This window comes from Microbacterium gubbeenense DSM 15944, from assembly GCF_000422745.1.
GTDB lineage: Bacteria > Actinomycetota > Actinomycetes > Actinomycetales > Microbacteriaceae > Microbacterium > Microbacterium gubbeenense.
In genome coordinates this window covers 1-53305 of sequence record NZ_AUGQ01000016.1, presented here as the reverse complement: position 1 = coordinate 53305, position 53305 = coordinate 1, and the positions used below count along the sequence as shown (strand labels likewise).

Annotated in this window: 73 protein-coding genes, 1 tRNA gene and 1 pseudogene; 60 read left to right on the top strand and 15 right to left on the bottom strand. The window is 68.3% G+C overall.

Features of this window, described 5'->3' with window-relative positions:
• The first annotated feature begins 136 nt into the window (after nt 1–136).
• Nucleotides 137–286 carry a hypothetical protein gene (locus tag G510_RS18285; RefSeq protein ID WP_157560535.1) on the top strand — a complete coding sequence of 50 codons (150 nt, stop codon included), beginning with the start codon at nt 137–139 and terminating at the stop codon, nt 284–286.
• A gap of 20 nt (nt 287–306) precedes the next feature.
• A tRNA-Gly gene (locus G510_RS0110035) sits at nt 307–377 on the top strand.
• Between the two features lie 65 nt (nt 378–442).
• Here G510_RS0110035 and G510_RS16380 read toward each other — a convergent pair.
• Together G510_RS16380 and G510_RS16375 are read right to left on the bottom strand one after the other, a co-directional pair.
• Nucleotides 443–1585, bottom strand: a complete 1143-nt coding sequence (locus tag G510_RS16380; protein WP_036322780.1) for a tyrosine-type recombinase/integrase — start codon at nt 1583–1585, stop codon at nt 443–445.
• Complete coding sequence (locus G510_RS16375; protein ID WP_036322778.1) at nt 1585–1986, bottom strand: helix-turn-helix domain-containing protein; 402 nt, start codon at nt 1984–1986, stop codon at nt 1585–1587. The genes G510_RS16380 and G510_RS16375 overlap by 1 nt, the downstream gene beginning before the upstream one ends.
• Before the next feature lie 112 nt (nt 1987–2098).
• Between G510_RS16375 and G510_RS18560 the strand changes: the two genes are divergently transcribed.
• The 25 genes from G510_RS18560 to G510_RS0109905 all read left to right on the top strand — a co-directional run bounded on the left by G510_RS18560 (nt 2099) and on the right by G510_RS0109905 (nt 13749).
• Entirely contained in the window at nt 2099–2320 is a 222-nt protein-coding gene (locus G510_RS18560; protein ID WP_036322776.1) for a helix-turn-helix domain-containing protein, read from the top strand.
• On the top strand, nt 2317–2508 hold the full coding sequence (locus G510_RS16365) for a helix-turn-helix domain-containing protein (RefSeq protein ID WP_036322774.1): 192 nt from the start codon (nt 2317–2319) through the stop codon (nt 2506–2508). The genes G510_RS18560 and G510_RS16365 overlap by 4 nt, the downstream gene beginning before the upstream one ends.
• 19 nt (nt 2509–2527) lie before the next feature.
• Nucleotides 2528–2833: a hypothetical protein gene (locus G510_RS0110010; RefSeq protein ID WP_029153531.1), complete on the top strand. Its 306-nt coding sequence runs from the start codon at nt 2528–2530 to the stop codon at nt 2831–2833.
• Nucleotides 2830–3030, top strand: a complete 201-nt coding sequence (locus G510_RS18280) for a hypothetical protein (RefSeq protein WP_029153530.1) — start codon at nt 2830–2832, stop codon at nt 3028–3030. Before G510_RS0110010 ends, G510_RS18280 begins: the two co-directional genes overlap by 4 nt.
• Nucleotides 3027–3479 carry a RusA family crossover junction endodeoxyribonuclease gene (locus G510_RS18555; RefSeq protein ID WP_051216657.1) on the top strand — a complete coding sequence of 151 codons (453 nt, stop codon included), beginning with the start codon at nt 3027–3029 and terminating at the stop codon, nt 3477–3479. Before G510_RS18280 ends, G510_RS18555 begins: the two co-directional genes overlap by 4 nt.
• On the top strand, nt 3476–4390 hold the full coding sequence (locus tag G510_RS18550; RefSeq protein ID WP_051216656.1) for a YqaJ viral recombinase family protein: 915 nt from the start codon (nt 3476–3478) through the stop codon (nt 4388–4390). The genes G510_RS18555 and G510_RS18550 overlap by 4 nt, the downstream gene beginning before the upstream one ends.
• Before the next feature lie 3 nt (nt 4391–4393).
• Nucleotides 4394–5182: an ERF family protein gene (locus G510_RS17595; protein WP_029153529.1), complete on the top strand. Its 789-nt coding sequence runs from the start codon at nt 4394–4396 to the stop codon at nt 5180–5182.
• Nucleotides 5179–5445 carry a hypothetical protein gene (locus tag G510_RS0109985; RefSeq protein ID WP_029153528.1) on the top strand — a complete coding sequence of 89 codons (267 nt, stop codon included), beginning with the start codon at nt 5179–5181 and terminating at the stop codon, nt 5443–5445. The genes G510_RS17595 and G510_RS0109985 overlap by 4 nt, the downstream gene beginning before the upstream one ends.
• Complete coding sequence (locus tag G510_RS0109980; protein WP_029153527.1) at nt 5442–5855, top strand: hypothetical protein; 414 nt, start codon at nt 5442–5444, stop codon at nt 5853–5855. Before G510_RS0109985 ends, G510_RS0109980 begins: the two co-directional genes overlap by 4 nt.
• Nucleotides 5848–6246: a hypothetical protein gene (locus G510_RS0109975; protein ID WP_029153526.1), complete on the top strand. Its 399-nt coding sequence runs from the start codon at nt 5848–5850 to the stop codon at nt 6244–6246. Before G510_RS0109980 ends, G510_RS0109975 begins: the two co-directional genes overlap by 8 nt.
• A complete protein-coding gene (locus G510_RS17590) occupies nt 6246–7097 on the top strand; it encodes a hypothetical protein (protein WP_029153525.1) in 852 nt (283 codons plus the stop codon). The genes G510_RS0109975 and G510_RS17590 overlap by 1 nt, the downstream gene beginning before the upstream one ends.
• A complete protein-coding gene (locus G510_RS0109965) occupies nt 7094–7297 on the top strand; it encodes a hypothetical protein (RefSeq protein ID WP_029153524.1) in 204 nt (67 codons plus the stop codon). The genes G510_RS17590 and G510_RS0109965 overlap by 4 nt, the downstream gene beginning before the upstream one ends.
• Nucleotides 7297–7788 (top strand): single-stranded DNA-binding protein, encoded by a 492-nt coding sequence (locus G510_RS0109960; protein WP_029153523.1) that lies wholly within the window; start codon nt 7297–7299, stop codon nt 7786–7788. The genes G510_RS0109965 and G510_RS0109960 overlap by 1 nt, the downstream gene beginning before the upstream one ends.
• Nucleotides 7789–7930: 142 nt before the next feature.
• The gene (locus G510_RS0109955; protein ID WP_029153522.1) at nt 7931–8704 is read left to right on the top strand and encodes a hypothetical protein; all 774 of its coding nucleotides are present in this window, start codon (nt 7931–7933) and stop codon (nt 8702–8704) included.
• Nucleotides 8705–8720: 16 nt separating this feature from the next.
• Nucleotides 8721–8999: a hypothetical protein gene (locus G510_RS0109950; RefSeq protein ID WP_029153521.1), complete on the top strand. Its 279-nt coding sequence runs from the start codon at nt 8721–8723 to the stop codon at nt 8997–8999.
• Nucleotides 9000–9077: 78 nt separating this feature from the next.
• A complete protein-coding gene (locus G510_RS0109945) occupies nt 9078–9257 on the top strand; it encodes a hypothetical protein (protein WP_029153520.1) in 180 nt (59 codons plus the stop codon).
• A 48-nt stretch (nt 9258–9305) separates the two neighbouring features.
• Nucleotides 9306–9491, top strand: coding sequence for a hypothetical protein (locus G510_RS0109940; protein WP_029153519.1), 186 nt, complete (start codon nt 9306–9308; stop codon nt 9489–9491).
• Complete coding sequence (locus G510_RS0109935; RefSeq protein WP_029153518.1) at nt 9488–10018, top strand: hypothetical protein; 531 nt, start codon at nt 9488–9490, stop codon at nt 10016–10018. Before G510_RS0109940 ends, G510_RS0109935 begins: the two co-directional genes overlap by 4 nt.
• The gene (locus G510_RS0109930; protein ID WP_029153517.1) at nt 10011–10193 is read left to right on the top strand and encodes a hypothetical protein; all 183 of its coding nucleotides are present in this window, start codon (nt 10011–10013) and stop codon (nt 10191–10193) included. Before G510_RS0109935 ends, G510_RS0109930 begins: the two co-directional genes overlap by 8 nt.
• 185 nt (nt 10194–10378) lie before the next feature.
• Nucleotides 10379–10786, top strand: a complete 408-nt coding sequence (locus G510_RS0109925) for a hypothetical protein (protein ID WP_157560534.1) — start codon at nt 10379–10381, stop codon at nt 10784–10786.
• On the top strand, nt 10783–10962 hold the full coding sequence (locus tag G510_RS0109920; protein WP_029153515.1) for a hypothetical protein: 180 nt from the start codon (nt 10783–10785) through the stop codon (nt 10960–10962). Before G510_RS0109925 ends, G510_RS0109920 begins: the two co-directional genes overlap by 4 nt.
• The gene (locus G510_RS19110) at nt 10959–11162 is read left to right on the top strand and encodes a helix-turn-helix domain-containing protein (RefSeq protein WP_211219179.1); all 204 of its coding nucleotides are present in this window, start codon (nt 10959–10961) and stop codon (nt 11160–11162) included. The genes G510_RS0109920 and G510_RS19110 overlap by 4 nt, the downstream gene beginning before the upstream one ends.
• A gap of 183 nt (nt 11163–11345) precedes the next feature.
• Nucleotides 11346–11909 carry a ParB N-terminal domain-containing protein gene (locus tag G510_RS0109915; protein ID WP_211219178.1) on the top strand — a complete coding sequence of 188 codons (564 nt, stop codon included), beginning with the start codon at nt 11346–11348 and terminating at the stop codon, nt 11907–11909.
• Nucleotides 11906–13114 (top strand): ABC transporter ATP-binding protein, encoded by a 1209-nt coding sequence (locus G510_RS0109910; RefSeq protein WP_036322769.1) that lies wholly within the window; start codon nt 11906–11908, stop codon nt 13112–13114. The genes G510_RS0109915 and G510_RS0109910 overlap by 4 nt, the downstream gene beginning before the upstream one ends.
• Nucleotides 13111–13749 (top strand): formyltransferase family protein, encoded by a 639-nt coding sequence (locus G510_RS0109905; protein WP_029153512.1) that lies wholly within the window; start codon nt 13111–13113, stop codon nt 13747–13749. The genes G510_RS0109910 and G510_RS0109905 overlap by 4 nt, the downstream gene beginning before the upstream one ends.
• Nucleotides 13750–13796: 47 nt before the next feature.
• Here the strand turns inward: G510_RS0109905 and G510_RS0109900 are convergent, their stop codons facing one another.
• From G510_RS0109900 to G510_RS0109880, 4 genes are all read right to left on the bottom strand, one after another.
• Nucleotides 13797–14051 (bottom strand): hypothetical protein, encoded by a 255-nt coding sequence (locus G510_RS0109900; protein ID WP_036322767.1) that lies wholly within the window; start codon nt 14049–14051, stop codon nt 13797–13799.
• 212 nt (nt 14052–14263) lie between these two features.
• On the bottom strand, nt 14264–14590 hold the full coding sequence (locus G510_RS17585; protein ID WP_157560532.1) for a hypothetical protein: 327 nt from the start codon (nt 14588–14590) through the stop codon (nt 14264–14266).
• A 50-nt stretch (nt 14591–14640) separates the two neighbouring features.
• Nucleotides 14641–15627: a DUF932 domain-containing protein gene (locus G510_RS0109885; protein WP_029153510.1), complete on the bottom strand. Its 987-nt coding sequence runs from the start codon at nt 15625–15627 to the stop codon at nt 14641–14643.
• Nucleotides 15628–15715: 88 nt separating this feature from the next.
• A complete protein-coding gene (locus G510_RS0109880) occupies nt 15716–15952 on the bottom strand; it encodes a hypothetical protein (protein ID WP_029153509.1) in 237 nt (78 codons plus the stop codon).
• A 15-nt stretch (nt 15953–15967) separates the two neighbouring features.
• On the opposite strand from G510_RS0109880, the gene G510_RS19105 reads away from it, so the two are divergent.
• The 31 genes from G510_RS19105 (at nt 15968) to G510_RS0109725 (ending at nt 39952) form a co-directional block, all read left to right on the top strand.
• Nucleotides 15968–16309, top strand: coding sequence for an HNH endonuclease (locus tag G510_RS19105; protein ID WP_425411293.1), 342 nt, complete (start codon nt 15968–15970; stop codon nt 16307–16309).
• Between the two features lie 43 nt (nt 16310–16352).
• The gene (locus G510_RS0109870; RefSeq protein WP_029153507.1) at nt 16353–17024 is read left to right on the top strand and encodes a hypothetical protein; all 672 of its coding nucleotides are present in this window, start codon (nt 16353–16355) and stop codon (nt 17022–17024) included.
• 98 nt (nt 17025–17122) lie between these two features.
• On the top strand, nt 17123–17632 hold the full coding sequence (locus G510_RS0109865) for a LysM peptidoglycan-binding domain-containing protein (RefSeq protein ID WP_029153506.1): 510 nt from the start codon (nt 17123–17125) through the stop codon (nt 17630–17632).
• Between the two features lie 86 nt (nt 17633–17718).
• Nucleotides 17719–17946, top strand: a complete 228-nt coding sequence (locus G510_RS0109860) for a hypothetical protein (RefSeq protein ID WP_029153505.1) — start codon at nt 17719–17721, stop codon at nt 17944–17946.
• Nucleotides 17943–18146: a hypothetical protein gene (locus G510_RS0109855; protein ID WP_029153504.1), complete on the top strand. Its 204-nt coding sequence runs from the start codon at nt 17943–17945 to the stop codon at nt 18144–18146. The genes G510_RS0109860 and G510_RS0109855 overlap by 4 nt, the downstream gene beginning before the upstream one ends.
• Nucleotides 18143–18466: a hypothetical protein gene (locus tag G510_RS0109850; protein WP_029153503.1), complete on the top strand. Its 324-nt coding sequence runs from the start codon at nt 18143–18145 to the stop codon at nt 18464–18466. Before G510_RS0109855 ends, G510_RS0109850 begins: the two co-directional genes overlap by 4 nt.
• Nucleotides 18463–18804 carry a hypothetical protein gene (locus G510_RS0109845; protein WP_029153502.1) on the top strand — a complete coding sequence of 114 codons (342 nt, stop codon included), beginning with the start codon at nt 18463–18465 and terminating at the stop codon, nt 18802–18804. Before G510_RS0109850 ends, G510_RS0109845 begins: the two co-directional genes overlap by 4 nt.
• Nucleotides 18801–19172: a hypothetical protein gene (locus G510_RS0109840; protein ID WP_029153501.1), complete on the top strand. Its 372-nt coding sequence runs from the start codon at nt 18801–18803 to the stop codon at nt 19170–19172. The genes G510_RS0109845 and G510_RS0109840 overlap by 4 nt, the downstream gene beginning before the upstream one ends.
• A gap of 129 nt (nt 19173–19301) precedes the next feature.
• Nucleotides 19302–19916: a terminase small subunit gene (locus tag G510_RS0109835; RefSeq protein WP_029153500.1), complete on the top strand. Its 615-nt coding sequence runs from the start codon at nt 19302–19304 to the stop codon at nt 19914–19916.
• Complete coding sequence (locus tag G510_RS16335; RefSeq protein WP_051216654.1) at nt 19858–21531, top strand: hypothetical protein; 1674 nt, start codon at nt 19858–19860, stop codon at nt 21529–21531. Before G510_RS0109835 ends, G510_RS16335 begins: the two co-directional genes overlap by 59 nt.
• Nucleotides 21532–21546: 15 nt before the next feature.
• Nucleotides 21547–23574 carry a phage portal protein gene (locus tag G510_RS17945; protein WP_211219177.1) on the top strand — a complete coding sequence of 676 codons (2028 nt, stop codon included), beginning with the start codon at nt 21547–21549 and terminating at the stop codon, nt 23572–23574.
• Nucleotides 23575–23585: 11 nt separating this feature from the next.
• The gene (locus tag G510_RS0109820) at nt 23586–24329 is read left to right on the top strand and encodes an HK97 family phage prohead protease (RefSeq protein WP_029153499.1); all 744 of its coding nucleotides are present in this window, start codon (nt 23586–23588) and stop codon (nt 24327–24329) included.
• A gap of 79 nt (nt 24330–24408) precedes the next feature.
• Nucleotides 24409–25620, top strand: a complete 1212-nt coding sequence (locus G510_RS0109815; RefSeq protein ID WP_029153498.1) for a phage major capsid protein — start codon at nt 24409–24411, stop codon at nt 25618–25620.
• Between the two features lie 66 nt (nt 25621–25686).
• On the top strand, nt 25687–25944 hold the full coding sequence (locus tag G510_RS16325) for a hypothetical protein (RefSeq protein ID WP_036322763.1): 258 nt from the start codon (nt 25687–25689) through the stop codon (nt 25942–25944).
• 62 nt (nt 25945–26006) lie between these two features.
• Nucleotides 26007–26327 (top strand): hypothetical protein, encoded by a 321-nt coding sequence (locus G510_RS0109805; RefSeq protein ID WP_029153497.1) that lies wholly within the window; start codon nt 26007–26009, stop codon nt 26325–26327.
• A gap of 9 nt (nt 26328–26336) precedes the next feature.
• A complete protein-coding gene (locus G510_RS0109800) occupies nt 26337–26882 on the top strand; it encodes a hypothetical protein (RefSeq protein ID WP_157560530.1) in 546 nt (181 codons plus the stop codon).
• On the top strand, nt 26879–27220 hold the full coding sequence (locus tag G510_RS0109795; RefSeq protein WP_029153495.1) for a hypothetical protein: 342 nt from the start codon (nt 26879–26881) through the stop codon (nt 27218–27220). Before G510_RS0109800 ends, G510_RS0109795 begins: the two co-directional genes overlap by 4 nt.
• A 1-nt stretch (nt 27221) precedes the next feature.
• Nucleotides 27222–27476 (top strand): hypothetical protein, encoded by a 255-nt coding sequence (locus G510_RS0109790; protein ID WP_029153494.1) that lies wholly within the window; start codon nt 27222–27224, stop codon nt 27474–27476.
• Between the two features lie 3 nt (nt 27477–27479).
• A complete protein-coding gene (locus tag G510_RS0109785) occupies nt 27480–27875 on the top strand; it encodes a hypothetical protein (protein WP_036322760.1) in 396 nt (131 codons plus the stop codon).
• Nucleotides 27876–27942: 67 nt separating this feature from the next.
• Nucleotides 27943–28545, top strand: a complete 603-nt coding sequence (locus tag G510_RS17580; RefSeq protein WP_029153492.1) for a phage tail tube protein — start codon at nt 27943–27945, stop codon at nt 28543–28545.
• A 26-nt stretch (nt 28546–28571) separates the two neighbouring features.
• Entirely contained in the window at nt 28572–28931 is a 360-nt protein-coding gene (locus G510_RS0109775) for a hypothetical protein (RefSeq protein ID WP_157560528.1), read from the top strand.
• Nucleotides 28877–29299: a hypothetical protein gene (locus tag G510_RS16315; RefSeq protein WP_036322758.1), complete on the top strand. Its 423-nt coding sequence runs from the start codon at nt 28877–28879 to the stop codon at nt 29297–29299. The genes G510_RS0109775 and G510_RS16315 overlap by 55 nt, the downstream gene beginning before the upstream one ends.
• 3 nt (nt 29300–29302) lie before the next feature.
• Nucleotides 29303–31606: a phage tail tape measure protein gene (locus tag G510_RS0109765; protein ID WP_084644303.1), complete on the top strand. Its 2304-nt coding sequence runs from the start codon at nt 29303–29305 to the stop codon at nt 31604–31606.
• A complete protein-coding gene (locus tag G510_RS0109760; RefSeq protein WP_029153489.1) occupies nt 31603–32379 on the top strand; it encodes a phage tail family protein in 777 nt (258 codons plus the stop codon). Before G510_RS0109765 ends, G510_RS0109760 begins: the two co-directional genes overlap by 4 nt.
• Before the next feature lie 26 nt (nt 32380–32405).
• The gene (locus G510_RS17575; RefSeq protein ID WP_051216653.1) at nt 32406–35432 is read left to right on the top strand and encodes a phage tail protein; all 3027 of its coding nucleotides are present in this window, start codon (nt 32406–32408) and stop codon (nt 35430–35432) included.
• A complete protein-coding gene (locus G510_RS0109750) occupies nt 35432–35620 on the top strand; it encodes a hypothetical protein (RefSeq protein WP_036322756.1) in 189 nt (62 codons plus the stop codon). Before G510_RS17575 ends, G510_RS0109750 begins: the two co-directional genes overlap by 1 nt.
• The gene (locus G510_RS18540) at nt 35617–36120 is read left to right on the top strand and encodes a hypothetical protein (RefSeq protein ID WP_036322754.1); all 504 of its coding nucleotides are present in this window, start codon (nt 35617–35619) and stop codon (nt 36118–36120) included. The genes G510_RS0109750 and G510_RS18540 overlap by 4 nt, the downstream gene beginning before the upstream one ends.
• A 13-nt stretch (nt 36121–36133) precedes the next feature.
• Nucleotides 36134–38260, top strand: a complete 2127-nt coding sequence (locus G510_RS0109740; RefSeq protein ID WP_029153486.1) for a glycosyl hydrolase family 18 protein — start codon at nt 36134–36136, stop codon at nt 38258–38260.
• A gap of 142 nt (nt 38261–38402) precedes the next feature.
• A complete protein-coding gene (locus tag G510_RS0109735; RefSeq protein WP_029153485.1) occupies nt 38403–38783 on the top strand; it encodes a hypothetical protein in 381 nt (126 codons plus the stop codon).
• 12 nt (nt 38784–38795) lie between these two features.
• The gene (locus G510_RS0109730; protein ID WP_084644301.1) at nt 38796–39704 is read left to right on the top strand and encodes a M23 family metallopeptidase; all 909 of its coding nucleotides are present in this window, start codon (nt 38796–38798) and stop codon (nt 39702–39704) included.
• Nucleotides 39701–39952, top strand: a complete 252-nt coding sequence (locus tag G510_RS0109725; protein ID WP_029153483.1) for a hypothetical protein — start codon at nt 39701–39703, stop codon at nt 39950–39952. Before G510_RS0109730 ends, G510_RS0109725 begins: the two co-directional genes overlap by 4 nt.
• Before the next feature lie 79 nt (nt 39953–40031).
• Here the strand turns inward: G510_RS0109725 and G510_RS16305 are convergent, their stop codons facing one another.
• From G510_RS16305 to G510_RS0109690, 7 genes are all read right to left on the bottom strand, one after another.
• Nucleotides 40032–40472 (bottom strand): helix-turn-helix domain-containing protein, encoded by a 441-nt coding sequence (locus G510_RS16305; RefSeq protein WP_036322752.1) that lies wholly within the window; start codon nt 40470–40472, stop codon nt 40032–40034.
• 64 nt (nt 40473–40536) lie between these two features.
• The gene (locus G510_RS16300) at nt 40537–40740 is read right to left on the bottom strand and encodes a hypothetical protein (protein WP_036322750.1); all 204 of its coding nucleotides are present in this window, start codon (nt 40738–40740) and stop codon (nt 40537–40539) included.
• A 369-nt stretch (nt 40741–41109) separates the two neighbouring features.
• Nucleotides 41110–41379, bottom strand: a complete 270-nt coding sequence (locus G510_RS0109710; RefSeq protein WP_157560524.1) for a hypothetical protein — start codon at nt 41377–41379, stop codon at nt 41110–41112.
• 78 nt (nt 41380–41457) lie between these two features.
• Nucleotides 41458–44265, bottom strand: coding sequence for an alpha-L-rhamnosidase (locus G510_RS16295; protein WP_051216652.1), 2808 nt, complete (start codon nt 44263–44265; stop codon nt 41458–41460).
• 17 nt (nt 44266–44282) lie between these two features.
• On the bottom strand, nt 44283–45110 hold the full coding sequence (locus G510_RS0109700) for a carbohydrate ABC transporter permease (protein ID WP_029153481.1): 828 nt from the start codon (nt 45108–45110) through the stop codon (nt 44283–44285).
• Entirely contained in the window at nt 45107–46003 is an 897-nt protein-coding gene (locus G510_RS0109695; RefSeq protein ID WP_029153480.1) for a carbohydrate ABC transporter permease, read from the bottom strand. Before G510_RS0109695 ends, G510_RS0109700 begins: the two co-directional genes overlap by 4 nt.
• 59 nt (nt 46004–46062) lie before the next feature.
• On the bottom strand, nt 46063–47361 hold the full coding sequence (locus G510_RS0109690; protein ID WP_051216651.1) for an ABC transporter substrate-binding protein: 1299 nt from the start codon (nt 47359–47361) through the stop codon (nt 46063–46065).
• 119 nt (nt 47362–47480) lie between these two features.
• Here G510_RS0109690 and G510_RS0109685 point away from each other — a divergent pair, with 119 nt between their 5' ends.
• Nucleotides 47481–48506 (top strand): LacI family DNA-binding transcriptional regulator, encoded by a 1026-nt coding sequence (locus tag G510_RS0109685; protein WP_029153478.1) that lies wholly within the window; start codon nt 47481–47483, stop codon nt 48504–48506.
• A gap of 147 nt (nt 48507–48653) precedes the next feature.
• Here G510_RS0109685 and G510_RS16290 read toward each other — a convergent pair whose 3' ends face one another.
• Nucleotides 48654–51527 (bottom strand): DUF5722 domain-containing protein, encoded by a 2874-nt coding sequence (locus tag G510_RS16290; RefSeq protein WP_051216650.1) that lies wholly within the window; start codon nt 51525–51527, stop codon nt 48654–48656.
• A gap of 253 nt (nt 51528–51780) precedes the next feature.
• On the opposite strand from G510_RS16290, the gene G510_RS0109675 reads away from it, so the two are divergent.
• On the top strand, nt 51781–52782 hold the full coding sequence (locus G510_RS0109675) for a LacI family DNA-binding transcriptional regulator (protein WP_036322782.1): 1002 nt from the start codon (nt 51781–51783) through the stop codon (nt 52780–52782).
• A 319-nt stretch (nt 52783–53101) separates the two neighbouring features.
• Here G510_RS0109675 and G510_RS16285 read toward each other — a convergent pair.
• Nucleotides 53102–53305 (bottom strand): annotated as a pseudogene (locus tag G510_RS16285) (IS1380 family transposase); the annotation flags it as partial.

Below are 53305 nucleotides of genomic sequence, written 5' to 3'. Positions count from 1 at the left end.
CGGGCCCGTCGAGTCGAAGCAGGAGCGATGCGCTGACGAATGGGCAGCGCCGCGCCTCATTCGAGTCGAGGAGTTCAGGTGCTCCGGGGCGGGCGCGGCCCTTCGGTGGCTCACCACGACCAAGCAGCGCTACGGCGTGCAGATCATCAAGGCGCCCGACGTCTCCGTGGTCCTCGAGAAGTTCGCCCGCCCGATGCGATCCGATGCGCAAAGCGGTGGGCAAACGATGGATTCGACGCAAAAAGCCCCAGCGTGTATTCTGAGCGAACGCCGTTCTACCGCGTGATTACGCGGCAGAATAGCTCCGGGGCTGTAGTTCAATGGTAGAACTTCTGCTTCCCAAGCAGACAGCGCGGGTTCGATTCCCGTCAGCCCCTCCGACCAGGGATTTTCCCGGGTAGCGGCCCCGCCGTCCGACAGGACGAGCGGGGCCGCCCGCTATTTACTCGCCGTTTTCAGCGGCGAACACCTCGAGGCGCGCGGCGACGTTGGGACGCTCGAGCGGCTTCTCCACGTAGTGCCGGTCGGTGACCGTCGAGCCGGGGGCGTGGCCGAGCTGCAGCTGCGCGTCCTCGACGCCGAGCACGGTCGCCACGGCCTTGCGGCAGTCCTTCGGCGTCACCCAGGACACGCTCGTGTCCTTGAGCGCCGTCTTCCACTGCGCGCGCACGTTCTCCGGCCAGCGGAGCGTGCCGACGGCCGACGGGAACACCCACTCGTTGTAGGCCTGTACGCGCCGCGAGGTGAGCGCGTCGAGGACGAACCGCGGCAGCGCGAGGCGGCGGCGCGACTCCTCCGACTTCGGCTGTTCCTGGCGCTCGAGCCCCTTGCCCGCGATGCGGACGACGGTCGCGGTGATCGTGATCCACCCGCCATCGAGGTCGACGTCGTCCCAGCGCAGGGCGAGTGCCTCGCCGGGGCGGCACCCGGTCCCGAGGAGCACGTCGGCGAAGTCGGCGAGGTCGTGGATCGACCCGTCGCGGTGCGGCGGCTTCGCGTCCCAGGCTCGCATCGCCGCGCGGAGTGCACGCACGTCGTCGACCCCAGGCGCTCGTACGGCGTTCTTCGTACGCTTCGGGAGGCGCAGCTCGTCGGCGGCGTTGGACGGGGCCGCACCGTAGCGGACGGCGAGGCTGCACATGCCGTTGAGGACGACGCCGAGCATGCGCGCCTGCGCGGGGCCGGATGACTCGGCGACGCGGTCGGTGATGCGCTGCAGGCGGGGCGGCGTCGCCTCGCGGATGCGCACGCGGCCGACGTGCTCGTTGATCTGGGCGTTGACGGTGCCGCGGTAGCGGGCGATGGTTGCGGCTGCGCGGCCCTCCTTCTCGATCTCATCGAGCCATGTCTCGGCGAGTTCGGCGAGCGTCGACTCGCGCGTGATCGTCTCGCCGGTGGGGGCGACGCGATCGCGTAGCGCCCGGACGAGGGCCTGCTCGGCCTGCGCGTGGGTCTTCGCGCGGCGCTCCATCTTGCGGGTGACGCCGTCGCTGTCGCGGTAGTAGGCGACGGCGGCGGGCCTGCCGCCGAGCGTGGTCCGGCGGATGCGGCCCCAGGTTTCGAGTACGAGCGGGGGTCGTGCCATCAGTTGCTCCTCGGGTGTGCGGCGACGGCGCGGCTGAGTGCGGGGATGAGGTCCGCGACGGCGGCGAGGCGGTGCTCGGGGTCGATGTCGCGGATGAGGGGGGCGAGCATGGCGACGTAGGCCTGCACCTCGGCGCTGTACATCGTGCCGTCGAGGTCTACGTCGAGCGCGACGAACAGGCGGATGAGCTTCTCCGCCTGCGGCGCGACCGCGCCCTTCTCGATGTTGCGGATGGTGCGGGCGGTCACCGCGGAGCGCTCCGCAAGGGTCGCCTGCGTCATCCCGCGGGCCGCGCGGAGGTCCCCCACAAGCTCCCCGTACAGCAAGCGCTCGTGCTGTGTCGCGCGCTCAATCGCGGTGCGGGTGAGAACGAGGTCTTTCCCGGTCGGTTCGCTACTCATGGGGAAGAGCCTACCGACTGTTTCCGGTTACGCCAAGCAAAACGGCAAAATACTGCAGTCTCGTTCCGGCCCGAGCTTGCTCCGAGGGGAAAGACTCGCTACGGTTTTTCCTATGACACAGCTACCCACTCCTGGCCGGGCACTCCGGGTACTCCGCGAGCAGTCTGGCCTCACAGCCCGAGAGGTCGCCGAGCGAGCCGGGGTCTCCGAGTCCTACCTGTCGCGCGTCGAGACGGGCCGCGAGGACGCCTCCCCCGCGTGGATCGGATGCGTCGCGGCCGCCATCTCCCGGGCCCTCACCGAGGGCGCGCAGCCGCGAAAGGTCGCGGCGTGACCGAGCGCCGCGGCCCCGTCCTGCCCACCGCGAAGGCCGCCGAGTACGTCGGGCTCAAGCCCCAGACGCTCCGCAAGCTCAGGCACCTCGGGCAGGGCCCCGCCGCCTTCAAGCAGGGCCGCCTCAACGTCTACTACCCGGCCGACCTCGACGACTGGCTCGCCGATCGCCTGACCCCGGCCACCTGAACCACACAAGGAGCTAGAGATGCACGAAGCACTCGCCCGGGCAACAGACCCGGACACCAGCCACACCGCCGCCCCCTCCCGCACCAAGCGCGAGGAGCAGAAGCGCGCGATCCTTTGGCTGCTCAGCAACATCGGCCCGATGACCGACCACGAGCTGACCTGGCAGTACAGCCGCCTCCGGTTTCGGAACGACTGGCCCGCGACGCAGACCGACTCTGTGCGGAAGCGCCGCGCCGAACTCAAGAACGAGGGCCGCGTCGTCGACACCGGCACCGTGTCCGGCTTCGCTGGCGGCCGCGCGAGCACCGTCTGGGCCGCCGCATGAGCCGCACCCGCCGGGCCCGCCTGCTCGCCACCCTCGGACTCGCGCAGGTCGTCGCCTGGGCGCTCGCCTTCGCCGCCGTCCTGTCGTGCTACGTGCGCATGACCGTCGATGCCTGGGCCCTCATCGCCGCCGCTCTCCTCGGCCTCGCCTGGGCGCTCGCCGCTAAGTCGGACCGGGTCTGGGAGGCGGCGTCATGAGCCACACCTACTTCGCCCGCTCGGGCGTCACCGTCCTCGAGCTGCCCTGGGCGACGCCGCCGGTGACGGCGAACCAGCGCCTCCACTTCCGCGCACGCGCCAAGGCGACCGCGCTCGTGCGCGGCACCGTCGGGCGTCTCGCGTCCGACCTCGTGCCGCCGATGCGGCGGCCGCGCGTCACCCTCGTATGGCTCGTCACAACCCGGCACCGCCGCGACGCCGACAACGTCGTACCGACGCTCAAGGCCGCCTGCGACGGGCTCGTCGACGCCGGTATCGCCGCCGACGACACCCCCGAGGACATGGACAAGCCCATGCCGATCATCCACTACGCCAAGGGCCACCCGAAAGCACCCGGGATGTTCCTCGTGATCTGGGACAGCCCCGAGGCAACCGCCGAGGAGGAGCGCGCGATCGACGCGCTCACCGACGAGGAGGACTGCTCATGACGTACCTCATCATCGACGACGGAGCCGACCGCGAACGCTGGCTCGGCAAGCGCCGAGGCGGCGTCACCGCCACCGACGCGGCCCGCCTCATGCAGGGCGGCGCAGGCACGTGGGCGACGATCCGCCGCGAGAAGGACGGCCACGAGGGCAAGTTCCGCGGCAACCAGTTCACCCGCCACGGCAACGAGCGCGAGCCCGTCATCGCCGCGTGGCTCGCCGACGAGTACGGCCTCGAGCCCTCGACAGCCCTCGCCGCAAGCGCCGAGCGGCCGGAGGACCTGGCGACACCGGACGCGATCGCGCCCCCCACGCCGAACTTCACCGAGGGCGGACTCGAGTACGTCACGCACGCCATCGGCGAGATCAAGACGACGCTCCACGACTGGCAAGCGTGGGAGGACGTGCCGCGGCAGTACTTCTGGCAGGTCCTCTGGCAGATGCACGTGACCGGCGCGCGCAAGTGCATATTCGCCTTCGAGCCGCACGAGAACTTCATCCCGCTCTACATGGAGCCGCGCGTCTTCGAGGTCTACGCCTCCGACCACGCGGACGAGACGCGGGAACTCATCGAGTCAGTCGACCGCTGGCGCGCCGCCGCCGACGAGCCGGTCCCCGAAAGCCTCGCCGAGCTCGACCGCCTCCTGACCGACCGCGCGCAGTTCAAGGAGGCCGCCGACGTCGCCGCCGCGCACGTCTCCGACCTCGACGACCAGATCCGCGAACTGATCGACGCCCACGGCGAGCCGGTCAAGTTCGAGGGCACCGCCGCGAACGTCACCTACTCGGGCAAACCCGTCAAGTCGACCCGCTTCGACTCCAAGGCGTTCCAGGCCCGCTACCCGAGCGCCGCCAAGCGCTTCACCAAAACGACCGAGTCGCGCCCGCGGCTCACCATCACCGCAAGGAGCTAGAACATGACCGCCGCCGCCGAAAAGCTCGCACCCAAGGGCACCCCGAAGACCACCCCCAACGCGGCCCGCGCCGCCGCGGGCCTGCCGCCCTACGAGGAGCCGCCGAAGCACCCGAACCTCGCCGCCGCGCTCGCCGCGTTCCAGGCCGAGGTGCCGAACGTCCGCAAGGGGCAAACCGCGAACGTCGCATCGCAGAAGGGCTCGTACTCGTACGACTACGCGGACCTCTCCGACGTGACCGAGGCCACCCTCCCCCTCCTCGGAAAGCACGGCCTCGCCTTCTCAGCCATGCCGACACAGGACGAGCGCGGGTTCCTCCTCGAGTACGCGCTCACCCACGAGTCGGGCGATCGCCTCGCCGGGAAGTACCCGCTCCCGGCCGCGGCGACGCCGCCCCAGCAGCTCGGGTCGGCGATCACCTACGCACGCCGCTACATCCTCACCGCGATCACGGGCGTCGCACCCGGCGGCGACGACGACGACGCGCAGGCGACGCAGGCGTACCAGAACCAGCCCCAGCAGGCCCCGCGCCTGCAGGCCCCCGCACAGGCAGCGCCGGAGCCGAGGAACTGGGCCGCGAAGGCCGAGCAAGACTACGCCGCGGGCGCGCCCGCCTCTCACCTCGCCGGGCTCTGGCAGGCCGCGAAGCAGGACGGCGCGCCCCTCGAGCACCTCGACCGCATCGCGTCGCTCGGCCGCGCCCGCCAGGCCGAGTCCGAGCCGACCGACGCCGAACCCGCAGCGGAGGAAACCCCCGAGGACGCACCGGCCGGAGAGAAGGCGCACGCATGAGTGGCAGCATCGCCCTCCCCGCGCACGAGGCCGAGTGGCTTCTCCGCGGCGCGCTCGCCGCGGCGTCGAAGGATGACGTGACGCCCGCGCTGCGCGCCGACACGCGCTGGCTGCGCAGCGGCATCGGTGCCCTCCGGTTCGTGTTCCCGACGGCAGCCGAAAAGGGGAAGTTCCAGCCGGTCCTCGTCGTGAACACAGAGGGCACCGCCCGCGGGCTCGTACAGCCGAACCTCCTCCTCGATGCCAGGAGGTACGGCGCATGAGTGAGTGGAGCGACCTCCGCGACCGCGCCGAGGCCCTCGTCGAGCAGGGCGCGCTCGACCCCGTGACAATCGCGCGCACCCTGCACCACCTATCGATGCTCGGCCTCGAACTCACCGCGTTCATCGGCGACACCGATACCGGCCTCCTCGCAAAAGCGTCAGAGGCGGAGCTGGATTACGACGCGCGCCGGGCGAAGATGATCGACGACCTCCTGGGCGGCGGGTTTACGTTGACCCGCGCCCGGGAGCGGGCGTCGCACAGCCTCCGCGAGTTCCGGCGCGAAGCCGAGCAATCCAAGCTCGCCGCCGACTACGCGAAGGGCGTCCTCGCGTCCGTCAACCGGCGGCACTTCGAGCTAATGAACGTGGGCAAGCACGTCGACGCCGCAATCGGAGGCCGCCGTGGCTGACCCGACCGACAAGGTGCGCCGCGGCACCAAGGAGCGCGACGGCGAGCGCTGCGTCGCGTGCGGCACGCAATGGGGCCTCACCTTTCAGCACCGACGGGCCGTAGGGCAGGGCGGGTCCAGCCTCCGCCCCGGGTACGCCGACGGGCTCGCCGCGTGCGGGCCCTGCAACGCCCGCTTCGAGGCCGACATGCAGACGCTCGCCCTCCTCAACGGGTGGAAGGTGCGCCGCTGGGTGAAGGACCCGGCGCGCGTCCCCTACTACCACTCGGCCTCGGGCCGCTGGTACGCGCTCACCGACGACGGGCCGTGGCGCGTGCACATCCCGCGCGCCGAGGCCGTCGAGATGATGCTCGCCGTGTACGGCCCCGACGCCCGAGAGGGGGCCGCGTAATGGCGTGGTTCAAGGTCGACGACAAGTTTTGGTCGCACCCGAAGGTGCTGCTCCTGTCGGACTCGGCGGTCGCCCTGTGGGTGCGCGCGGGGACGTACTGCGCGCAGCAGCTCCTCGACGGCACGGTGCCCGCCCGGGCCCTGCGCCTCCTGGGCACCGAGGAGGTAGCCGACGAGCTGGTAGACGCCGGGCTGTGGACCCGCGAGGCGGACGGATGGAAGTTCCACGACTGGATGGATCACCAGCCGTCACGCGCGGAGGTCGAGGAGCGCCGGGAGCGCGAGCGAGACAAGAAGCGTGCGCAGCGCGCCCGCGGATCGTCCCGCGTGGACCGTTCGGGGGACGGCCGCTTCACCTCCCCCGACGCGTCCCCCGATGTGTCCCCAGGGGACACCCCCGGGGAGTCCCGGTCTGGTCCCGAGGGGGAGTCCCCCGCTACCCGTCCCGTCCCGTCCCGTACTCCTAACGGAGTATCTATTCCTCGCATCCGCGAGGAGTTCGAGCGGGCCTATGCCGGATGGCCGAAGAAGACAGAGCGCAAGAAGTCCGAGGCGAAGTTCGTCCGGCTGGCGCAGAAGCACGACCCGTCGTGGCTCGCCGACCAGGTGATCCGGTTCGGGCAGGCGTACACGCAGACGACGGAGACGCAGTTCGTCCCGGCGCTGGTCGTGTGGCTGAACGGCGAGCGCTGGACGGACGAGCTGCCGGTCGCGAGCCGCGAGGTCGTCGACCAGCAGTGGACCGCCGCGATGCGCTCGGCACCCGGCGACCCGTGCGCGGGCGGCCACCGATTCCTCGAGGACGGAACCTGCATGCACTGCACCGAGCGCCAGGGCGGACGAGCCTCATGACCGAGTCGCACTGCACCGCCTGCGACTGGGCGAACCAAGCGCAGGAGCGGCTCCTCCGCTCCGAGAACCGGCGTAGGCGTCTGCGCCGCGAGCGATTCAGACCCACCCCCGGCGTGCTCGCGACCCGCGAGTACGACCACGAGACAGAGCAGCTTCGCCGCTACCTCCGCGGCGAGCAAATCCGAGAGGAAGTGGCCTGATGGCCGGAGAAACCGTGATGACCGTCGTAGGCAACCTGACCGCCGACCCCGAGCTGCGCTACACGCAGTCCGGCGTCCCCGTGGCCAACTTCACGATCGCCTCGACCCCGCGCACGTTTGATCGCGCGTCGGGCGAGTGGAAGGACGGGGAAGCCCTGTTCCTGCGCGCCAGCGTGTGGCGCGACTTCGCTGAGCACGTCGCCGGATCCATGACGAAGGGCATGCGCGTCATCGCGCAGGGCAACCTCCGTCAGCGGAACTACGAGACGCGCGAGGGGGAGCGGCGTACGTCGATCGAACTGGATGTCCAGGAGATCGGCCCGTCGTTGCGCTACGCCACGGCCCAGGTCACCCGAGCGGCCGGTGGGGCACGCGGCGGCTCCCCCGCCCAGGTGCCCGGCGGCCAGCAGGCCGCCCCCGACTGGTCGACGCCCGCCTCGGCCGACGCGTGGAGCACCCCAGGGTCGTTCTCGGACGACACCCCGTTCTGATGGGCCGCCGTCCAGCTCCCAGGGTCGTGCCCCCCGCACGGCCCCGGGAGGCCCCGAGCCCTTGCGGCCACGCGTGCTGCTGGACCCCGCACGGGCACTCTGCCGTCGCCACCTCCTGCACCTGCCACCGAGAGGATTCCTAATGTTCCCGTGCGTCACCCACACCCTCCGCATGGCCAAGCCGTGCACCGTCTACGGCGAGCACCTGCCGACCTGCCGCGGAGTCGCCCTCGACGGCGAGCGCGCCGTCGCCTGCGAGGGATGCCTCCCCCAGCCCGCAACCCGCGGGATGCTCTGCGAGTCGTGCAACGAGCGCTACGCGGCCGCGATCGACATCGCCGTAGACCTCATCACGCACATGCGATCCGTGGAGCGCGGCTCAGTACCCGACGGGCCGCGATCGCCGACCCGGCCCGGCTCGCAGGTGATCGTGCCGACGTCATGGCTCACCGCCGACGACACGTGGGCGGCGCTGCACGAGCTCGCGTTTAGGTGCGATCCGTCCGAGCCCCTCGCGGTGCGACCGGGCGGCACGACCGCGTACGGGTTCGGGGCGCAAGACACCATCGAGCACGTCCGCGACCGTGTCGAGCTGGCGCTCGGCATCGCGCAGTCCGGCGATACGACGGACCTGCACATCGCACAGCTCGCCGTGCGGTTCTACCGCGCCATTCAGCGCGCGCTGGCCGCATTTCCGCTTGAGGAGTACTCGCGGCCGCTCGGGTACATCGCGTGCCCCGAACACCGCGGCGGCTGCGGGCACATGACCCTCGAACGCCGCCCGCCGTTGCAGTACCTCGACCCGCTCGTCTACCGCTGCGTCAACCCCGCGTGCGGCAGCGCGTGGGACCCCTACATCGTCGAGGTCGACCTCGCCGAGTACCGCCGACAGATCCAGGCCGAGCAGGCCGCCTAATCGAAGGAGCTACACGATGAACCGCACAACGAACCACGCGCACGAGGCCGCCGAGGCGCTGGACGATGCCGATCACGCCTACCGTGACGCGATCCGGCGAGTTGGGCCGGTGAGCGCGGACCGCGCTCGCCTGGATATGGAATACAGCATCGGCGTCGCGCAGGCGCAGGCGGCGCTCGAGCTCGCTGCGCAGGTGCGCGCCGGGAACCTCCTCGCGGTGCAACGCGAAGGCGTGGCCGCCCCGGCGCTCGCCGAGCGGATCGCTGGGGACGCCGCGGCGGTTCTGTACCCGTAGGCGGGATCCGGCGCTTGCTTTCCGTTCGTGCAGGAGTAACGTATGTACTACCAACCGGTACACACGAAGGAGATAGAGATGAACGAGACCACGACCGAGAAGCTGTTCGAGTTCTACATGGTCTCGCCGCGCGGCAAGCGCATCAGCCCCATCAACTTCCTTCGCGAGAGCGAGCTCGGCCTGCTCGACACGTTCAACGCGAACGAGCAGGCCGCGACGCCCGGCACCAAACGACGCTGGGTAGCCGTCCCCCGCTGACACCCCGGGCCGGGGCAAACCGCCCCGGCCCATCGAAAGGAGCTACGCATGACCACCAACTACGCGCGAACAGCCCTCGCGGTCCTCACGTTCCTCGCCGCGCTCACGATCCTCGCGGCACTCATGTTCGCGGCCACCGCGGGCGGAGCCTGGCTGTTATCCGAGGGACTCATGGCCCTGTTCCCCACCGACTACGGCGAGATCAGCCACAGCACCGAGCTGGTGGTCCAGTGAACGCCAGTGCGGCCGGGGGAACGCCCTACGACCCCAGCGAGGAGACAGGCCCGCCCGAGGAGAAACGCGCGAGCCTCGCAGGCCTGCGGGCCGCCCTTGTCCGGGCAGGGCGCGAGGTCGGCGCGCTCTCCGAGCAGGTCCTGCGCTACCGGCGCGCGCTGATTGACAGCGGCGATCGCCGCATCGCGGCCGAGAAGCGGGCCAAGAGGGCGGAGGCCCTGATCGACAAGATGACCGCCTCGCAGAGGTTCTTCTCCCGGCTCACGGACGCCGAGCACGAGCGCGACGCCGCTCTCGCGTCCATCGAAGCTGCGCTCCGATACGCACGAGTGAACGTCGACGTCGCTGAAGTCGACGGCATGGTGGTGATTCTCTGCGGTGTCCCCGCTGACGCTCTGCGCGAGCACGACGCGGCGCTGATCGACGCCCTGGCAGGGGAAGCCCGGGAGCAGGACGAGGGATCCGGGGCCGCGGACTGGCTCCAGGAGAAGGCCCACCAGCGACGCGAGGAGCGGGAACATGGCTGACAGCTACACGGCGAGCGAAGCCGAGGTGGAGGCGGGATGCGCGGCGTTCTACGAGGGCGCGAGCGGCCTCACATCATGGGAACGACTGGTAGCCACCGACGCGGCGCTCGCGGGACGATACCGCGACGGAATCCGCGCTGCTCTCCTTGCCGCCCAGGAGGTGCGCCGTGGGTGATGTCCGCCCGACCGGGTGGGGGCACCAGTGTCGCCGCCCGTGTCTCTGGCTCGCGCGCCTCAGGGGCAGGCGGCTCGGCGCGGTGTGGCAGTGCAACTGCGGGAATCGGTGGCACATCGGCGTCGCGACCATCTCGCGGGTGCTCCCAGAAGCACCCCTGATCTACGAATGGCAGGAGAAGAACGATGTCTGACCAGATGACACCCGCCGAGATGCGGGAGACCGCGAAGCGTCTGCACGGCGATGCTGGCCCGAGAGGGACGATCTTCGACGACCAGCAGGCACAGGACGCACGCGCGGGCGCGGCCGCCCTCCAAGCGCTCGCGGCGATCCGGGAGGCCTGGACAGTTCCAGGCCCCGCGCCGTCACTTCACCGCGGCTGGCAGCACAAGGTGCGCCGCGGGTGGCCGTCGCTCGCAACGGCGATCGAGCACGGGACGGGGGCGAACGCCGACCCGACCGTACGGCTGCGCATTCTGCGTGCGATCGACGCGACCGGCGTGCTGACCGACGAGCACGATGCCCGCGCGCTCGCCGACGGCCTAGCTCCGCTCATCGCGGCCGAGCGGGCCAACGCGAGGGGGACCGCATGACCCCGGAACAGCAGCTCGAAGTAGTCGAGGCCATGTCCGGCATCTGCGATCTGCTCGACACGCTAAAGGTCGGGCTCGAGGACCGCGGCTGGCAGCCGACGCTCGCGGCGCAGGCGGCGATCCAGGTAGGCGGACCGGTCATCCTGGCTGGGTCCACTCGAGGCGGCAACGCATGATGGGCCGAACGATCCGAAAGCGCGAACTGACTATCGCCGAGGCGGCCGCCGCAACGGGAAAGTCCCCGGACACGATTTACCGCTGGGTGCGGGGAGGCAAGCTCCGGGCAACCGAGACCACCGACGGCCTCAACGTCCGCACCGAAGACGTTCTAGCGGCGGCAGCCCGGACTCGTCCGGGCCGACCGCGTGTCGGGTAGACAAGAACCTGCAAAACGTGCAATAGTCTTTCCTATTGGATGGCAAAAGCTGTCCGAGAAACGCCCCCTCGGCACCTAGCTCCGTCGAGGGGGCGTTTCGCATCCCCGTGGGTCGAGGGCCGGTCAGGCACCGGAGACGACTCCCCGCGGGGCAGTCTTCACCCGCGCACTAGGGAGTTCGCCGTGTCAACGATCGTCCGTACCGTCCCAATGCCCGTCGCCGATCTTCGCCCGTACCGGGGCAACCCCCGGCGCGGCGACGTGGACGCGATCGCCGCATCGCTCAAGGCACACGGTCAGTACCGGCCGCTCGTCGTGAACGAGGGCACACACACCGGGCACGCGCTCGAGGTGCTCGCCGGGAACCACACCCTGCAGGCCGCGCGGAAGCTCGGGTGGGGCGAGGTGCTCGTGTCCGTCGTCGACGTCGACGAGCAGCAGGCGGCGAAGATCGTCGCGGTCGACAACCGCACGAACGACCTCGCCGACTACGACACCGACGCACTCCTCGAGCTGCTGGGCGGCCTCGACGACCTCGACGGCACCGGATACGACACCGACGCAGTCGACGAGCTCGTCTCGGACGACGAGGGCGCTCCCGGCGCGGCCGACCTGCTCGAGCCCGAGGACGACAAATACAACGCCCAGTTCGCCGTGACGGTCGTCTGCACCAACGAGGCCGAGCAGGAGGCCGTCTACGAACGCCTCAAGGGCGAGGGCTACGAGTGCAAGGTCGTGACGGTATGACGACCGCGATCCGCGTCGACCAATCGGTCCCGCCGTACGACTCATACCGCGCCGAGCGCGTCCGCTCGCTGTTCAACGCGACCAACGACCAGGCCACCCGGTTCCGGCTGGACCTCGACCTCCCGATCGACATGGACGGCGACTGGAAGGTCGGCGTCGTCGTCGGCCCTTCCGGGTCAGGCAAGTCGAGCATCGGTCGGCAGCTCTGGGACGGAGATGCCTTCTACGAGGCCGACGGCTGGCCCGACGACAAGCCCATCGTTGATGCGATCGCCCCGGGCGGGAGCTTCGACGCCGTCACGGGCGCGCTCGCGTCCGCGGGCCTCGGCGACGTGCCCGTATGGCTCCGGCCGTACTCGGTCCTGTCGATGGGGCAGCGCTTCCGAGCCGACCTCGCCCGCATCCTCGCCGAGCAGCCCGACCGCGTCGTGTTCGACGAGTTCACGTCTGTGGTCGACCGCCAGATCGCAAAGGTGGGCGCGGGCGCGTTCGCCAAGGCGTGGCGTCGCACGGGCGGCAAGGCCGTTCTCCTGTCCTGCCACTACGACATCCTCGACTGGGTCGAGCCCGACTGGGTCATCGACACCGGCACCAAGCAGTTCCAGCTTGCCTCCGACAAGGAGGGTAAAACTTGGCGACGGCCGAGGATCGACGTGGAAGTCCGGATGGGCGGGTGGGACCTATGGCCGTTCTTTAAGCCGCATCACTATCTAGATATCCCCCGCATGATCGGCGCGAAGTGCTACGTCGCGTTCGTCGACGGCGAGCCCGTCGCGCACCTCGGCGTCGGCACGAAGAACGTAGCGACTAAGGACCGACGGGGCCGGAAGGTGAATGCCGTCGAGGCGCGCGCGTCCCGGCTCGTCGTCCTGCCCGAGTGGCAGGGTGCGGGCGTAGGCGTCCGATTCCTCAACCACGTCTGCGAGCTGCAGCGCACCGGCGAGGGCGTCCTCCCTGGCCGACGGATGACGACCACCTTCCACACGTCCCACCCGCAGCTATCGGCTGCGCTCCGGCGCTCGACGCTGTGGCGGCAGATCAGCGGCACGCTGTCCGGATCCAACAAGGGCGCGTCAAAGGCATCCCTTAAACGCGCCGCCGCGAAGACGGGATCCTTCGGGGCCTCGGGCTTCGGCGGCCACCTGCGCGCCGTCCAGGGCTTCCGCTACTACGGCGACACCTCCACGCACAAGGAGACGGCATGATCAACGTGTACCTCGCGGGGTCCGGCTCGTTCGGGCTCGCCGCAGCCGAGGCAATCGTCGAGGACGGGCACGCCCTCGCGGGCGTCTGCTCCCCCGCCGAGGGCCGCCGCGGCGGCCGCGATCCCCTCGCGCTCTACTGCGAGCGCACGGGCACACCGTGGACCGACGTCGACCGGCTCACGCCCGACCACGTGCCCGACGGCGTCGACCTCATCTACACCGCCCACAGCCACGCATTCGTGGGCCGCAGAACGCGCGCACGCGCGCCGCTGGCCCTCGGCTACCACCCGTCGCTCCTGCCCCTCCACAGGGGCCGCGACGCGGTGAAGTGGCAGTCACGCCTCGGCGAGCGCGTCACGGGCGGCACAATCTACCACCTCACCGATCGCGTCGACGGTGGCCCCATCGCCCTACAGGAGCACGTCATCGTGCCCGGCGGGATGAAGGCGTCGCACCTCTGGTCCGACTACCTGTTCCCGCTGGGCATCCGGCTCACGCGCGAAGCGGTCGCCCTTGCGGCAGACCCCGCGCAGGTGCCGATTCGGCCGCAGAATGACAAGCTCGCGACATGGGAGCCGTCGTTCGACTCGGCCCCGGTGTACCGGCCCGAGCTGCTCGAGCTGACGGCCGGATAAGCCGGAGGCCCGGCCGGACGTTGTGCACCCGGCCGGGCCTCCTCCTCTCAGTAGTAGTCGTCGCCCTCGTCGTTGGGGTCGACGAACAGGTCCTCGCAGGCGAGCGACGGGATCGCGCCGTAGCCCGCCCCGTAGCGCTGCCCGTTGGCGAGGACGACCAGCGCGTCCTCGCCGAAGACCTTTACCGCCTGCTCGACCTGCTCGAGCAGGTCGCCGAGGCTAATGGTGCTGTTGATCTGGTCGGGCGCGTAGCCCTGGTTGTCACTGATGCTCATCAGGACGCGGGCGGCGGTGTCGGTCATCTCTAGCTCCTTCGTGTGTACCGGCTGGTAGTACATACGTTACTCCTACACAAACGGAAAGCAAGCGGGGCCGGGACCACGCCCCGACCCCGCCACACCAACCGGCCACGACTAGCCCACCGACCTCCCGCACGCCGGGCACACGTCGCCCCGCCCGCGCGCGAGCATCTCGTCGGAGACGGCGTAGCGGGCGCGCACCTGCTCGGAGCGGATCACGGCTCGCCGCCCTTACGGCGCGCGGCCGTCGCCGCGTCGGTATTCGTGCCCGGCCGCGCCTTCTCCCACGTCTCGATCGTCTCGACGAGCCACGCAGGGCGGCCGCCGATGCGAATGTCCGGCTCGGGCAGGTCCCACTCCTTCGGCGTCCCGGCCTTCCTGTTCGTCTTCGCGCGCGTGTGGTACGTCTGCACGCTGGCGGGCTTCACGCCGATGCGCTCGGCGATCCCGGCAATGTCGAGGTAGTCCTGTCCGGCCATGCGAATGACGTTACCCGCCCGTCGGCGGGCATCCCCACCCGGCTGTGATGTCTTGACCGCCATAGCGGTACTCCTTTCGGGGCCGAGGGATCGCTCCCCCGGCCCAGTCGTTGTCAGAGGAGGGCGAAGGCGCTCTTCTTGATCCGGTCGGCCTTGTGGCTGGCGACCGTGCGCGTTGCGCGCGCGAGGGCCTGGTCCTCGCCGTGCGTGGGCGCGAAGTGGTCGACGTACTCGGTCACGGCCTGGTAGGCACCCCAGCGGGTGCCGCGGATGCCGGTGAGCGTGTCGCTGTCGCGGTAGAGGCGGATCAGGCCGTCGCGGTTCTCGGCCGCACGCTTGCTGGCCTTGCCGTCGTCCTTGATGCCGAACAGCTGCGCGGCGTAGGCGTCGAACTGCTTGTTCGTGTACCGGCGGGCGAGGAGCGCCTCGGCCTCCTGCTCGAACGCCTCGACGTACTTCCACGTCAGGCCGAGGGCCTCGCGCGCTTCCTGCAGCTCGCGGCCCGCGTTCGCCGTGTGGCGGATCGAGAACGTCGCCTTCGCCTCGCGGAGCGCGGCGGCCTGCGTGTTCGCGCAGACGACGCGGACGGGCGAGACGAGGAACCGGAACGCGGAGTTCCCGTCGTGCGAGTTGAGCGCGACGAGGTTGAGGTCGACGGCGTCCTTCCCGCCGACGAGCATCGTGTCGGGCAGCTTCATCGTCATGAACGTCTCGCGCCCGCCGCGGAGGCTTCCGGCGGTGTCGAAGTGCGCGCCGCTCTCGTCGACGAGGCGGTTGAGCAGTTCGGCGTGCTCCTCGTTCTGGATGGGCGTGTAGAACGACCCGACGGTGCCGAGGTACTCGGTCGCCTGGGTGACCGGGTTCGTGCGGACGGTTGCGTACCGGTCGGGCACCTCGAGCGACGTGACGCCGTCGTCGGTGACCTCCGTGGCGGTGAGGCCGATCTTGCGGACGTTCCAGCCCGCGAGGTGGGCGGCCCTCATGGCCTCCTCGGCGGTCATCTCGCCGTCGAGGACGGTGCCGAGGCGGTGCCACGCGGGGATGCGGGCGAATGCCGCCGCGTGGACGCCGGGGGCGAGTTCGTCGATTTCGTGTGCCATGTCTTGCTCCTTCGTGTGGTGGCGGCGGTGTTGCCGTCGTGCCCGCCCGGGGGTCGCACCCGGGCCCGTGCTGCTCGGGCGGCGGAAGTCAGAGGAAGTTGTCTTCGACGCAGGCCCAGAACTGGTCATCGGTGCCGTTGCGGTAGTGCTCGAGCGGACCGTGGCGGACGGTGGTGCTGATCATCGAAAAGGCGATCCACCGGATGTCGTAGGTCGCGTAGACGTCGTCGGCGCAGACCTCGACTCCGGCCTCGGCGGCCTGGGAAATGATCGGCTCGATGATCTCGTTTCTGATGGCCGCCTCGCGGGTGCTGTAGGTCTTCATCTCATCTACTTTCGTATGTACCGGTTGGTAGTACATACGTTACTCCTGCACACGGACAAAGCAAGCGGACGGAACATGACACGGGATAGCCGAGCGGAACGCGACCTCCACGCCGAGTTACACGGCCTCTGGGGCATCGCCCGGCCGCCCTGCTGGCTATGCGGGCAACCGATCGACTACGACGCCCCGGCACATGACCCCGACGCCCTCGATGTGGACCACGTCAAGCCGTACTCAACGCACCCGCACCTCGCGCTCGTGCGCAGCAATCTGCGCCCCTCGCATGTACGCTGCAACCGGTCCCGTGGTGCGCGGCCGCCGCGGCCCGAGATCGGGGCCGTGGCGGAGGAGTGGTAGCCCGGGCTGGCTTTCGCCCCCCGATAGATGAAAATATCGGAGCATGTACTACCGCACAGCACACGCAGCGGCGGCCGTCATCGGCATCGCCGCGCTCGCCCTCACCGGCTGCGCCACGGGTGCCGAGCCGGAAGCCACGGCCGAGAGCGCCCCGCCCTCTGCCGACGCCACACCGACCGCGTCGCCGGAGCCGGAGCCGGAGACAACGGACGAGCCGGTGGGGCCCACCGAAACGCCCGCCGCGGAGCCCACCGAAACCGCGCCCGCCGAGACCGACGCCGCCGCATGCGAGCAAATCGCAGGCCAGAACAACGACGCATACGGCTCCTACGGGGACGGCGACTCGCTGGGCGGCTTCCCGATCGTTCCGCTGCAGGACACCGGGGCGCGCCCGGGCGCGCAGGGCGACGCCGCCGCAGATGACGAGGGCGTACCCGCCTCGTACACCGTCGCCGCGGGCGACAACGAGGACGCGATCGCGGAGCGGTTCTGCGCAACGAGGGACTACCTGGTCCTACTGAACTCGATCCGTCGCAACACCTCGACCGTGGAGACGGACATCCCCTGGCCACAGGCCGGGTCCCGGATCACGATGATGGACCTCTACGAGGGAGACACCCTCAACCTGAACCCATACACGATCTCCAGCGTTGGCGACCAGAACGGGCAGGCGTACGCCAACAACCCGGACATTCCGATGCCTCCCCAACAGTGACCGCCCTCGCCGCCATAGGCGTCGAGCAGGGGCGCGGAACGGCGGCGGAACCCCGGCAGCGGCGGAACCGACGCCGCCGCCGATATGAGGATCGACCTATGAAGAAGCATGCGGCTCTGATCTCGGTGACCGTTGTCGCCGCCCTCGCGCTGACCGGCTGCTCTCCAAGCGCAGAGCCGGAGGCAGTCGCAGAGAGCCCAGGGCCCGTCGCCGCGGAGACCGCGACGCCGGAACCGGCCGAGACGCCGGGCCCCACGCCAACCCCTACGCAACTGAGCGCGGCGGACTGCAAGGATGGGCCCACCGCGATCATCCGGCTCCCCGCCGATGCCTACGCGCCCTCCTATAGCAATACGGCCCGCCTGGACGGAGAAATATTCGACACCGGCCCGCGCGATCTGGCCGCCGGAGACCCTACCCTCAACGAGGAAGGCGAGATCGTGTCCTACACGGTGCAGCCCGGCGAGACCCTCGCAGCAATCGCCGGTCGGTTCTGCGTAGGCGAACGAACCCTCGCCGCTTACAACCACACGAACGGCCACGACCTTCAGGCCGGAGCGGCCGTGGTCCTCCGCCCGGACCCCGAGGAGCCCTGGTCCCGCGACTGATACCAGCCGAGCGCAACCGCGCTCCCGAAAGGCCCACCCCCACCTCCGGGGGTGGGCCTTTGCCGTACCCACCGAAGGAGAACCTCATGACCATGCAACGCATCACTTGCACTGGCGGCCCCCTGCACGGCAAGCGCTACGACGTCCACGCGAACACCAAGGAGTTCCCGGCCAAGGGCGGCACGTACACCGTGAAGGGCGCGCGGGCCACCTGGACCGCGGCGGACAGCGAAACCGACCTCGGTGACGCGCTCGAAGGCCTCGCCGACACTCCGGCCCGCCGGGGCACCAAGACGAGCAGGGCGAAGAAGTGAGCCCCGAGGCGTCCCTCGGCATCCTCCTCCGGCTCGGCGACGCGACGCCCGCAGAAATCGCCACGGCCGAGGTTCCGCTCGTAGCCCGCCCAAGCAGCAACGGCCCGGGCCTCTCCCTCGACAACACCGCGTTCCGCTCCGGCGTCGCCTCGGCGCTCCGCCGCGCCGCCGACGAACTCGAAAAGGACGCAGACGCGTGAATGACGCCGCACTCGACGCCCACGCGGGACTCCGCGTAGCCGTCATCGTCGCCGCCCGCGAGCACGCCAAGCCCGCGCTCGAAGACATGGCACTCGTCGCCCCGGCACGCCGCATCCACAGGGCCGCGGGGACCGAAGCAATCGACTACCACTCCGGCGGTGTCCTCCTGATCCAGGTGGCCGGAACAGACATGCGCGGCTACAGCCTCGACCGCATCTACGTCGCCCGCCACGCCCGCATCCGCGCGAACGAGCTGCGCGACCTCCGCCAGGCCGTCCAGGCCCGCGGCGGCACGCTCATCGGCGTGGAGGAGGCATGAACAAGTACACCGCGAAGGCACTCGCCCAGGCCGCCCGCGACGAGGGCCGCCGGATCCTCGTCGCCACGTACCACCCCCGGTACGCGATGGACGAGGTGCCCGACGAGCTGCTCGACACCGCGTCACAGATCCTCGTAGCCAACGGGCGCGAGCGCATCTGCTACCCGAGCGGCGGCTTCATCTACTTCCGCAGACCGGGAACGCAGGGGCACCGTGGCCTCGCGCTCGACACCGTCATGATCGACGCCGACGTGCCGCACCGCGAGCACCTCGACCTGTTCGAGGCCCTGGCCCCCTGCCTCGACACGAGCGCATCCGGAGAGGTGATCCGACCGTGAGCATGATCGACGACATGCTGGCCTTGCAGACCGCCTTGCCGAGGTACCGAGCGAGCATCGCCCGACGCCGCGCTCTCCTCGTCCGCGACGTGGAGGAACGGTACGGCGTGGCCCTGCACCAGCACCCGCGCAAGGCGAGCGTTGTCGTGGTGAGCGCCACCGACTACGACGAGCTACGCGCCTGCGTGACGAACGACAGCGGCCTCGACGCCGTCGGCCGCGGCTACTACTCGTACCTCGGCGGAGAACTCGGCGTGAACGTCGCGCCCGACTGGACCTGTGACCCTCTGGCGCTCTCCTGGCTACGCCTACGGGTGAGCCTGCTCGACCGGCCGATCCGCCGCCTACTCCGCGCCCTCACACGGTAGCCACCGGGTAGGGGCGTCCGAATCACGGCGACCCCGCCCACGGGCAGGTGCGCCGGTAATGAACTATCCCCCTCCGGCCGTAGTACCCCATCGCGTGCGTGTGCGCGCGTGAGCACCCCTGGAGGAAGCATGGCCAGCACCAACGATCGCGCCGACCGCGACCGGAGCGCCCTCGAACTGCGCCGCGCCGGTGTCTCTGTTGCGCGCATCGTCGACCGGCTCGGGTTCAGCACTCCGCTGCAGGCCGAGCGAGCGATCGAACGGGCCATGAAGGCAACGGGCACTCCTACGGACCCGGCCGACGTGCGCGCGCTCGAACTCGACCGCCTCGACCGCCTACAGCAGGCCGTGTGGACGCAGGCCCTCAACGGCGATATCAAAGCGATCGACCAGGCGCAGAAGCTCGCCGAGGCGCGTGTACGGCTCGCGGGCATCGCGTCCCGCGGCGAGTCCGTGATGACGAATGCGTTCGACAGCACCGTCGAGGCGCTCAAGACCGAGCCCGAGGACGTATCGATCATCGCGTCGGGCCGCCGTATCGCCGAGCGCATCGACACCGCCGCCGCGTCCGGCGATGCCCTCGCCGAGACGAAGGCGCTCTACCTGCTGCCCCACCTGATGAACATCCTGCGCGAGCTAGGGGCGACGCCCGCGGCCCGCGCAGACCTGAAGGCGAAGGCACCGAATGGCAACGACGAAAAGCGCGCGAAGCTCACGGCGCTCCGGGGAGGACGCACCGCGTAGGGCCGGATCCCGCGGCCCCGGTGCCGCCTACGCCGCCGCCGTCGGCGGGCCCACCCGGGCCGCGTCATTCAAGCGTCGCGTCGGGTGCACCGAGCCGCGGGTCTTCACGCCCCCGAAACGCAAGCTAACTCGCGCTACGTCCCGCGGATTCGAGTGCATCGAGTTCGCCGAGGAGATTCTCGAGGTCGAGCTTCTGCCGTGGCAGAAGGCGCTCCTCATCCGTGCGCTCGAAACGAACGAGGACGGCACCTACCGGTTCAAGACGGTCGTCCTCCTCGTCGCCCGCCAGAACGGCAAGTCGACACTCATGCAGGTGCTCAGCCTGTGGCGCATGTACGCCGACGGCGCTCCCCTCGTGATTGGTACGGCGCAGTCGCTCGACATCGCCGAGGAGCAGTGGGCGGGCGCGGTCGAAATGGCCGAGTCGGTCCCCGAGCTAGACGAGCTGATCGAGCACGTCGACAAGACGAACGGGAAGAAGGCGCTCCGCCTGAACACGGGCGAACGCTACAAGGTCGCTGCAGCATCGCGCCGCGGCGGCCGCGGCCTCTCCGGCGACCTCGTCCTCCTCGACGAGCTGCGCGAGCACCAGAACTGGCACGCATGGGGCGCAGTCACCAAGACCACGATGGCCCGCCGCCTCGCGCAAGTCTGGGCAGCGTCGAACGCGGGCGACCTCTCCTCTGTCGTACTGCGGCACCTGCGGTCGCTCGCCCACCGCGCGCTCGGCTGGCCCGACGGACAGGACGGCATGGTCGACCTGCCGCACGAATCCGAAGACGCCGATGACTCACTGGGCATCTTCGAGTGGTCCGCGGCCCCCGACCGTGAGGTGTGGGACCGGGACGGCTGGTGCGAGGCGAACCCGTCGCTCGGGTACACCATCGACGAGCGCTCGATCGCGGGCGCGGCCTCGACGGACCCGGAGTGGGTGTTCCGCACCGAGGTGCTGTGCCAGTTCGTGAACATGGCCGGCCTCGGCCCGTTCCCCGCGGGCTCATGGGCAGCATCGCTCGACACGAAGAACGACCGCGCCTCGCGCGGCGTCACTCGCGACACCGCGCGGCCCGCCTGCTACGGCATCGACATGTCGCACGACCGGACGATGGTGTACGTCGCGATCGCGTACTGGGACACCGAGGGCGTGCCGCGCGTGGAGATTGCGGCGCAGCGCTCGGGGCCGGACTGGCTGATCCCGTGGCTCACGTCGCCGAAACGAAAGGTAGCCCCGACCTACGTCGCCGCGCAGCGGCGCGGGGCCCCGATCTCGTCGATGTGGGACGCGCTGGTCGATGCCGGGCTCGATCCGCACCCGTGGGAAGGCCCGCAGCTGGCGGGCTGGCACGGCGCGTTCTTCGACCTGCTGCGCTCCGCGGTGGTCGAGGACGACCCGGTCGTGCGGCTGACGCACGGCGGGCAGCCCGCGCTTGACGTGCCCGCGAACTCGGCGACGGTGAAGGCGCTCGGCGACGGCTGGGTAGTCGACCGCAAGCAGTCCCCAGCGGACCCGTCCGCGCTCGTCGCAGCGATCGCGGCCGTCGGCCTACTGATGACGAATCCAGAACCGGCATACGTGTCGGCCTATGAGGACGGCGACCTGCTCGTCCTCGAATGACGAGAGGGGGCCGCGTTGGCTTTCCGTGATGCAATCGCCGCACTCCTCGGGCGCGGGGGACCGAACACGCAGATCGAGTGGCTGGGGCCGACGTTCCGGCAGATGGTCCTCGGGCTGACGCCGGAGGAGCTGTACCGAACGCAGCCGCATTTGCGGATCGTGCTGTCGTTCGTCGCCCGCAACGTCGCCCACCTTGGGCTGAAGGCGTACGCCCGCGAGGGCGACAACGACCGGCGACGCCTCGGGCGGTCCGATGACCCGCTTGCGGCGCTGATCGCCCGCCCGAACCCGAACATGACGACGTTCGAGCTGGTGGAGACCCTCGCGGCGGACCTGGGCCTGTACGACGTGGCCTACTGGTGGCTGCGCGAGGACGTGAACGCCCCGTCGGGCTGGGCGCTACGGCCGATCCCGCCCGCGTGGGTGACAGGCCAGAGCGGGGGGAATGCATTTGCCCCGAGCCGCTATGAGGTGACGAGCCCGCGCGGGCGGGTCACCTACGTCAAGGCCGACGACATGATCGTGTTCCACGGTTGGAACCCGGGCCGCCCGAAGCACGGTACCTCGCCCGTGGAGACCCTCAAGCAGGTGCTCTCGGAGCAGGTGCAGGCCTGGTCGTACCGCGAGCAGGTGTGGCAGCGCGGCGGCCGCGTCGGCGCATACCTCACGCGGCCGAAGGACGCGACGTGGTCGGACGCGGCGCGCGAGCGCTTCGCACGCGACTGGAAGGACCGCTGGACCGGCAAGGACGGCAAAAAGGCGGGCGGCACGCCGATCCTCGAGGACGGCATGGAGCTGCACCGGCTCGGCTTCTCCGCCCGCGAGGACGAGTGGGCCGAGGTCGCGAAGCTGGCGCTGTCGACGGTCGCGGCGGTGTACCACGTCAACCCGGTCATGGTCGGGATCCTCGACAACGCGAACTTCTCGAACACTCGGGAGTTCCGCAAGATGCTCTACTCCGAGACGCTCGGGCCGACGCTCGCGCGCATCGAGGAGCGCGTGAATGCGTTCCTGGTGCCGCGGGTGACGACGAACCCGGACGCATACGTCGAGTTCAACATCGAGGAGAAGCTGCAGGGGTCGTTCGAGGAGCAGGCGTCGATCCTCTCGACGTCGACCGGCGCGCCGTGGATGACCGTAAACGAGGCCCGGGCGCGGATGAACCTGCCCGCGATTGACGGCGGTGACCAGCGGGTGGTCCCGCTGAACGTCCTCGTCGGCGGCCAGGCGTCGCCGCGCGACTCCGGCACCCAGAACGAACGTTCCGGACGGGCGCTATCGAAGGGCGCGCTCGCGATGCTCGAGGAGCTGAACGCGTCCCACCCCCAGGAGGCCACGGGCGTGATCCGTGCGCTTCCGGCGAAGTCATCGCGGCCCGTCCGCGCGAAGGCGCAGGTCGGCGACGGTCACGAGGCGAAGGCCGAGGAGATCATGGATGCGTTCTTCGATCGGCAGCGCGAGGCGGTCCTCGCCCGTGTGAACGGCGCGAAGGACGACACGTGGTGGAACGCCGAGCGGTGGGATAAGGAACTCGCCGAGGAGCTGCTCGCGCTGGCGCTGCAGACGACGAAGGATGCGGCGGCCGCCACGCTCGCCGCGTTTGGGCTCGACCCGGACGCGTATGACGTCGCGCGGACAGAGGCCTTCCTCGCGGAAGTTGCTGCCTCTCGCGCGGCGATGGTGAACGCCACAACGCGCGACCAGATCGGCGCGATCCTCGCAGGCTCGGGACCGGACGGGGTTGCCGACCCCGCGCACGCGTTCGAGGTAGCGAAGTCGTCGCGGTCGGCGACGATCGCCGCGACGCTCGTGACGACGTTCGCCGCGTTCGCGGCGACCGAGGCGGCCCGGCAGAACGGCGGCGGCCGGAAAACGTGGATCGTCACATCAGGCGATCCGCGGGCCTCGCACGCCGCGATGAACGGCGAGACGGTCCCCGTCGACGCGACGTTCTCCAATGGCGCGAAGTGGCCGGGCGATCCGGTGCTCGGCGCGGACGGCGTATCCAACTGCAGGTGCGACGTCGAAATCACCTTCGGCTGAAAGGAGCCGTCATGAAATTCAAGAGCCTGCCGGTGAAGTTCAAGACCGGCGCGACCGACGAGTCGCTGGCCGAGGGCGAGTTCCTCGTCTACCCGTCGACGTTCACCCGCACGCCCGACGCGTACGGCGACGTCGTCGCCAAGGGCGCGTTCGCGGACGGGATCGCTCACCGCAAGGAGCAGGGCATCGTCCTCTCCGGCCTGTACGGGCACCGGATGGACGACCCGCACCTGAACATCGCTGCGGCGATCGATGAGGGCGAGGACGAGCACGGGTGGTGGGTCAAGGGGGCCTTCGACCTCGACGACACCACGGCCGCGAAGGTCTACCGGCTGGTCAAGTCCGGGCGCATCCGTGAGCTGTCGTTCGCGTACGACACGCTCGACGAGGGCCAGGTGGTGCTGGACGACGGCACCAAGGCGAACGAGCTGCGCGACCTCGACGTGTTCGAGTTCAGCTTCGTGCCGATAGGCGCTAACCGGGACACGTCCGTCGTCGCCGTGAAGTCGGCCGCGGAGGTGCTCGCGGAAGGCATGAAGGCCGGGCGGGTGCTCGCGCAGAAGCACATTGACTCCCTGCGCTCCGCGCAGGGCGCGATCGGCGCGGTAATTGCCGCCGCCGAGTCGCAGGACGACCAGGGAAAGGCCGCCGAGGACGGCGGGGGCAAGGCTGAGGACCCCCCTGGGGGCAAGGCTGAGGACTCCCACCGATCCTCGTCCGCAAAGCACCTGGGACTCATCGCGGCCGCTATCTAAGCGGCGACCCACTCGCAGTCGCCCGGCCGGGCGGCTGTTTCATTTCTACGCCCTGCGGGGCACGGAAGGAGCGGATCCGATGGATCCCAAGAAGAAGCTGGCGGAGCTGCAGAAGGGCCTGCTGGCAATTCAGAAGAAGGCGAAGGACGAGGGCCGCGACTTCACCGACGACGAGATGTCGGAGATCGAAACGAAGTCGGCTGAGGCGATCGACCTCAAGGGCAAGATCGAGCGCTCGGCGAAGGCCGACGCGGTCTTCGAGCGCATCGCTGGCGAGGTCGAGTCCGAGCCCGCGATGGACTCCGGCAACGAGCCGCGCGCGAAGTCGCTCGGTGAGCACTTCATCAAGTCGCTCGGCGACCGGTCGCTGAAGGAGCGCGGCACGATCACCGCGCCCGAGTTCAAGGACGCGACCGACGTGCAGGCGGTCGGCGGACACGAGGGCGCTTATGGTCCTCTCGTCACCGACGTCGACCGTGGGTTTGTGCTGCCGAAGCGCGAGCGCCTGGTGGTCGAGGACCTCCTCGGCTCGGGCGTCGTGTCCGGCACGGCGATCACCTACCCGGTGTTTGGTGCGCTCGAGGGCGGCACCGACTTCATCGGCGAGGGCAAGCAGAAGCCGCAGATGCACGTCGCCGACCCGACGTGGCGCACCGACGCCCTGAGCGAGGTCGCGGGCTGGTTCAAGATGACCGACGACATGGCCGAGGACCTCGACTACGTCGCGTCGGAAATCAACAGCACTGCGCAGTACGACCTCGCCCAGCGCACCGAGGCGGCGCTGCTGTCCGGTGACGGGTCGGGCTCGAACCTGCTCGGCATCCGCAACCGTGAGGGCGTGCAGACGCACGCGATCGGTGAGGACTCGGCGGCCGATGCGCTGTTCAAGGCGATGCGGAAGGTCCAGACCGCGACCGGCTTCTCGGCCGACGCGCTCGTGATCAACCCGCTCGACTACGAGCAGCTGCGCCTCGGGAAGGACGGCAACGGCCAGTACTACGGCGGGGGCTACTTCGCTGGGCAGTACGGCCAGGGTGGCGTGCTCGAGAACCCTCCGGTGTGGGGGCTGCGCACCGTCGTCACGCTTGCTGCTCCCCAGGGCGAGCCCGTCGTGGGCGCGTTCGGTTCGGCGGCGAAGGTGTTCCGCAAGGGCGGCATCCGCGTCGAGTCGACGAACTCGCATGCGGATGACTTCACCAACGACCGGATCACGGTGCGGCTGCGTGCGCGCCTGGGTCTGCAGGTGAAGTACCCGTCGGCATTCGTGAAGGTGTCGCTGGCCGCTGAGTAGTCGATGGCCGCCCCGGTCGTGAGGTGACACTCGCGGCCGGGGCGCGCCACCACGGGAGGAGTACCCATGACGGAACAGGTCACGAAGCAGTTCGTGGTGGTGCCTGCTGAGGCTGTGGACGAGTCGCAGGCTCTCGGGCGGATCGCGTTCTTCGACGCGGACGGTAACCCGCTGGACGTGTCCGGCGGCGGCGATCCGGCCACGGTTGCGTGGGCGGACGTGTCGGGCAAGCCGACGGAGTTCACGCCTGCTGCGCACACGCACACGATCGCTGAGGTCGAGGGGCTGCAGGACGCACTCGACGCCAAGGCCGACGCCGCTTGACGGCGACTATCTCGCGGGGCGGTGCACCAGCCACCGCCCCGCGTTCTCACGAGGAGAAGACCATGAACAAGCCGTACACGGTAATGATCGGCGGTCTGCCGCACACGATGGAGCTTTCCGAGGCGACTGCTCGGAAGATGGGCGCGAAGCCGGTTACGAAGGGGCGTCAGGCTCCGAAGAACAAGGCGCGCACGCCGAGCACGAAGAAGGGCTCGCCCAAGACCGAGGAAGCGGTCGAGCGGACCTCGGACGAGGCGAACGATCCTGCCGAGGCGTCCGGCTCGGGTGACGCGTCCGACTCTGACGTCGAATCTGCGGAGGCGTCCGGTTCAGGCGATAACGAGTCGGGTGACGCGACGGATCCCGACGGCGGCGACTGGTAGGTGGTCGCCGTGGCGAAGAAGGAGCCGCTCGCGACACCGGAGCAGATGTGCGAGCGCACGCAGGGCGAGGTCTCGGCCGAGTCGCATCCGTTCCTAGCCAACGAGCTCGCGTCCGCGAGCGACGACATTCGCACGTTCTGTCGCTGGCACATCTACCCGGAGAAGCAGGTCACGTACCGCCGGGTCGGGGCCTCGGCCGATGACGTGTGGCTCTCGGCGATGGAGATCACGTCCATCGACGAGGTCACCGTCGACGGCGAGACGTGGGACGACGACCGGATGGCGGCGGTGGAGTTCGACCCCGATACGGGGTGGACGAACATCTGCGGCCGGAAGGTGCACGTGAAGTACACGGCGGGCTTCGACGAGGTGCCGCCGAACCTCGTCACCGCAACCCTCGAGCTGGCGGCACAGGGCCTCGGGACCTCGCTCGGCCAGACGCGGGAGCAGGCCGGGTCCGTGTCGATCACCTACGGGCGATCGGGCGGCGGCATCGATGAGAGTAGCCCGGGCGGGCAGCGGCTCATCGCGTACCGGATCGGGAGGCTGCCGTGATCGGCGGGCGGATCGCGCGGCATGACATCGTGCGCCTGCGCGCGCCGCTCGTCGACGACGGGCGCGGCAACCAGGCTCGCGACTGGGCCGCGGCAGTCGAGTCACCGCTCGACGGGTGGGCGGTCGATACCGCGGCGGCCACGGAGGACCGGACCAACCGGGACGGGTCATCGACGGCGTACGCGCTGCGCGGCCCGCTCGACGCGGATCTCGCGGCAACCGACCGGGTGCGGCTGTTCGGCGAGGTGCACGTCATCGATGGTGGCGTGTTGCGCCAGCCGGGGCCGTCTGCCCGCACATCGCATTGCATCGTTCAACTAGTCCGTTGGGAGGGATGACGTGGCAAACATCAAGGGGCTCCGTATTGAGAGGAACCCGAAGGGCTTCGCCGAGCTGCTGCTCTCGCAGGCAGTGCAGGATGACCTGGCCGCGCGCGCCGAGCGCATCTCGGGAGCCGCGGGCGAGGGTCACGAGGTCGAGGTGACCCGGAACCGCGATCGTGTGGTCGCGTTCGTCAACACTGCCACGTTCGACGCGCGGAAGGCCGAGGCCGAGGGCCGGACGCTGACGCGCGCGATCGACGCCGGGAGGTGACTCGTGCCCGACGTATTGCTTCCGGCCGATGACGAGGTCGCGGTTGTCGATGAACTTTCGGCGCGCATGTCGGTCCCGGTGGGGACTCGGATCCCGCGGCCGCGTCCGGCCGAGTTCGGGCGGGTCGTCGGGGCGGGCGGCGCTGAACGCGACCTCGTGACCGATAGCGCGACGCTCGCGCTCGAGGGGTTCGCCGAGACCGAGACGCGCGCCCGGCGCATCTGCGCGGAGATGATCGCGCACCTGCAGGCTGCGGGGCGGGCGGGCTCCGTTGGCGGCGTCGTCTGTTATGGGGTTCGTGCTGGCTCGTTGCCCGCGAACCTCCCGGACCCGAACGTGCCCGATCGATTCCGCTTCTCCGCGACCGTGAGCGCTGATCTGCGCCGCGAGCGCGTCTGATCCGTTCCCCACACTCTGCGCGTCCCCGGCTCGGGGGCGCGTTTCGCACGCCTGAAAGGAGCGCTCCATGAGCGTCAACAGCAAGAACGTGTTCATTGGCGCGCCCGACCAGTCGGTCACGGGCGCGATCCTCACCGGCGAGGAGACCGACGTCATCCCCGCCACGATCGACGACGTCGAGATCGAAGGCCTCGAGGACTCCGGCTACGTCAACGAGGACGGCGTCACGATCACGCCGTCCGAATCGACGGAGACGATCAAGGACTGGGCGCTGAACGTGATCCGCCGGATCCTGACGGAGTTCGACGGCACGATCGCGTGGACCCACCTCGAGCTGTCGGTCGGTGCGCTCAAGAACTACATGGGCGACGACAACGTCGAGGTGACCGAGGCGACCGCGGAGCACGGCACGCAGGTGCGCGCGGCGATCTCCGGCGAGGTTCGGCCGATCAAGGCCTGGTACTTCAAGCTCAAGGACGGCGACCGGCGCGCGCTCGTGATGGTGCCTCACGGGCAGGTCACCGAGCGCGGCGAGATCCCGCTGCAGGCGTCCGCTGCGGTCACTCTGCCGGTGACGCTGTCGACGTACCCGGACAAGGCGGGCAAGTCGATCTACATCTTCACGGACGACGGCGTCGTGAGCGCATCCGCGCCCGACCCCGAGTCGTAATCCGTTGAGACCAGCGCCCTCGGCCGATGGGGAACCGGCCGGGGGCGCTGCTGTTCCCCGTTCCCCACCTGACTACTTGGAGGTTCCTCATGGGCTACAAGGTGCCCGACTGGAAGAAGTCGCTCGATCAGAACAAGTTCGATGTTGAGGTCGACGGCAGCACGTTCCTGCTCCCGAAGGCCGAGTACATGACCGGCGCGCAGGTGCAGCGCTTCTCCGAGGCCGACGACGTCGAGGGCGGCGTGTACACGGTCCTGGACGAGGTCTCGCCGGGGCTCGGCACGGCGATGAAGGACGTGCCGGTGAAGTACGTCAAGGAGTTCATCAGCGAGTGGCAGAAGGACTCGGGGATCAGCCTGGGGGAATCTTCGGCCTCGTCGAGCTGATCGACGAGCACTACGAGGCCGTCGAGGCCGACCTCCTGGACCGCGGCTGGCGGCTGTCGGAGGTCGGCGGCTCGTTCTCATGGCGAGACCTGCTCGTCATGGTGCGCCGGTTCCAACGGGACCCGGAGACGGCGACAGCGCGCGCCGTGCATGGCGAGCGCTGGTCGGTCACCGACCAGCTGCTCGCCGCGCTCATCGATCTGTTGCAGATCGGCAACTGGCAGCGCGCGGGCAAGAAGCACGCGCCGAAGCCGAAGCCGTTCCAGCGGCCGTGGGAGAAGCCTCGCGGCCGGAAGTTCGGCTCGAAGCCGATCGCGCTGAGCAAGTTCAACGACTGGTGGGAATCCAAACGCCAGAAGCGGGGGTGAGTCATGGCTGGTCAGGGTGTCGAACTGGCTACTGCGTGGGTGCGCCTCGTGCCGTCGATGGAGGGCGCGACCGACAGCATCGTGAAGTCCCTCGCTCCGGGGACGGCGGCCGCCGAGAAGGAGGGTACGAAGGCCGGGAAGGGCTGGTCATCGCGCGTCAAGAAGGCGATCGGCGTCGCGGCGATCGGAGGCGCGGTCGTCGGCGCGTTCAAGGGCCTCTACTCCGTGGGCGACACGTTCGACCAGGTCACGGACCAGATCCGCACCGGAACTGGCGCGTCGGGGAGGGCGCTGGACGGGCTCGTCGAATCGGCGAAGGAAGTCGGTAAGACGATCCCGATCGAGTTCGGCACCGCGGGCGACGCAATCGCGGCTCTGAACACCTACACGGGCGAGTCGGGCAAGTCGCTGGAGAACCTGTCAACGCAGGTGCTCGAGTCGTCTCGGCTGCTCGGTGAGGACGGCGTCGCGAACGCGGAGGCGTACGGGCAGGCGCTGAACCAGTGGAGCCTTGACGCGGATACCGGCGCGGAGTCGCTCGACGGCCTGTTCAAGGTCACGCAGGACTACGGCGTCGGGCTCGGCGGGCTCATCGGCCAGCTCAACACCTATGGTTCGGTGCTGCAGAACGCGGGCTTCTCGATGGAGGAGTCGGCGGTGCTGTTCGGGTCGCTGCAGAAATCCGGTCTCGATGTCTCGCGCATCATGCCCGGCCTCAACAAGTCGTTCCGTGACTGGGCGGGCGAGGGCAAGGACGTGCAGGCTGAGCTCGGCCGGACCGTGTCTGCGATCGCCGAGGCGGAGACCAGCACCGAGGCGCTCGCGCTCGCGACCGACGTGTTCGGTGCGGAGGGCGCGCAGCGGATGACGACCGCGATCCGTAACGGGTCGTTCGCGCTGGAGGACCTCGACGGTGCGCTGTCGGGCTCTGCCGGTCTGATCCGGGAGACCGGCGAGGAGCAGATGAGCTTCTCCGAGCGGTGGCAGCAGACGATGAACACCGCGATGACGGCGATCGAGCCGCTCGCGACCGGGATCTTCCAGGCGCTGTCGGACGGGCTGACGGCGGCGATGCCGACGCTGCAGGCGCTCGGCGAATGGGTCTCGCAGAACACCACGACGATCGGTGTTATTGCGGGCGTGATCGGCGTGACGCTGGTCGCGGCGATGGTCGCCTGGACGGCGTCGATCTGGGCGTCGACGGTCGCGCTGCTCGCCAACCCGGTGACGTGGATCATCGTCGGCATCATGGCGCTGATCGCGGCCGTCGTCGCGCTCGTCATGAACTGGGACGAGGTCGTGGCGTTCATCACCGGCATCTGGTCGGGCTTCATCGACTGGGTCGTCTCGGTCGGCGAGGGCTTCCTGTCGTGGTGGAACGGCCTCTGGTCCGCCGTCGGCCAGTGGATCCAGGACACCTGGAACGGCTTTACCTCATGGGTGGAGTCGAAGTTTCAGGGCTTCCTGTCTGGCGTTCGCGCGATCGGACAGGCAATCTCTGACTGGTGGAACGGCCTCTGGTCGGGCATCGGCAACTTCGTGCGCGACACCTGGGAGGGCTTCACCTCCTGGGTCGAGGAGAAGTTCCGCCTGTTCATGCTCGGCGTGATCATCGTCGGCGACCAGATCGCCTCCTGGTGGAACGGTCTGTGGTCCGGCATCTCGGGCTTCGTGACCGACACGTGGAACGGGTTCGTCGGTTGGGTGATGGATATCTTCGGCGGGTTCGCCGCAGGCATCCGCGGCATCGGCGACGGGATCGCTTCCTGGTGGAACGGCCTCTGGTCGGGCATCGGAAGTTTCTTCGAATCGATCTTCGGGGGTCTCGCGGGCTTCGCGGAGACGGCGTTCAACGCCGTGCTCGGCGCTGTCAAGGCACCGGTGAACGGCATCATCGGGCTCATCAACGGCGCGATCAGCGGCCTGAACTCGCTGAGCGTGAGCATCCCGGACTGGGTGCCGATCGTTGGCGGCCAGACGTGGGGCCTGTCGATTCCGCAGATCCCGTACCTCGCGAAGGGCGCAACGGTGCTGCCGCGCTCTGGCGGCACCCTCGCGGTGCTCGCCGAGGCGGGGCGGCCGGAGTCTGTTGTCGACACCGGCCTGATGAACCGGGCGCTGGAAGAAGGCCTCAGCGGCGAGGGCGGCTCGGGCACGACCGTGCAAGGGCCGCTCGTGCACGTTGAACACATGACGGTCGATAGCGAGCAGCGCGTCGATGAGGTCTCGCGCGCGCTGTACGAGCGCGCCGAGCGCGCCGAGCGGGCGCAGGGGAAGGTCAATCTCGGAGGGGCGGTGACGGCGTGAGCTTCACGTTCGGCAACTTCAACTCGGACTCTCTCGGTCTCATCGCGACGCTTCGGACGTATCCGTCGCTCGGGGGCCTCGGGCTGGAAACGCTCGAGGCTCCGGGCACCGACGGGCTGATCCTTGCGGGTGCGACACGGTCGAGTACGCAGTTCGAGTTCGACGTGATCATCCGGGGGTCGTCCCCGGAGGAGGTCGCGGCCCACCGCGACGGCCTCATTCTCGCCCTCGATCCCGCCCGCGGGGAGCGGCGGCTCGGCGTCGACGCCGCTCCTGACTGGTACTGGACGGCGATCGCGTCCGTCGGTATCGACTGGGAGCGGCTGACGTGGGACCACGGCCTCGGCTTCCAGCTCCGTGGCGATGTCGTATTTGACGCGCTGTCGGGGTACGGCCGCCTCGTCGAGGACGAGTCGTGGTCGTACACGTCGGCGGGCACACGGAACATCACCCGCCGCGAGGGCAACGCACGATCGTTCCCCACGGTCGAGGTGCGCGGCACGATCGCCGCGAACGAGCACGTCACCGTCGAGGTCGGTGACGTCTCGGTGCAGGTGTCCGGCCCGCTCTCATCTGGGCAGGTCCTTCGCCTGGATTGGGACACGTTCGACTTCGGGCGCTGGTCCGGTAACCGGAAGGTCGCTTCGTCGGTGCGGTCCATGTCGACCCTCGACCGGCCCGTGCTGTGGCCGAACGAGGAGACGAGATTCCGCGTCGCGGCGACCGGGACCGTGTCCGCCGCAGCGCTGTTCGCAAACTCCCGGAGGCAGTGACCTCCGGCCGAGCCACGGGAGGCACCATGCCGAAGCTGTTCGATAACCGCCTGGCCTGGTCGGGCGAGTGGCCGGTGGACGCGTCGAGGCTCGGCCTCGAGATGCGCCTGCTCATGCGGTCTCGGTTCAGCAAGACGACGTCCTCGTCGCGCCAGTACGTCGACGAGGCCGGAGGGCACACCACTGCGGTGCGCTACGTCGACGCCGACGCCTCGAGCGTGTCGGAGACTCCTGGGTATCGAGGCGACGAGGTGAACCTGAACACGGTGAACCCGGCCTCGCAGCGGTCGTACTACATTGCTGTGAACTCGGGCGTCGATGACATCTGGCCGACGTCGGGCGTCATGGTGATGGGGCTGTGGCTCGCCCACAACTACACGATGGCGTTCAACCCGTACATCTCGACGCGCGAGAACGTGGCGTCGAGCGGTGCTGGTGAGCCGCTGGCGTACCTGTCGACGTACAACACGGGGCGACTGCGCCACCAGGTTTACGACGCCGACGGGGCGCTCATCCTCGACCAGGGCGAGGACGCGCCGTGGGGCGCGGTGTTTACGCCGCAGTGGGTCGCGCAGGTTGTCGACCTCGACAACCGGACATCGCAGGTCCTCACGATCGACTACGAGGGTGACCGCGCGTGGGCGTCTCCGGTTCGTTCGATCGACGGCATCCCGAACGCGGCATGCGAGAAGTCGCCGGTCGTGTTCGGGCTCCCGATCGCCGACTACTACACGGGCGGCCAGTTCGACGAGTTCTTCGTCGCCCGTGCCGACTCGGAGACGTGGGACCCGGACGCGTTCCTCGACCTCGTGCACCGTTCGATCGGGGCGGACGCGCAGCGGCTGGGTAACGCCGACGAGCTGGACGTGACCGATGAGGGCGTGACTCGCTCGTCGGACGGCGGGTTCGGGTGGTACACGAGCGCCGAGCGTCTGCGTTGGCAGCGGAAGCCGAGCTACCCGCTGTCGCCTGGAGCGGGGCACACCGTGCGGCCGGAAACGTCGACCGATGGCGGGGCGACGTGGGACGACTCGTCGACGGCCTCGGAGAACAACCTCCCCGAGGAGTTCGACGGTCTCGTCCGCTTCTATGTGTACTCGCGCAGCGGGGCGGGTGCGTTCGACGGCATCGAGTTCGAGATCCCCGAGGCCGATCCGCTCGCTCTCGCCGCGATCGATGACCAGCACGTCGACGAGGGCGACACCGTCACTGTCGGCCTGGACGCAACCGGAGGCATCGCCCCGATCACGTTCTCGGCCGTGTCGACGGATCCCTCGGTGGCATCGGTCGCCGTGGAGGGGGCGACGCTCACGCTCCGCGGTCTCACCGTGGGCGAGGCCGTCGTGACGGCCACGGCGACAGACGACGACGGCCAGGACGCATCGCAGGCGTTCTCGGTCACGGTGGCGGGCATCGTTCCCGATCCTCCCGTGATCGATGTGCCGTCGTCCGTCGCGCTCGACGCGGGCGCAGCGGAGGTAATCGACCTCACCGCGACGGGCACGGGCGCGCTCACGTGGAGCGCCGAGGAGGACGACCCCGACGGCGTCATCAACGTCATGCTCGAGGGGTCCACGCTCACGATCGGCGCGGGCTTCGACGCAGGGTCGGCGGGCGTTGCGGTGACCGTGACCGACTCCTTCGGGCAGTCGGACAGCGCGACGATCCCCGTCGCCGTGACGGTGCCGGATGCGCCCGACCGAGACATTCCCGCGTACTCGCGGTCGCCGATCATCATCGGTGACGACGGGGACGCGGCTGCGATCATCGACGCGCTGAGCGCGGTCGACATCCGCGAGGTGAACGGCGAGCAGACGTTCGAGTTCTCCGTCCCGGTGAAGCACCGCCATGCGGGCGCGATCCGGAACGAGCAGCCGGTCGAGTTCGTCGGCGAGCCCTACCGGGTGCGCCGCGTCACGACCGGCCGCAAGCAGGGCGCTCCTGTGATGGAGGTCTACTGTGAGGCGGCGTTCTACGACCTCGCGTACGCGGGGCAGATCAGCGAGCGGGAGTACCGGCAGACGCTGCCTGGTGACGCACTCGCGGATGCTCTGGCGGGCACGGGATGGGACGTCGCGACGGTCAACGTCTCGACGCGCCGCACCTACACGATCGAGGACCGTGCGACGCCGCTGGAGATGCTGCGCACGATCCAGTCGAACCACGGCGGCGACCTCGTGTTCAACAACCAGGCGAAGACGGTGTCGCTGCTCGTGCGCTCCGGGGCCGACGCGGGCGTGTCCTTCCTGTACGGGCGCGGGCTGACCGAGTCGCAGCGCGTGGTCGACACAACGTCGCTTGTGACCCGCATCTACGCACGCAACGCGGACGGCGTCACGATCGCCGCGGTGAACGGCGGGCGCGCGTACGTGGAGGACTTCACGTACACGGACGAGGTGCGCGAGGCGACTTACAACTTCGCGGCGGGCACTTCGCCCTACCGGATGCTCTCGATGGTCAACGCGACCCTCGCGAACCGGTCGAAGCCGTCCTACTCGTACGAGTTCACCGTCGCCGACCTCTCGTACCGGACCGGCCAGGAAGTCGACCGGTTCGACGTCGGGGACACCGTGACCGTCGTCGACGACGAACTGGGCATCCGCGAGGCGCAGCGCATCGTGAAGGTCGAGCGGGACATCGTCCGGCCCGACCGTACGACGATCACCCTCTCCGGCAAGCTCCGCGAGCTCGGTTCCTCGAGCAGCGACGAGGACGAGAACCTCTCGACCGGGTCGCAGGCATCAACGTTCGACCTCGTGCCGTTCAACCTGCTCCTCAACGGGCGCTTCGACAACGGGCTCAACCACTGGGCACGGCAGGGCGTCTCCGTCGTGGAGAACGGGCAAGGCACGGGCGACTACTCGGCGCTGTTCACCGGCACCGGCGAGCGGTGGATCGAGCAGACGGTGAGCCCGGACAACCGGGACGCGTACACGCTCTCGTTCGACATCACGTCGTCCGGCCCGCAGGGCTGGGTGCCCGACGTGCGGGCGATCGCCGTCGTGGAATACGACGACGGGAGCGAGGAGACGATCGAGCTGGAGTTGAGCTGATGCAGGCGAGTTTCCGTCCCGGTGCCGGACGTATCGCGCGGGTCCGGATCCGCATCGAGATCCCGAACGGGGCCGACTCGTCGGAGGCGACGGTCACCGACCTTATGCTGCAGCCCGGCGGGGCGGCGTCGGGGTGGCTTCCGCACGTGTCGGAGCTGCCGTGGGCACCGGGGACGGTCGGCTCATGAGGCTGCGCGCGAACTACTACACGCCGCGTCGCGCCGTCCGGCGGGTCGCCCTCCGCATCCAAGCGGTCGACCTGCCGGACGGTGCCGAGGTGGCGATCACCGACGTGCAGCTGCAGGCCGGGGAGACTCCATCTGGGCCTGTCCCGAACCCGGCCGAGGCGGGCACGCCGACGGGCAAGACGACCTACCGTAACGGCGTCATCCACGACGGCACCGGCGTGGTGCTGCTCGCCAACATCGATAACGCGACGCCGACGCGGATCGCCGTGGAGCGCGGCCGCGGCGAGGTGCGCGTTGGCTCGTACCGGTTCGGCACTCTGAACGGCGCGCGGGCGGTCGCCGATGGCCGCACGTTCACCGCGACAAGGGGCTGGGGCCGCGTGCCGGTCATCTCGGCCCGCTCTGACCTTCACACCGACATTCGCTCGACCGGGGGACGCGCGTTCCTCCGGGCCGAGTGGGAAGACCGCGCCGAGGACGACTCCGACGCGCCCGGCTGAGAGGAGCCCACCCGTGGCGAACGAAGACGTGTGGTGCTGGGTGGGCCACCTCGGTATCTCCGACCGGATCGACATGGTGCTCACCCACTACGGCGACCGCCTCACGGACGTGAGCATCTTCGGCTGGTACGTGTCCACCGACGGATCGCTGGCGGAAACGCTCGACCCGGCCGTGCTGGACGGCTACCGGGAGCGCTGGCCGCACATCCGCTGGTGGGCGGCGTTCCGGAACATGGACAACCCGGATGAGGCACCGCGGGAGATCTTCGATGCGCTGCGCGGATCCGCGACCGCTCGCGCTGCGCTCGCCGACGCCGTCGAGGACGTGTTCACTGCGTATCCGTGGCTGCACGGCGTCGACATCGACCTCGAGCAGGGCGGCGACGGTGACCCGGCGCAGTCGGAGGCGATCTACCAGGCCGTCGCCGACCGCGCTCACCTGCTCGGCCGCAAGGCCGCGTGCGCGCTCCCGCCGCTGACGGCGTCCGGTTCGGTCGGCGGCGAGGACTGGGTGCGGTACGCCGAGCTCGGCGCGATCGTCGACCACGTCGAGATCATGACGTACGACTTCGCATGGATGGGGTCCGCGCCCGGCCCGATCGCGCCCGGCTTCTGGGTGCGCGATGTCGCTGGCTGGGTGGCATCGCAGGTCGACCCGGCGAAGGTCAGCCTCGGGGTGCCGCTCTACGCCTACTTCTGGACCATCCATGCCTACCCGGATAACGAGTCGGGCTGGCGCGGTGACTCGGGAACGTATTACGCCGCGTGGCAGCACTTCACGGGCTTCCGTACCGGCGACGGCACCCAGGGGGCTCCGCACGGCGACGGCTCGCACGAGCGCATCGGCTGGGTGGTCTACCGCGATGAGGACAGCCAGTCCCTCTGGGGGTACACCGACGTTTACGATTGGCTCGAACCGTCGATGTTCGATTCGTCACTCGGCGTCGTGTCGGAGACCTTCGACGGCCGCCACTACACGACCCGCTATGGGCAGCCGGTGGCGGAGCCGCGGTGGGACGTTGTCGACAACCGGGCCACCGACGAGCACGCGGTGTACACGATCGAGCCCCGCCGTGTCGTCTCCGAGAGCGGTGAACTCGTCGAGCCGTCGACGGGGTTCGGGTTCACCCTCGACCTGCTGCAGCGCGACCCGGTCGCCGCGACGATCCTCGACGACTACATCACGTCCGAGACGGCTTACGTCCGCGAGGGCGAGTGGGAGATCGTCGACGCGCTCCGTTCGTACCGCCAGTGGCGCGGTTCGGGCGTGCTGACCTACGACAACGACTTCGGCGAGCAGCCGCTGTACGTGCAGGCACGCGGGCAGTTCGCCTCCGATGGCCGCTTTTCGATCTACTCCCAGGGCTGGGCGGTGCGCTACAGCAACGTGACGGGTCTGCTCGAGCTGGTCCGCTCCGGAACGGTTGAGGCGTCCGCGTATGTGACGCCTCGCGAGGCGGGCGCTGCGCCACAGGAGCAACGCTTCGTCCTCGCGCTGCGAGTGCGCGAGAACTCTGCACGCGCCTACTTCGGGCTCACCGAGGAAGGGCGAATCCCGACGATGCTCTCGGCATCGGGTCAGGCGGCCCCGGGCGAGGCGACGTCGTTCCGGACCGGCCTCGGCGCGGAGATGTGGCTCGACCACCTCTACCTCGGCGACGGCTGGTGGTACATGCCACGCGAGCGCGTCACCGTCCAGATCGAAGCGCCGGGTATCGCTGAGGAGATGGAACTTGGCGGCATCGCCCGTACCGGCGTCACCTGGCGCGACGAGAACTCGCAGTTCCGGCCCGACGCGGACGTCGACGAGCACGAGACACGCGACGCGTCGATCTCCCGCGACTGGGCGCTCCACCATTGGAACCCGTCGCCGCTGGCCGCCGACGTCGCCCACACGGTGACGATCGTGCCGCGCGACCACGACGTGTGGGTCGGCCGCCTCGTCGCCTGTGACGCCGACTACGCGCGGATCATCTACGTACACGACCCGCAGGGCGTCCTGCACTGGCGCGCGGTTGCCGCATTCGACTACGGCTTCGCGGGCATCGCGATGTGGTCCCTCGGGCAGGAGGACGTCCGGCTGTGGGACCTCATGCAAGGCGGGCTCCTCCCGCCCGAAACGAAACGACTGAACGCATGAACGCCCGGCCACAGCGCCGGGCGTCCTGCGCCGACCCCGAAGGAGGAACCGCCGTGCAAACGCGGGCACCCACCATCGAGCAGACCGCAATAACACCGGTCGGCCGCGCGCCGCGGCGCGCGGCCGGGGCGGAGGCAGCCACGTGATCGACCTGCTGCTGCGAACGCCACCACCCGTGATCGCGCTCGCAGGCGTCGTGCTCACAGCAATCAGCGGCATTGCGGGGGCCTGGATCGCCTCGCAGGCGAAGCGCCGCGAGACGGAGGTGAAAGCGCTCGCCGCCCAGGTGGACGCCGCGAACCAGTTCGCCGATCAGCTCCAGGAGGAGCTTGGCGGCCACCGCACCGCGCAGGAGGCGCGCATCACGGAGACCGAGCGACGGCTGACGTCGATGGAGGAGCGCAACGGCATCCTCGTCGACCGCGCCGACCGCTACCGCGACCTGCTGTACAAGCACCGAAGCCATATCTGGGACGGCAAGCCCCCGCCGCCGCCGGAGTGGCCCGACGACCTACCCAGATGAGAGGAGCCAGAAATGGCTGTAGATATGCAGTGGCCGGTCGCGTACGCCGACGACCCCGAATCGGCCTATCGCAATGAGATCCCGTACCCCGCGGTCGACGCGGGCGGCCTGTACGGAGCACCGCGCAACGGCCGCATCCACCGGGGGTACGACTTCGCGCCGGGAATCGGCTGGAACGTCCGTGCGGTGGCCGACGGCCGCGTGTTCTTCCGTCCGCCGTACATGGACAACGGCGACCTCGATGTTCCCCCCGGCTGGGCCGCGGGAGGGCGTCAGGTGTGGATCCAGCACGACGGCTTCATCTCGCGCTACTTCCACCTGAACGCGGTTCACCAGGACACGGAGGGCCGGTACGAGAACGGCTCGTTCGTGTCCTACCGGCCGCAGTACTACGGCGGCGAAGGGGCCCCGATCAAGCGGGGCGACTACGTCGGCACGGTCGGTACGAGCGGCTCGAACTCCAACGGATCCGGCTTTGCCGACGGCGTCTACGGCGCGCACCTGCACCTGGAGATCCAGCTCGGCACGCACGACATGTCGAACACCGCGATCGACCCCATCCCGTTCATCCGCGAGCGCCTCGCGGGTGGCGCACCCAACCCCACCACAGAGAACGGAGACGACATGTACCTCGTCAAGGACAAGGCCCTCGGCCACTACTACCTCATCGGCAACCAGTACATCCGGCACATCACCAGCTCGAATACGGTTGGCAACCTCCGCCAGGCGGGCGTGCCCTACATGGAGGGTAACAACGGCTACACGGTGGAAAACATCGGTACCGCGATGGGCGTCCCCATGCATGTCGCGTACCGCGGAAGCGACGGCATGATCCGCAACGCCTCGTCGAACAACTTCGGTTCCGGCGGCCTCTGGACCGTCGAGCGCCGAATCGCACGACTGCAGGGGCTCACGCCGTGAGCCGCGCAAAGGTCGTCCCGGCGGACGTGCGGCTCGCCGCGAAGCGTGGCTTCGTTCGAACTGCTACGCAGGCGCTCTCGAGTGTGATCCCGCTCGGCGCGATCGCGATTCCGACGACCGGGGACGCGCTCCTCGGCATCGGCCTCGCGGCCGGTGGCGCGCTCGTATCGGCTGCGCTGGCGGGTGCCGCGTCTGCGCTCGACATCATCTCCAAGGGCGTGCCCGAGGAGTACCAGACGACCCGCTGACCCTGGCGGGCTGTGCACGAAATGCGCCCCGGCGCTCTCCTGTGATGGGAGGGTGCCGGGGCGCTTTCGTCGTTTCCGGCTAGGCCGCTGCCTTTGCCTCGACCTCGGAGCGGGTGAGGGCGTAGGAACGCTCGCCGATGCGGTGTGCGGCGATCTTGCCCTCGGCGATCATCTGGCGAACGCGCTGCACGCTGACACCGAGGAGCCGGGCGGCCTCGGTGACGCCGAGCAGCTCGGGGACGTCGACTGCGCCGTCACGCAAGTCTGCCTCCGCCTCGGTCATGACGTCCACGCGGATCACGGTGCTCGCGAGGGCGTGCTCGACCACGAGCGCCGCGGTGCGGGCGGCCTGGCCGATGCTATCGGCAGCGAAGGTAATACGGGCGGCGTGGTGCCCGCGCGACGTCACCGACAGCGACGGGGCGTGGTCGGCGAGGTGGTCCATCGCCAGGTCGATCTGGTCGTGGGTGAGCTCGCCGGTGCGGGCGACTTCCGCTTCGGCCGTGTAGTGCTGCATCATGTCTCCGTTCTATGCTGAGGATCCGGGTCCGGAGGTACTTCGTCTACCTCCGGACCCTTTGCGGTTACCGCCTCGGCGGCCAGTCGAACCCGGCGCGCTTTGCATAGCTCAGCGCGTTCTTCCAGGACCGCCCGTCGCCGGGGGTTCCGCTGAAGGTCGTGACGACGCGGCCGTCGCGAATGACGAGCAGGTGCCCGCGCCTCGTTACCGCCGTCTCAAAGCCCTGTGCTTCGAGGGCCTTCACGATCTTCTTAAGATCCTTATGCATCTTGTCTACCTCCTTTCCCTGTCACAAGTCAAGCATAGCGTTACGCTAGCGATAGCGCAAGCAGGCCGGACGAAGCGATCGCCCCAACGAGGAGGCCTCGGCCCCTCCCGCAGAACCGCTACTTACCCGCCATTTTGGGGCGCGTTGACCCGCGTTGATGAGCATGTCTGTGTGGCGGAATGACCTGGTCAGACGCATTAATCAACACTACGGAATAGACCAAAGCCGAACTTCTGCTTCCCAAGCAGATAGCGCGGGTTCGATTCCCGTCAGCCCCTCGGTGAGTTCTCACTGTCGATGAGACACTTCAGCTCTGTTGAGCCCGACGCTTTCCAGCCTCAACTGGGGGCGGTTCGGTTCAACAGCCGACTACTGAGCGTTGCGACTTTTGAGCAGTCCGCGCAGGCCCCAACACGAGAACCCTGCCAGCGCGCCGTAGAGCAGGGTGGTCTTCCACGCGTCGACGGAGGTGTTTCCGCCTCGTCCCGGGAAGTACGCCTCAGCATCGGCGCCGTCAAGAATCCAGGCCGTCGCCGACCACAGCGTGCCGGAGCTGAAAACGACGATCAGTACGATGCATCCCACTACCAAGAGCCGACGGACCGACGGCGACAGATTGGTGAGTGGCGAGGTCGACATCCGCTCAGATTAACCGAGCTACGTGCAAACCTCTCGCTCCCTGCTGTGGCGGACGTCGTCCGCCACAGCAGGGGAAGGTCAAGCGCGTGCGCGAGCGGTGTTCAGCTCTGCAAGAGCTCGGGAAACAGCCGCAATGGCGTCGCTGGATACCATAGGCGCGCCAGCGGTCAGACGCGTTCCGTCTTCCCATTTGGCCATGGCGTCGAAGGCGGTAGCCGCCGTCGCGTCCACGCTTGCGATGGCCTCAACCACGACCTGACGCGCGTGCTCGTCGTCAACGAATGCGCCCAGCGACGAATCGACCGACAGCGAAGGCAGCTCAAGAACCGGCCGCGGGTCAGCGATAGTCCACGTATGCGTGCCGGAGCCAACCTCGAAGAGCTCGGCTCCCGGCAACGCGACGACCGCCGTAGTGTTCGGCGGAACCACTGCTCGCACGACGATCGCGCCGTCCTTCTCCTCCCAGCCGGACGATGCAATCCCGTACGGCGTCTCGTGGCGAGCAGACGCGTGCGAGAAACCGTGGAGCGGCACGGGAGCGATCCGCTGGCGACGCCATCCCGGAGCCTCGCATGCGAGGCCCGCCAACGATCGATGCAGCCAATCCGCGATTGCGCCGAACGCATAGTGGTTGAAGGACGTCATCTCCCCGGGGTTGATGCTGCCGTCGGGAAGCATGCTGTCCCAACGCTCCCAAATGGTCGTGGCGCCCATGGTCACCGCGTAGAGCCACGAGGGGACGCGAGTCTGCAGCAGCAGTCTCCGCGCAACGTCGGCATGGCCGGTCGTCGTCAGCGCGTCTTGGATGAGCGGAGTGCCGACGAAGCCCGTGGAGATGCGATAGCCGCCGCGACGCACGAGCTTGGCGAGGCGGTCGCCCATGCGCTGACGCGCCTCACCCGTGACGAGGTCGAAGCCGACGGCGAGAGCATAGGCCGTGGGAGCGTCGGAGACGATGCGTCCTCCCTTAGTCGTGTATTCGCGGATCCACGCCTGGCGGGCCTCTTCAGCCAGAGTTGCGTAGTGGTGCGCATCGTCCGCTATCCCGAGCTCGTCCGCGGCGCGGGCAACGGCCCTCGTTGCGGCGAAGAAGTAGGCGCTCGCGACGATGTCAGGGTCCGTCTTGGCCGCTTCAGCCTGTTCCGGGGGCGCGTCGGGGTCCAGCCAGTCACCGAACTGGAATCCGCCCTCCCAGAGCATGCGGTCGCCGGCGAGCCCGACTAGGACATCCGCCCACGCTCGCATGTGCGGATAATGCTCGGCGAGCGCGCGACGGTCGGCAAAGCGTTCGAACAGCACCCCGGGAACGATCGCGGCGGCGTCTCCCCACGCGGCCGCGGGAAAGTCGCCCCACTCGAGAACCTGCGGCACGATGATCGGACAGACCCCATCGCGCGCCGTCTGCTCGATCGCGACGTCGCGCAGCCAGGAGCTCAAGAAGGCATCGGAGTCGAAGAGGAACGACGCCGTGGGAGCGAACACCTGAATATCCCCCGTCCATCCCAAGCGCTCGTCGCGCTGCGGACAATCGGTGGGCACGGAGAGGAAGTTCCCGCGCATCCCCCAGACGACGTTCTCGTGCAGGCGATTGACGAGGTCGTGCGAGCTCTCAAACCACCCCGTGCGCCGCATGTCGCTGCCGACCACGATCGCCGTAACGTCACGAATGTCGAGCTCCCCCGGCCATCCGTCGATCTGCGCGTATCGGAAGCCGTGGAACGTGAACTCCGGTTCAAACACGTCCTCTCCGCCGCTCAGGACGAACTCGTCGGTAGCGCGGGCGTAGCGCAGGGGCCGTGTGCCCAGCTCACCGTGCTCGAGCACCTCAGCGTGCCGCACAGTGATGACATCGCCGCCTTCCCCGGTGGCACGCACGCGCAGCCAACCCACGAGGTTCTGGCCGAAGTCGAGGATCGTCGCGCCTGTCGGCGTCGTAATGACTTGCTCGACGGCGACCTCTTGGGTGCGTCGCACAGGTTCGGCGATCATCGCCTCAGGAACGATGTCCCTCGGGGAGACGGCAACGGGCGCCCAGGTCGAGTCGTCGTACCCCGGTTCTGCCCAGCCCGTTCGGTCGATTCGCCGGTCGATTCGCTCGCCGTGATAGAGGCTGCTCGATACGACCGGCCCGTTAGCCGCACGCCATCGTTCATCCGTGGCGATGGTGAGCACGGTTCCGTCGACGTACTCCACACGCAGCTGCGCGAGTGCGTCCGGTTGCTCGCCGTAGAACCGTTGACCAGCGCCGGCAAAGCCCCATTCTTCCGTCCACCATCCTCCGGCCAGACGGATGCCGAGGGCGTTGCGCCCACTGCGCACAAGAGCGGTGACATCGACGGCGTCGTGGAGCAGGCGGGACTGATAAACCGTCCAGCCCGGCTTGAGCACCGCGTCGTCGACGTCTTGCCCATTGACGACCGCCTGGTAGACGCCTCGCGCAGTGGAAAACAGCGTCGCCGATGCGACGGCGCGATCAATGTCGAACTCGGCGCGCAGCAACGCGGGAGCGGCCGCCGTAGGCGGTTCTGCCAGCGCAATGAAGTCGGCCCGCCAATCTTTCTCCGGCACGAACACCGCCCGCACTTCGACGGGATCGCTCCAGTCCCCGGTGATCCCATCGGCGCCGGTCACTCGCACCTCAACACGATGGCGAGCGTAGGGCGCGATCGGTGCGAAGGGCCAATCAAGGAACACGGACTCGTCGGACTGGATCGCGACCGTCTGCGTTGCATCGAGGCGCACTTCTGCGCGCGCTTGACGCCATCCTGATGCTGAGGTCTCGACCATCCAGCTCAAGCGAGGGCTGGGGCTGTCGGCGAAAGCGCCATCGTTGCGGCGCTCGAGGCGCACACGGGTGACGCGAGGAGCAGGGCTGGAAGAGTTCATCTGGTTCCTTGTGGTGGTCATCCTTTGATCGCCCCTGCGGTCATGCCAGTGACGATCTGACGGTTGAAGAAGATGTACATGATGAGCGGGGGAACGGTGATGAGCAGAACGTCCATAAACAGGAGGTTCCATTGGCTCACGGACTGCGACTGGAAGTTGTACAGAGTCAGTTGCACGGTCGCGTTGGCGTCTCCCGGCAGGAAGTAGAGCGGGTTCACGAAATCGTTGAACACCGTCACGGACTGCACGACGACGACCGTGACGATGACGGGGCGCAGCAGCGGGAGCACGACGGTGAAGAACAGCCTTATGGGGCCGGCGCCGTCGACGAGCGCTGCTTCGTCAAGCTCCCGCGGGATCGTGCCGACAAAGGCGCGGAACATCACGATGCAGAACGACAGACCGAACGTCGCCTCTACGAGGATGAGGCCCGGCAGCGTCTTGAACAGCCCTATCTCCTGAAGAACCCAGATCGTCGGGACGATGGCGGGCGGCACGATCAGCCCCGCGAGCACGAGCGCGTTGATGAGGCGATTCCAGCGCGAGCGCCGACGGTTGAGCAGGTACCCGACCATGGCCGCAAACACGACCATGAGGACGACGCTCGCAACCGTGAGCACGGTGCTGTTGACGAACGCGCGCTGAAGGATCCCGTCGCGGTACTGCCAGACAGTGACGACGTTCTCGATGAACGCCCACGTCGTGGGCCAGGTGAATTCGAATCGCGACGCCTCACTCGCGGTTTTGGAGGCGGTCAAGAAGATGAAAGCGAAGGGGACGATGAAGACGACGATTGAGACGAGGATCGAGATGATCCCCAGAGACCAGCGCTGGAAAATTCTCATCGCTCAACCTCCTTCCGATTCAGGGCGACCGTAACCGGCACCATGATCGCCGTGACGACAACGAAGAGGATGACGTTGCCAGCCGTAGACAGCCCGTAGAAGCCCGCTTGGTACTGCTTGTAAATGACAGACGCCACGACGTCGCTCGTGAAACCAGGCCCACCCTTCGTCATCGCCCAGATGAGGTCGAACGAGCGCAATCCGCCGATGAGCGAGAGCGTCACGACAGTCGCCGTCGCGGGCTGGACGAGGGGAAGGGTGATGCTGCGAAAGCTGCGCCACGCGCTCGCTCCGTCGATGCGTGCGGCCTCGTAATACTCCTGAGGGATCGCAGCGATACCCGCAATGTAGATGAGAGTCGCAATGCCGAGCCCCTTCCAGATGTCCACTCCCGCCACGGTCAGCAGCGCCAGGCTCGGATCGGTGAGCCAACCCGGCCCTTCCAGGCCGAAGAATCCGAGCACCGCGTTGACGAGCCCGTCGAAGGGATCGAGAAGCGCCTTGAAGGTGACTCCGATGCCGATCGTGGAGACAAGCACGGGAAAGAACACCACCGACCGGAGGAAGGACTTCCCGACGAGCTGGGTCGTCAGCAGCACTGCCAGCGCGAGGCCGAGCACGACCTTCGCCGCGGAGGTGAGGAAGCCGTAGACGAAGGTGTTGATGAACCCCTGAAGCAGCTGCGGCTCACTGAAGAACTGCACGAAGTTCTCGAAACCGATGAACTCGATATCGAAGAGCGACCAGCGCGTAAGGCTGAAGTAGAACGATGCGAAGGTTGGGACCGCGAAGAAAACGGCATAGAGGACGAGCGCCGGTACGTAGAACCACAGCGGGTAGGCGGACCGTAGCGGCTGCGCCCGCCGACGGGGGGCAGGTGTTTTTCTGATCATGAGATTCCGTTGCGGGGGCCGGCGCTCAGGAGTGCCGGCCCCATTCCGATAGCGGGCCGTCACCAGCCCTCGAGGCCCAGCTGCTGCGCCTGCTTCTTGACGTCCTCGTCGTAGCGCGCGGCGGCCTCCTCGGCCGTCGAGATGCCTGACCCGGCCTCAACCGCGAGGTTCTCGAGGTTCGGTCCCTTGATGGGAGAGAGATACTCGAGCGCGGATGCACTGCGCCCCTCGTCGACGTACGTTTGGATGTCGGAGAGCAGCGAGGGCTCGTCATCGTCGAGCTCGCACAGGCCCGCGTACGGGCCCGCCGCGGAACCCATCTCGTTCTGAATGTCACAGCCGGCTGGGCTGTTCAAGAACGCGACGAATGCCTTCGCCGCCTCGAGCTCGTCGCCTTCCGTGGTTCGCGGGATGTAGACCGCGTTGGACTGCCAGATGGTCGCCTGCGTGTTGGCGGCGTCGTCTGCAGGCTGTGCGAAGAAGCGCACGTCCTCGACGTACTCCGGAGAGTTCTGCTGGATCGTGGCGATAATGCCGGATGCAACCGGGTAGTGGGCTGCGGTGCCCTCGGCCACCATGCGGGTGCCGTCGTCGACGGTCGCGCTGGCGAAGTCGGGGTTGAGATACCCGGCGTCGTAGACGTCCTGCAGACGCTGGAAACCCGCGAGCGCGGGCTCCTCAGCGAAGCTGCGGTTATTCGCGGTGTATTCCTCGGCCCATTCGGGGTCGGCGGCGACGACGTTGGCGAAGTCGCTCAACACGAAATACTGGCTACTGTGCGTGTCGCCGAAGGTCTGCACCACGGGCACGATTCCGGCGTCCTGAATCACGGCATTGTTCGCCATGAATTCGTCCCAGGTGTCCGGGATCTCGAGCCCGAGCTCGTCGTAGATGGGCTTGTTGTAAATTACGCCGCCGGCCGAGGTCGTTCCCAATGGCGCCCCATAAACCCCCTCGTCGCCGCTGACGACATCGATGAAGTCCTGATTGAGGCCCTCCATCCACTCCTCCTCAGACAGGTCGACGAGGGTTTCATCGGGGTTGAGCGCATTCAGAAGCGAACCGGCATTATACAGGAAGACGTCCTCCATCTCGCCCGTGGACAGCCGGGTCTTGATGAGGTTGTCGCCCTCGGTACCCGACGGACGAGTCTCGAGAGCGACCGAGATGTCGGAATTCTCGGCTTCAAACGCCTCGACCAGGGCCGTGGCGGTGTCGACCATGGTCGACGAGTTATCCACGACGAACGAAACTCGAGTAGTGCCGTCATCCGACGCGGCACCGCATCCGACGACGGCGATCGAAGACAGAACACCCAATCCCACAACCATGAAGCGTTTTCGCGACGGAAAAGCCATCAGTTACCTCCTTGTAAGCTGGCGTAAATCGATCTACATTTGTGTAGACCGATCTACATCGAACGGACCGCCGCTTACTATCGCGACGACCTAGCTAAGGTAGCCGCGAGAGGAGGACAATGTCAACCCACGCATCCCCACGCGGTCGAGCAGCCACGATCCAAGATGTCGCCCGCGTAGCCGGCGTCTCTCGAGCTGCCGTCTCGAAGGTATTGCGCGACGCCTACGGCGTGAGCGACGACATGCGTGAACGAGTAAGAACAGCGATCGAGCAGCTAGATTATCGGCCCCGCGTCGCGGCCCGCGCGATGCGGGGATCGAGCTTCACCATCGGCATCCAGATTCCCCAGGTCGAGAACGAGTTCTTCTCTCAGATCGTCAGCGGCGCGATCGCTGGCATGGAGGGCACAGGCTACCAGCTCATCGCGGCACACGTCAGCTCGCTTGCGCGCGCGAGCGAAGCCATCGAAAGCCTCGCCGACCGCCAGGTCGACGGCATCGTCGTCATCGCCCCGCTGCTCGCCCCCGGTTGGCTCGAGAACCTCGCCTTGTCGATGCCCGTCGTCATGATCGGACGCCACGCCGAGGCCGAGGAGTACGACGCCGTCACTGGACGGGACAGCGCCGGAACCGACCTCGTGATGGACCATCTGCTCACTCTCGGACATACGCTGATCACTCATCTCACAGTCTCGCCCGAGCTCATGACCGGGGCTACCGATCCTCATATGCGGCGCCTCGAACGCTACCGAGAGCGCATGGCGGCCGCGGGTCTCGCTGAGCACGTCCTCCTCACCGGCATCGATGAGGAAGCCGCGTATGCGACTACACGGCAGCTCATCTCATCCGACGATCGCCCCCGGGCGTTGTTCGCAGGCAACGACACCCTAGCGATGGGTGCTCTCCGCGCAGCTGCCGAAGCCGATCTCCCTCCGGAACGCCTGTCCATCGTCGGCTACGACGGAATTGCGGTCGCCGCGCACTCGCGCGTCATGCTGACTACGGTCAACCAGCATGGTTTCGAGCTCGGCGCAAACGCCATTCGCCTCATGATCGAGCGCATCGAAGGCCGTCGCGAGCCCCGCCGAGTCGACCTTCTTCCGACCCTCGAAGTGAGACACTCTACAGCTCCGCCGCTCTGGTGACCCCGCGCAGACGAGGGCCATCGCGGCAACAGAGGCCCCTACGTCGTATGCGAGGTACTCACGACGCCGGCGCGCCCCCGCATCGCGCGACCGATAGGCATGTTCCGCCTTCCGCGCGATGCAGCGGAAGGCGGAACATGCTCGTGCTCACTTCGTAGCGATGCGGCGCGACGCACGCCAGATCAGGCACCCGCCCAGCACAAGCAGGATGCTCACAGCACCCAGCATTGACGCCGCGTCGGTGCCGGTCGGCGCCAGTGGCTCGTCGCCCTCACCGGGATCCTCACCCGACCTAGGCTGCTCGCCGGAGGGATCCTCCGGACCCGGTTGCTCTGGAACGGGCGCTGTCGGCTCCGGCTCCACGGGACCCGGCTGCTCCGGCGCGGGCTGTTCCGGCTCCGGATCCTCAGGAGCCGGCTGTCCCGGCTGCTCCGGCTCCGGCTCCTCGTCGGGCGCGTCGGAGGCGAAGCCGGCGCCGGTCACGGTGAAGGTACCGTCCCAGTCGGCGTTCGACGAACCTCGGACCCAGATCTTCACCCGATCGATGGCCTCCGTCCGGTCCCACGAACCAAGATCGACCGTGACAGTGGCTTTCTCTCCCGTGAGCTCGGCCGTTCCGAAGGCGACCTCGTCGCCTGAGTAGACCTTCACCTTCGCGACCCGCCCGTTGTCGGCGTTCGTTCCGGGGACGTCGAGTCCGAAGCGCAGCAGAGGCGCATCCCTCGCATCGATAGGCTCTTGCGCGGGATGCACGATGCCGCGCCAGAGCTTGTCGAGCGCCGCGAAATCGACCGTGACGCCGTCACCGGTCTCCACGCCCTTCGCGTTCTCGCTCGAGACCCAGCGCTCGTCCGGCAGTGGGACTTGGATCTCGAGTGCGTCCTCGCCGGAAGCGGCCTCCTCGATCGAGATCGGCATCTCCGCCGGCAGCGGGCGAGTGCCCTGCGCCTCGATGTCGAGACCTGGGAAGATGTCTTCCCACGATTCCTCGCCGATGATCGCAGGCGCGAACGCGGTGTGCTCGCTCCCCTCGACAGTGTCGATGTAGCGGAACACGTCGTAGATGCGCTTACGTTCGCCGGGAGACGAGTCCTCTTCATGTTCGTCGTCCCACGTCCACAGCCCGAGCCGCAGACCGCCCTCGACCTTGTGGTCGACATGGCGGTGCAGGATGAACGAGTCGATCCCGGGTGTCGACACGGCGCGATAATAGCCGTAGGCATATGCAGCTGCCTGCAGTTCTTCGTCGGCCTCGTCGGATGACGGCGTATTGAATCCCTGCTCCGACAAGATGATGTGCCGCAGCTTCCCCTCGTCGAGGAACGCGTCCTGACTGAGATACTCCGAGAGCACCTGCAGGTTCTTGAACGTGATGCGCATGGTGTCGAACGAGTCAGTCGCCGTCTCGTCATTCCACACGGCAGGATCGAACAGATCCTCCGGGTAAGGATGGTGGGCGACGTTCCAGGGGAAGTCTCCCGTCTCCTGCGTGAGCTCCTGCAGCCGGTCGAGGAGTGCCCGTCCCGAGTAGTACCGGTACTGCTGAGATGGGTTCATCGACTGGTTCCAGAAGTGGTCGAGCGAGATGTAGGTGCGCGCCTTGTCGTACTCGCGACTCGTCGCTAAGTAGGTCCACCGCAGCGCCCTCTCGTAGTCGTCCATGAATGTGTTGACGCTCGCCTCGCCACGGTTCTGCCAGACCCAGGGACTGTTCACCTCGTTGCCGACGATCCAGCCGACCGCGCGACCGTTAGCCTGATCCTCACGGCTGTACCGGTCGGCGAGGAAGGCCAGCGTTGCTCGGAAGAACCGTGAGTTGTCGTCAACCGTGTTGAACGCGTAGACCGTCCCCTGGCCGCGGGCGGCGTCGGGATGGATGAGCAGGTCGGGCGCGCCCGGGTTCGATTTATCGTCGTCGTAGACGATCAGGATCAGGTTGACGAGCATGCCGTTGTCCGAGAGCGGTTTGATCGCCTGATCGCTTTCCTCCGCATACTCCCGATCGAAGTAGTACGTCTCGCCGTCGTAGGAGAAGGGGATCGTCTTCTCCGGCCCGAGGTCGTCGGGCAGCAGCAACCGATCGAAGGCAACGTTGATGGCCGCGTGACCGACACCGAGTTCCTCGGCATCATCGGTCATCTGCACCTGCAGCCCCTTCTTCGTCGGCGGCTCGGGGAAGGCGAAGTCGTTCTCCGCGGCGAAATCGAGGTCGCTCGCGTACTGTGCCGAATCGACGTAGGCGACATCGTCGCCCGTGGCCGCCACGACGAGGAACTTCGAGGTCAGACGGTCGCGCTCGCCGTCGAACCGCGACACGGCGAAGGAAAAGTCTTCCGATGCCGCCGGCTGCGCATCGAGCAGATCCGCGCTATCGATGTCCGTCTCATACTCCCAGGCGTCGAGCTCGTAAAGCCGGAACTCATCCGCGTCCTCACGCGCCGCACCCGTCACGTGGATCTGGTCATCAGTCGCCGCCACCGGGTCGACGTGACCGATGTGGTCGACCGGATCACGGTCCTCTTCCTCAGGGTTCGGCAGCTCCTCCTCGTTGAGGTCGAATCCGACGGAGGTGACCGTCACCGTGCCGTCGCTCGTGGCGTTTTCACCCGTGTCGATGCGCAACTTCGTGATCGTGCCCGCCCACGACGAGATTCCTCGCAGATCTACGCGATACTCGCTCGGCGCCGACTCGTCCGGCCGCAGCTCGAAAGTCTGCGCCATGGTCTCGGAATAGCCCGGAGAGTCGGCCGTCTGCCAATAAATCTTGCCGGCGGTGTTGCCCGTCGCGTTCTCCGCGCTGATGACGAGGGTGTTCATCGCCTCGGCGTCGAGATCGAAGTCCGGCGAGGCGATCCAGGGATCGTCGCCCGAGATCTGCACTTCAAGGCCGCGCTCGGTGGCCTCGAGCGACGGCACGCCGTTGCCCACGGTCCATCCCTGCGTGTCGCCGGGGGTGTCGAACGTCCACGCCGGCGTCTCTGCCGCGAACGCCGCGGACGGGACGAGCACGGATGCCAACATGCCCAGCAGGATAGCGAGGGCCCCAGCGATGCGTGCGCCCGGTCGTCGTCGTAAAGAGGAGGCGCGCCGATTACCGGCGCGTGAATTTCCGATCTGATATGACACGCGTGTGCTCCTGTTCTGATTCTCCGTTGAATTTTTCAGGCGTGGCTGGGGGCGTCCTCGCCGAGTGAAACGTTACACTATCCGATGATCGTCATACGAGGGCGCAATGGCAAGCCCGCCCGCGGGAAGGAAACATGACGTGGTCAGCATGAAGGACGTGGCGGGTCACGCATCCGTCGCGCTCGGAACGGTATCGAAATATCTCAATACTCCCCAACGCGTATCTCCGGAGATGCAGGCGCGCATTCGCGCGGCGATCGCCGAGCTCGGGTACACCCGCAACGAGGCCGCCCGGCAACTGAAGTCCGGCCGCAGCCGCACGATCGCGCTCGTGGCCCTAGAGCTGAACAACCCGTTCTTCGGCGAGGTCGCCGAGGCGATGGAGCGCCGCGCAACCGAGGACGACCTGTTCCTCTCGATCGTCAGCGCGAGCGGTGACGCCGAACGCGAGGCCGCGTACGTCGGCCTGCTCGTCCAACAGCGCGTCTACGGGGTCATCCTCGCGTCGGGACAGACGAAGAACGCGGAGCTCGACCTGCTGCACAGCAGCGGCATCCCGACCGTTCTCATGGATGCGTATCCCGATACGGACCGATTCTCTTCCTGTTCCATCGACGACGTCGCCGGATCGAGGCAAGCTGTGTCTCACCTGGTGCAGCAGGGATGCCGGCGCATCGCCTTCGTCGGCGGCGAAACGAAGACGCATCAGATCGCGCAGCGGCTCCGCGGAGCGCAGTCGGCGATCGAGGACTTCTCGGGGGTGCAGATGGAGATCATCGCAACCGATGATCGCTCCGTGATGTCGGGCATCGCCGCCGGTGACTCCATTGCCCGCCGCCGTGAGGACGATCGACCTGACGGCGTATTCGCGGCCAACGACTCGCTCGCGATCGGCATGATCGAATCGTTCGTTCGTACGGGAACGATCGCCGTGCCGCACGATATCGCGATCGTCGGCTACGACGACGTCGACTTCGCTGCAGCTTCGGCCATCCCGCTGTCGTCCGTCCGGCGACCCCGCGTCGAGTTCGGGCGCAGCGCAGTCGACCTCGTCTCAGATCAGGCCCGTGCCCTGGCCCGGCCCGCGACGCGGCGGATGGTCATCCAGCCCGAGCTAATCGTGCGCCACAGCTCTCTGCGCGCCAGCTGAACCGCGTCAGCAGCTCGCGGTCGGAACGCGGCGCTGACGCGACGCACAACGACGCCGATCGGATGCCCGGTACCGCTCCCCCGGACCTCGCCGTTGGCGCCCGCCCGGCTTCTGCCGTCGTCGTGTTCAATCACCGCAGTCGCGAGTAACGGATTGCGGTTACCCGGTCGCACACTAAACCTCGATCCACCGATGAGCCTGGGGTGGGCTCAGCTGGCATGATCAGCGGGCGGTGATGTCTCGAGGGCAGGTGTGAGTTCCGGGCATTGCATCCCGGTCGTCCACGTGGTCCTCGGTCGTGCCGTTGCGGCGGCGATGGTCAGGTGGCCACGGCCGGTGGTGGGGCGTGCGTGGCCGTGAACAGTTGCGCGAACGCGGTGTGCCATGGCCAGGCCTCGGGGAGGTGCAGGGTGATGCGGCGCGCGGAACGCGCCAGTCGAGCGGGCACTGCGATGAGCGTGCGGCGGATCGTGGCGGTCGTCGCTTTGGCCAGTCGTCCGGCGTGATCGGCGATCACGCCGGC

Coding starts and splice junctions, on each gene's coding strand:
- G510_RS0109880 (WP_029153509.1), bottom strand. CDS start 15,952: ATGAAGACCTACAGCACCCGCGAGGCGGCCATCAGAAACGAGATCATC.
- G510_RS18560 (WP_036322776.1), top strand. CDS start 2,099: ATGACACAGCTACCCACTCCTGGCCGGGCACTCCGGGTACTCCGCGAG.
- G510_RS0109980 (WP_029153527.1), top strand. CDS start 5,442: ATGAGTGAGTGGAGCGACCTCCGCGACCGCGCCGAGGCCCTCGTCGAG.
- G510_RS16325 (WP_036322763.1), top strand. CDS start 25,687: ATGACGGAACAGGTCACGAAGCAGTTCGTGGTGGTGCCTGCTGAGGCT.
- G510_RS0109900 (WP_036322767.1), bottom strand. CDS start 14,051: ATGACCGACACCGCCGCCCGCGTCCTGATGAGCATCAGTGACAACCAG.
- G510_RS0109835 (WP_029153500.1), top strand. CDS start 19,302: ATGGCCAGCACCAACGATCGCGCCGACCGCGACCGGAGCGCCCTCGAA.
- G510_RS18540 (WP_036322754.1), top strand. CDS start 35,617: ATGAGGCTGCGCGCGAACTACTACACGCCGCGTCGCGCCGTCCGGCGG.
- G510_RS0109750 (WP_036322756.1), top strand. CDS start 35,432: ATGCAGGCGAGTTTCCGTCCCGGTGCCGGACGTATCGCGCGGGTCCGG.
- G510_RS0109930 (WP_029153517.1), top strand. CDS start 10,011: ATGGCTGACAGCTACACGGCGAGCGAAGCCGAGGTGGAGGCGGGATGC.
- G510_RS16300 (WP_036322750.1), bottom strand. CDS start 40,740: ATGCATAAGGATCTTAAGAAGATCGTGAAGGCCCTCGAAGCACAGGGC.
- G510_RS0109710 (WP_157560524.1), bottom strand. CDS start 41,379: ATGTCGACCTCGCCACTCACCAATCTGTCGCCGTCGGTCCGTCGGCTC.
- G510_RS0109905 (WP_029153512.1), top strand. CDS start 13,111: ATGATCAACGTGTACCTCGCGGGGTCCGGCTCGTTCGGGCTCGCCGCA.
- G510_RS16335 (WP_051216654.1), top strand. CDS start 19,858: ATGGCAACGACGAAAAGCGCGCGAAGCTCACGGCGCTCCGGGGAGGAC.
- G510_RS17575 (WP_051216653.1), top strand. CDS start 32,406: ATGCCGAAGCTGTTCGATAACCGCCTGGCCTGGTCGGGCGAGTGGCCG.
- G510_RS17590 (WP_029153525.1), top strand. CDS start 6,246: ATGGCGTGGTTCAAGGTCGACGACAAGTTTTGGTCGCACCCGAAGGTG.
- G510_RS0109845 (WP_029153502.1), top strand. CDS start 18,463: ATGAACAAGTACACCGCGAAGGCACTCGCCCAGGCCGCCCGCGACGAG.
- G510_RS0109700 (WP_029153481.1), bottom strand. CDS start 45,110: ATGAGAATTTTCCAGCGCTGGTCTCTGGGGATCATCTCGATCCTCGTC.
- G510_RS0109765 (WP_084644303.1), top strand. CDS start 29,303: ATGGCTGGTCAGGGTGTCGAACTGGCTACTGCGTGGGTGCGCCTCGTG.
- G510_RS18550 (WP_051216656.1), top strand. CDS start 3,476: ATGACGTACCTCATCATCGACGACGGAGCCGACCGCGAACGCTGGCTC.
- G510_RS0109870 (WP_029153507.1), top strand. CDS start 16,353: ATGTACTACCGCACAGCACACGCAGCGGCGGCCGTCATCGGCATCGCC.
- G510_RS16375 (WP_036322778.1), bottom strand. CDS start 1,986: ATGAGTAGCGAACCGACCGGGAAAGACCTCGTTCTCACCCGCACCGCG.
- G510_RS0109945 (WP_029153520.1), top strand. CDS start 9,078: ATGAACGAGACCACGACCGAGAAGCTGTTCGAGTTCTACATGGTCTCG.
- G510_RS19110 (WP_211219179.1), top strand. CDS start 10,959: ATGATGGGCCGAACGATCCGAAAGCGCGAACTGACTATCGCCGAGGCG.
- G510_RS0109685 (WP_029153478.1), top strand. CDS start 47,481: ATGTCAACCCACGCATCCCCACGCGGTCGAGCAGCCACGATCCAAGAT.
- G510_RS0109860 (WP_029153505.1), top strand. CDS start 17,719: ATGACCATGCAACGCATCACTTGCACTGGCGGCCCCCTGCACGGCAAG.
- G510_RS0109955 (WP_029153522.1), top strand. CDS start 7,931: ATGTTCCCGTGCGTCACCCACACCCTCCGCATGGCCAAGCCGTGCACC.
- G510_RS0109805 (WP_029153497.1), top strand. CDS start 26,007: ATGAACAAGCCGTACACGGTAATGATCGGCGGTCTGCCGCACACGATG.
- G510_RS0109815 (WP_029153498.1), top strand. CDS start 24,409: ATGGATCCCAAGAAGAAGCTGGCGGAGCTGCAGAAGGGCCTGCTGGCA.
- G510_RS16295 (WP_051216652.1), bottom strand. CDS start 44,265: ATGAACTCTTCCAGCCCTGCTCCTCGCGTCACCCGTGTGCGCCTCGAG.
- G510_RS0109690 (WP_051216651.1), bottom strand. CDS start 47,361: ATGGCTTTTCCGTCGCGAAAACGCTTCATGGTTGTGGGATTGGGTGTT.
- G510_RS16305 (WP_036322752.1), bottom strand. CDS start 40,472: ATGATGCAGCACTACACGGCCGAAGCGGAAGTCGCCCGCACCGGCGAG.
- G510_RS0109910 (WP_036322769.1), top strand. CDS start 11,906: ATGACGACCGCGATCCGCGTCGACCAATCGGTCCCGCCGTACGACTCA.
- G510_RS0109885 (WP_029153510.1), bottom strand. CDS start 15,627: ATGGCACACGAAATCGACGAACTCGCCCCCGGCGTCCACGCGGCGGCA.
- G510_RS17585 (WP_157560532.1), bottom strand. CDS start 14,590: ATGGCGGTCAAGACATCACAGCCGGGTGGGGATGCCCGCCGACGGGCG.
- G510_RS0110010 (WP_029153531.1), top strand. CDS start 2,528: ATGCACGAAGCACTCGCCCGGGCAACAGACCCGGACACCAGCCACACC.
- G510_RS0109730 (WP_084644301.1), top strand. CDS start 38,796: ATGGCTGTAGATATGCAGTGGCCGGTCGCGTACGCCGACGACCCCGAA.
- G510_RS0109965 (WP_029153524.1), top strand. CDS start 7,094: ATGACCGAGTCGCACTGCACCGCCTGCGACTGGGCGAACCAAGCGCAG.
- G510_RS0109960 (WP_029153523.1), top strand. CDS start 7,297: ATGGCCGGAGAAACCGTGATGACCGTCGTAGGCAACCTGACCGCCGAC.
- G510_RS17595 (WP_029153529.1), top strand. CDS start 4,394: ATGACCGCCGCCGCCGAAAAGCTCGCACCCAAGGGCACCCCGAAGACC.
- G510_RS0109940 (WP_029153519.1), top strand. CDS start 9,306: ATGACCACCAACTACGCGCGAACAGCCCTCGCGGTCCTCACGTTCCTC.
- G510_RS16290 (WP_051216650.1), bottom strand. CDS start 51,527: ATGTTGGCATCCGTGCTCGTCCCGTCCGCGGCGTTCGCGGCAGAGACG.
- G510_RS0109920 (WP_029153515.1), top strand. CDS start 10,783: ATGACCCCGGAACAGCAGCTCGAAGTAGTCGAGGCCATGTCCGGCATC.
- G510_RS0109950 (WP_029153521.1), top strand. CDS start 8,721: ATGAACCGCACAACGAACCACGCGCACGAGGCCGCCGAGGCGCTGGAC.
- G510_RS17580 (WP_029153492.1), top strand. CDS start 27,943: ATGAGCGTCAACAGCAAGAACGTGTTCATTGGCGCGCCCGACCAGTCG.
- G510_RS0109675 (WP_036322782.1), top strand. CDS start 51,781: ATGAAGGACGTGGCGGGTCACGCATCCGTCGCGCTCGGAACGGTATCG.
- G510_RS18280 (WP_029153530.1), top strand. CDS start 2,830: ATGAGCCGCACCCGCCGGGCCCGCCTGCTCGCCACCCTCGGACTCGCG.
- G510_RS0109695 (WP_029153480.1), bottom strand. CDS start 46,003: ATGATCAGAAAAACACCTGCCCCCCGTCGGCGGGCGCAGCCGCTACGG.
- G510_RS0109985 (WP_029153528.1), top strand. CDS start 5,179: ATGAGTGGCAGCATCGCCCTCCCCGCGCACGAGGCCGAGTGGCTTCTC.
- G510_RS18555 (WP_051216657.1), top strand. CDS start 3,027: ATGAGCCACACCTACTTCGCCCGCTCGGGCGTCACCGTCCTCGAGCTG.
- G510_RS0109775 (WP_157560528.1), top strand. CDS start 28,572: ATGGGGAACCGGCCGGGGGCGCTGCTGTTCCCCGTTCCCCACCTGACT.
- G510_RS0109925 (WP_157560534.1), top strand. CDS start 10,379: ATGTCTGACCAGATGACACCCGCCGAGATGCGGGAGACCGCGAAGCGT.
- G510_RS0109865 (WP_029153506.1), top strand. CDS start 17,123: ATGAAGAAGCATGCGGCTCTGATCTCGGTGACCGTTGTCGCCGCCCTC.
- G510_RS16380 (WP_036322780.1), bottom strand. CDS start 1,585: ATGGCACGACCCCCGCTCGTACTCGAAACCTGGGGCCGCATCCGCCGG.
- G510_RS0109820 (WP_029153499.1), top strand. CDS start 23,586: ATGAAATTCAAGAGCCTGCCGGTGAAGTTCAAGACCGGCGCGACCGAC.
- G510_RS19105 (WP_425411293.1), top strand. CDS start 15,968: ATGTACCGGTTGGTAGTACATACGTTACTCCTGCACACGGACAAAGCA.